Origin of the sequence: Williamsia muralis NBRC 105860, from assembly GCF_001598915.1 — a bacterium.
In the GTDB taxonomy this organism is placed as follows: Bacteria; Actinomycetota; Actinomycetes; order Mycobacteriales; family Mycobacteriaceae; genus Williamsia; species Williamsia muralis.
Genome location: NZ_BDAP01000004.1, coordinates 170,081 through 227,751 on the forward strand (window position 1 = coordinate 170,081; position 57,671 = coordinate 227,751).

Below are 57,671 nucleotides of genomic sequence, written 5' to 3' on the forward strand. Positions count from 1 at the left end.
AGCAGCTTGAGCGCTGCCACGGTTGCGTGCACGACGTTGATGGCGTTGTCGCTGCCCAGGCTCTTGCCGAGGATGTCGTGGACACCCGCGCACTCGAGCACGGCACGCACCGCGCCACCGGCGATCACACCGGTACCGGGGCTGGCCGGACGGAGCATCACGACTCCGGCCGCAGCCTCACCCTGAACCGGGTGGGTGATGGTCGCGCCGATCATCGGGACGCGGAAGAAGTTCTTACGAGCCTCTTCGACACCCTTCTGGATCGCCGCGGGAACTTCCTTGGCCTTGCCGTAACCGACACCGACCAGGCCGTTGCCGTCACCGACGACCACCAGAGCGGTGAAGGAGAACCGACGTCCACCCTTGACCACCTTGGAGACGCGGTTGATGGCTACGACGCGCTCGAGCTGGTTCTTGTCTTCCCGGCCGCCACCGCGCTGGTTGTCGCGACGGTCACGGTTGCCGCCGCCACCGCGGCGGTCGCCGCCCGCGTTGTTGGCGTTGGGGTCATTGCTGGTACTTCCGGCGGGTCCGCTTCCGGTACCGCCGTCACGACGCTGACGTCCCGGCATCAGATGGTCCTTCCGTTGCAAGTATTCGTATCAATCATCAGAACTCGAGCCCTCCCTCACGGGCGGCATCCGCCAGAGCAGCGATACGACCGTGGTAGCCGTGGCCACCGTGGTCGAACACCACGGCCTGCACACCGGCAGCCTTGGCGCGGGCGGCGATCAGTTCGCCGACCTTCTTGCTCTGCGCCGACTTGTCGCCACCGGCACTGCGGACGTCGGCCTCGATGGTCGAGGCTGCGGCCACGGTGTTGCCGGCGAGGTCGTCGACCAGCTGCACGTGGATGTGGCGCGAGGAGCGCTTCACCACGAGCCGCGGCCGTTCGGGAGTGCCGCTGATCTTCTTACGCAGCCGGAAGTGCCGGCGGGCGTTGGAGACACGACGACGGGTGGACACGTCCTTGCCCAGGGGCAGACGCTTGGTCTTCACAGTTTCACTCATGTCACTTACCCGTCTTTCCGACCTTGCGACGGATCTGCTCACCCTCGAAGCGAACGCCCTTGCCCTTGTAGGGGTCCGGACGGCGCAGGCGGCGGATGTTCGCCGAGATCTGTCCGACTTGTTGCTTGTCGATTCCCGAAACCGAGAACTTGGTGGGCGATTCCACCGCGAAGGTGATGCCCTCGGGCGCCTTGATGGGCACCGGGTGGCTGTAACCGAGCGCGAACTCGAGGTCGCTGCCCTTGAGCGCCACGCGGTAACCGACACCGAAGATTTCCATCTTTCGGGTGTAGCCCTCGGTGACACCGGTGACCAGGTTGGCCACCAGGCTGCGGCTCAGGCCGTGCAGTGCACGGTTACGTCGCTCGTCGTTGGGACGGGTCACCACAACGGTGCCATCTTCGACTGCGACACTGATCGGCTCCGAGATGTCAACTGACAGTTGCCCCTTGGGGCCCTTGACGTTGACGGTCTGGCCGTCGATCTTCACGTCTACTCCGGCCGGGATTGCGACCGGGTTCTTTCCAATACGCGACATTAGTTTTGCCCCTTACCAGACGTACGCGAGGACTTCGCCGCCCACGCCCTGGTTGGCGGCTTGGCGGTCGGTCAGCAGACCCGAGGAAGTGGAGATGATCGCCACGCCCAGGCCGCCGAGCACCTTTGGCAGATTGGTGGACTTCGCGTACACGCGCAGACCCGGCTTGGAGACGCGCCGGAGACCGGCGATGCTCCGCTCGCGGGTGGGGCCGTACTTCAGCGTGACGACGAGGTTCTTGCCGACCTCGGCATCTTCGCTGCGGTAGTCCGTGATGTAGCCCTCGCGCTTGAGGATCTCGGCGATGTTGGCCTTGATCTTCGAATGCGGCAGGCTCACCTCATCGTGAAACGCCGAGTTGGCGTTGCGCAGACGGGTCAAGAAGTCTGCGATCGGATCAGTCATGGTCATATCAGACCGTCAACCTTTCTCGCGGCGGTTCCCATGCAGCATGCGCATACCGGTTCCGTTGACCTCCAGGCGATCGCCTGGCCGTCGCGGGCCTTGCACGTCACATCGTGGGCCTACTACGAAGTGAGTTACGTGTCCCTGACCGACCGTTGCCGGTCAGGGCAGTTCAGTCCGACTGGCAAGCCAGTCGGGGGTAGTGCTCCCCCGAATGCACGGATGCACTCGGGAGTTTTCAAAGCCGGAAGCCAAGAAAAAGTGGTCACCTGGGTGTTTCTGACCGACCGAAGGCACGGGTCAGCCTAGGCAACCGTTCTAGTGTAGGGAACGGCGCTGCTCAGGCCAAATTGTCGACCTTCTCCTGCGCGGTCGGCACCCACACGATTCCAGTGTGAATCCGTCGGTCGCGGCTGCGCCGAGCATGTACCTGGAACAATGGCACACACCATGAGAGAACTCGCTCCAGGAGAGAACACCGCGATCCCGTCGCCGCAGATCAGCGTGTCGGTGACCTGCGCATCTCCGGTGAACACGTCGGCCGTCATGCTGGGCCGCGACGGCCGGGTGCGTTCGGACGACGATCTGATCTTCTACAACCAGGCGTCGGGGCCCGGTGTCAGCTACCGCGACGCCGGCGCGTCCGACGTCATCAGCATCGACACCGGCCGGGTGCCGGCCGACATCGAGACGATCGCCATCACCGCCAGTCTCGACGGCAACGGTCCGACCACCTTCGCCACCGCGGGAACGCTGCGTGCCGAACTGCGCGATGGCGCAGGTGTGCCGTCCGTGTCGTTCACCCCGGCACGTCTGACCACCGAGGCCGCGGTGGTGTGCATGGAGGTGTACCGGCGCGGCGACGCGTGGAAGGTCCGGGCCGTCGGACAGGGGTACGACGACGGACTCGCCGGACTCGCGAAAGCCTTCGGCATCCAGGTCGACGACGATCCGGTGACCACCCCCTCCGCGCCCGACCCCATGCCCTGGCCACCGGCCGGGCAGCCCTCCCCGCCCGCACAGCCCCCGGCTGCATCGTCTTACGCCCCGGCGCAGCCGGTGTCGCAGCCGACGAACTCGCCATCACCCCAGAACCAGGGAGTCCACGCCATGAACAGTGACCTTTTCGCGCCGGCACATGCCGAGGTGTCGGGCACCGGAATCCAGAAGCAGGGCAGCAAGATGTGCCGGGTCGGCATGAACGGCGAGGTGATGGCCCGATCCGGGTCGATGGTTGCCTACCAGGGCGACCTGAAGTTCGAGGCCCTCGGATCCGGGGGTATCGGCCGGGCCATCCGCAACACCCTCACCGGCGAGGGTGTCCCGCTGATGAAGGTCACCGGACGCGGCGATCTGTTCCTTGCCGATGCCGCGAGCGACGTCCATCTGATCGACCTCGACGGGACCGACGGCCTGACCATCAACGGCGCCAACGTCCTCGCCTTCGACTCCACGCTGAGCTATGACGTCAAACGGATGCAGGGTGCAGCCGCACAGAGCAACGCCGGTCTGTTCAACTGCGTCTTCACCGGCCGCGGACGGATCGCCATCACCACCGACGGCAACCCGGTGGTCCTGACCGTCGATCAGCAGACCTATGCCGACCCGAATGCCGCGGTCGCGTGGTCCTCGAGCTTGCAGACCAGCGTCAAGCGCAACGACTCGTTCAATCTCGGAACCCTGATGGGACGCAGCACCGGTGAACGATTCACGCTCGCGTTCAGCGGCCACGGCTTTGTGGTCGTGCAGCCGTCCGAGATGCCGCCGGGTGGACTCATCGGCGGAACCGGCGGTGGACAGCAATCGGGTGTGCAGGGTGGGCTCGGCGGACTACTCGGCCGCTGACCTCACCACCTTCCATCCCCCAACACGGTCACCGAGGGCAAATAGCCCTTCGTCGCCAGTGACGGGGACGTTCCTGGTGCGGATGTGCGGCGCCGTCCAATCCAAACCTTCGGCGGCTCGGCAACCGTCCCTGCCGGCGACGCCACCGAAATCATCCCGCAGCACGGTCACCGAGGGCAGATAACCCTTCGCCACCACTGACGGGGACGATCGTGGTGCGAATGCGATGGCGGTCGGTCCGGGTGATGGACCGGATGTCGGCGAGGACCTCCTCCCAGCCGTACAGGACGTCCTCATAGGTGATCCGCATGGTCAGCCACCTGTCCAGCAGAGCCTGTCGGTCGCGACGACGATCGTTGCGGTAGTTCTCCAGGCTGGTGTGGTGGCTCTGGCTGTCGCACTCGATGAGCAGCCGGCCCACCCGCATGTCGACTCGGCCGATCCCGAGGATCACCGGTTGCACGACCACGGTGAATCCCGCCGCACGAAGCCGTAGGCGCGTGATCGATTCGGTCCCCGACTGAGCTTCTGGTTCGCATTTGTCCATCAGGTCCGAAACTCGTTGTGTCACAGTGCCCATCGCCAATTTGAGCCCGGCGATCGTCAGGCCGCCCGAGTTCAGCGCCGAGTCGCAGACGACAATCCAGTCCTCGGCACTCATACACCGGGCGGCGCAGTCGAGCGCCACCGGAATCGAGTCGACCGCAGTGGTGACCGGCATCGGCCGCCCATGACCCTGACACGAACGTGTGCCGTGCGCTTTGTTGTGCTTACTGGCCCGCACGTGAACGCGGTCATAGCCCGGCGGCACCCACAGTCCGTGATGGCGCAGGGCCGACACACAGCTGAGCGCTCCGCCGCGGCGAACAGCCTCGACAACAACGGCATTGGCCGTCTCCGTTGCGTACCAGCCGGGGCGCAGCCTGATCAGCGAACCGTCGCGAACCTGTTTGCGCAGTTGCCACCCATCCAGCCCCCGCAGCTGCAGCTCCGGACGACTGTAGACACCGATCTCCATAGCGATCAGACGCACCAACAATGTGGACGGCCCCAGTCGCACCAGGATCATCCCCCTGACCTGCAGTGAAGAGCACATTTCCCTCGGCGGCCACGCAGCGGGCCGATCGTGGTGACTTGTCCGACCCCACTGCTCTAGTGGTCGCAACCGAACGAAGGAGCGAACATGTCCGACCACGCCGCAGCCATCCGAGGACTTCCACGCTGGCACCGCGATCCGCGAGTGAACGCCACCATTTCGAGGATCCGTGCCCACGGCTGGGCCGTCACAGCCGTGAGCGAAGAGTGCGAGTGCAACTCACCCGAGTGCGAGCCGCCCGACTGCTCGTTCGCCTATACAACCGGCCTCGGCCTGCATTCACTACCCGAACTCGTCGTGTACGGGCTCGACGCCAGGACAAGCGGTTCGGTTCTCAACGAGCTCGGCAACGTGCTCCACCGATACGAGTGGACCGACATCGTCGACCAGAGGGTCGACGTGCCACTGCAATCGATCGATGTCCCTGTCCGCCTCATCGAGCTGATCGACAAGGACGATCTGATCATCACAAACGAACTGTTCCCCGATTCGCCTGCGCTGCAAGTCGTTTGGCCGGACGAGTATGGGCAGCACCCGTGGGAGGAGGGTTACGCTCTGCGTCCCGAACATCAGCTGCTCAAGGGCGTTCTGCCGAGCGATGACAACCGACCAAGGGGCCCGCGAGTCATCACCCCACACACCGGACCGAACCGAGCCCAGCGACGTCACACACAGCGACACAAGAACAGACCTTGACCACGCGCTCCCCGCCGACGCGAAAGGCGCCCCACCCGAAGGTGGAGCGCCTTTCGTCAAAGCCTGACGGTGAGCCTGGTGGCTACCAGATCACCAGCTGCTCTTCTGCACGCCGGGCAGCTCGCCCGCGTGTGCCATCTCGCGCAAGCAGATTCGGCACAGGCCGAACTTGCGGAACACCGAGTGCGGGCGACCGCAACGGTTGCAGCGGGTGTAGCCACGCACGGCGAACTTGGGCTTCTTGTTGGCCTTGTTGACCAGAGCCTTCTTTGCCATGTCAGTTGTCCTTCACGTTGGGGTCTTTGAACGGGAAGCCGAGCTGACGCAGCAGTGCCCGACCTTCGTCATCGTTGGTCGCGGTGGTGACGACGGTGATGTCCATGCCACGCGGACGGTCGATGTTGTCGATGTTGATCTCGTGGAACATCGACTGCTCGTTGAGACCGAAGGTGTAGTTACCGTTGCCGTCGAACTGGCGATCGCTCAGGCCACGGAAGTCACGGATACGCGGAAGTGCGATCGACACGAGGCGGTCGAGGAACTCCCACATGCGGTCGCCACGCAGGGTGACGCGGGCGCCGATGGGCATGCCTTCACGCAGCTTGAACTGTGCGATCGACTTGCGAGCCCGACGAACTTCTGGCTTCTGACCGGTGATCAGTTCCAGGTCCTTGATGGCGCCGTTGATCAGCTTGGCGTCACGGGCGGCATCGCCGACACCCATGTTGACCACGACCTTGACGACGCCGGGGATCTGCATGACGTTGTCGTAGGCGAACTCTTTGTTCAGCGCGTCTTTGATCTCTTCGCGGTAGCGAAGCTTCAGTCGCGGCTGGATCTTCTCAGTTGTGCTCATGTCAGATGTCCTTCCCGTTCTTGCGGGAAATGCGCACGCGCTTGCCGTTGTCGTCGGTGCGGTAGCCGATGCGCGTCGGGGTGCCGTCGGAATCGACGACCATCACGTTCGAGACGTGGATGGGGGCTTCCTGGGTGACGATGCCGCCCGAGGATGCGCCGCGCTCGTTCTGCGAGGCCGAGGTGTGCTTCTTGATGCGGTTGACGCCTTCGACGAGGATGCGGCTGCGCTGCGGGTAGGACTCGATGACCTTGCCCTTGGCGCCCTTGTCCTTACCGGAGACGACGATCACGGTGTCGCCCTTGTGGATCTTCATGTCAGAGCACCTCCGGAGCCAGCGAGACGATCTTCATGAACTTCTTCTCACGCAGCTCACGGCCGACCGGGCCGAAGATGCGGGTTCCGCGAGGATCGCTTTCGTTCTTGATGATGACGGCGGCATTCTCGTCGAAACGGATGTACGAACCATCCGGACGGCGGCGCTCCTTGGTGGTGCGCACGATGACCGCTTTGACAACCTCTCCCCGCTTGACGTTTCCGCCGGGGATGGCGTCTTTGACAGTGGCGACGATGACGTCACCGATGCCGGCGTAGCGCCGTGACGAGCCTCCGAGCACGCGAATGCACAAGATTTCCTTGGCACCCGTGTTGTCGGCGACCCGCAGGCGTGACTCCTGCTGGATCACTTTGTAGTCTCCTTGACCTGGTTTACTTCTTGCACGCCGAATTTCCGACCCGACGCACGCGGTCTCGCCGCCAGGGCACAACTGTGCCCAGGTAACCGCTCAAGTGTAGAGAACCAGCAGGTGGAAACCAAATTGCTGCGAGATAGGCCCAGGACACAACACTGACGTCGGGTTTCACCAATCGTCGAGGCGCGTGTACCCGTCTTGGATGGCCCGCGCGAGCAGTTGCGCTTTTGTACGGGCCGGTCGGCCGACAAGATCGTACTTTCCCCGGATCCGGGTGATGTGGGTGCTGACGGTGGCCGGCGTGATGAACAGCGATGCTGCCGCCTCGACTTTGGAGTCGGCCGCAAACCAGGCCAGGAGCACCTCTACCTCCCGCGGCGACAGGGTGGGTACGGCCACCGAATCCGCCTGGCCCCCCGCGCCGGGAGTGCGCCCCGGATGCACATCTTCGACTGTCATGGACTTCGCTCCCCCTTTCGTGATGACCGTCGCAGCACACGCCGTGTCGACGACGACCCGCCGCGATGGTGTGCACTGCGCCGACCGCAACCCCCTCCTCGGATGGCGACCGGCACCGCAAATCTAGCGCTTGATGCCGTAAAAGGCTCAATCACAACGTCTTTCGCAAGGGTCACTAGTCGTCCGCACCTGTCAGACCGAACTTGCCGATGAAGCACCCGTACTGCCGATCGAGGCATCGAAATCCGCCGGACGGGCACTTGACCTCGTCGGACACGTCGCGCGCACCTAGGTTAGTGTTGGCTTACTTAATCGGTTCTAGGAGTGCATATGAACTTTCGCAAGAGTGTGGCCGGCATCGCCCTGGTCGGCCTGACCGTCTTCGGAGTCGCCGCGTGCAGCGACGACAGCGAGTCCGAATCCGCATCCTCGACCACGGCCTCGGCGACATCCCAGAGCTCTGCGGACACGTCCGGCACGGCCACCGAGTCGGGGTCGACCCTCGAGAGCTCCACGGCACAGGAGATCTTGCGCACGGTCCTCACGCCCGAGACCGCGCCTGCCGACTCGGCGAAGCTGGTCGACTCGACGGATCCGTCCATCGGCGCACAGCTGACCGGATTGTCGCGCGGCTTCACCACCGCCGGTTACACCCCGGACAAGTTCACTGTCACAACGGTGACGGTGAACGGAGAGAACAAGGCCACCGCGAACGTCGAGGTGGCGAGCCCGCACACCCCGCAGCCGGTGGCCATGCCCATCGACTACGTCTACGCCGACGGCACCTGGAAGCTTGCAGGATCGTCCGTCACCGACCTCGCCTCCATGGGGTCCACGCACGGCGGCTGACGCGACCGCAACCTGATCGGAACCGATGCGCGGTGCCAGGCCACTTCGGTGGCCGGGCACCGCGCTTCGTCGTCTCAGCGACCGCCGTGACCGCCGAACGCGCCACAGATCGCGCGGACTCCTCGTGCGCGGCGCATAAGCTGGCACGAGCAGGCGATGGACAGCCGAACGAGCGGAGCGCACCGATGACACAACGCCAGGATTCCGACCGTCAACGGCCTGATCTCACCAAGCCCACGCCCGCCGGTCGAACGCACAGCACGGAGCCCATCGCCACCGACTCATGGTCATCCGGCCACTGGCCGTCGTACGACCCCGAAGGATCGGGTGGATTCCGAGATCCCCTCGCGAGCCTCGACCCCGCATATCCCCCGTACCCCGGCGCCTATCCGCCGCTGACGTATCCAGGCGGTTCACCCGGCCTCTACGCGTACCCGGTCAACCCGTATGCGACCGCCCGCCCCCGAACGAACTCGATGGCCAACGCGGCCATGATCTGCGCCCTCATCTCCGTACCCGCCACGTTCATCTGCCTGGGAGCGCTGCTCGCCCCCGCGGCGGTGATCATGGGATTCGTCGGCTTGGGTCAGATGAAGAACACCGGGGAGACAGGCGAGGCCCAGGCATGGACAGGCATCGCCATCGGCGGCCTCATGACGTCATTTGTCCTCATGCTCTTCATGGCACTCGCGCTGGCGATCGGTTCCTGAGGTGAACGTTGCCGACGGGCCGATCTTTCAGGTCGCGTGGGTCGTGGCCGACATCGACGCCGCTGAAAAGGAGTTCACCGACCGCTACGGCGTCCGATCGTGGTTGCGCATCCCGGACGTGGCGTTCGGCCCAGGCGCGTGCTCCTACCGCGGCGCACCCGCCGACTACTCGATCCACGTATCCCTGGGATACGCCGGCGGTCAGCAGCTCGAATTGATCCAGCCCGTCTCAGGAGTCAATCTCTACACCGAATTTCTCGATGCGCACGGGCCGGGCCTTCACCACATCGCCTGGCTCCCAGACGATTTCGACGCGGCCATCGCCGACCTGAAGGCTGCGGGCACAGAGATCCTCCAGGACGGCGTGTTCGAGGGCGTCGGGATGGAGTTCGCCTACATCGGCGGCGGTCCGATCGGGTCCTACGTCGAACTGATGAAACTGTCCGACGACATGCGTGCGATGTTCGACGGGCTGATCCCCGACGGCTACACCAATCCATGGCGGCCGACCGACAACTGAGTCAGTCCGCCGACCGGCCGTTGTCGGCCGCGTAGACCGCACCGTGCACAGCCGCGGCGTCGTCGCTGGCGAGGAAGGCGATCAATTTCGCCACATCCGCGGTATCGGCGAATCCTCGCGGCGACGCCGCTCGCATCACCAGATCGAAGTCGGCGTTCGAGGGCGGCGCGAAGTTTGTCACCTGCGGGGTCAACATTCCTCCCGGGCACACCGCATTGACCCGCAGTCCCGTGTGGGCGTACTCCACGGCAAGCGCTCGGGTGAGGCCGACGAGACCGTGTTTGGCAGCGCAGTAGCCAGCTGAGTACGCCTGACCCTGGACCCCCGCCACCGACGAGACGTTGACGATGCTCCCCCGGTTCTCGATCAGCTGAGGCAATGCCGCCTGGATCAGATGAAAAGGACCACTCAGATTGACAGCGAGATCGCGCTGCCAATCGTCGTCGGTCACCTCCGTGGTGTGACGCATGGTGTGTGCGCCCGCGACGTTCACGAGTGCGTCGATCCTGCCGAACCGATCCACACAGGCCTCGATCGCACGCCGACACTGCTGCGCATCGACGAGGTCGCCGATCTGAAACCGGCCGCCCGGCACGCTGTCGAACACTGCCGCCAGGCGGTCGGCATCACGGGCGAAGCCGAACACCTCTGCGCCGCGCGCAGAAAACAGTTCGACCACAGCGGATCCCAGACCAGACGAGGCGCCAGTGACAAAGACCACTTTCTTGTGCAGCGGGTCGGTAATCATCGTTCAATATAAGCATGGCCGCTTAACGGTGATGTGGCTTACGAACTTCATTCGGGCCGACTCGGCGGAATGGGACGGGAGGGGCCACAGTGACGGACACCGGAACCGACCGCGGCAAGCGAGAATTGCTCGACGCCGCCGAGCGATTGATCGCCACCCGCGGCTACGAGGTCCCGCTCCGCGACATCGCGATCGAAGCCGGACATCGCAACAACTCAGCCGTGCAGTATCACTTCGGGAACCGCGAAGGATTGATCGCCGCGATCGTCGCCCGACGTCTCGGACCCATGGAACTCGTGCGGTCACAAATGTTGAAAGACCTTGCCGCACAGAACAAAGAGCCCAGCATCCGCGACCTGATCAGCGTCCTGGTCCTACCCATCCTGCAGATGAAGGGCACCCACTACGCACGCTTTCTCGAGGTCATCAGAACGGCCTGGCCGGACGAGACACTGCAGCGCCATGACACGGAATGGCCGAAAGTACTTGAACGACTGACCAAATCGATCGATGCCGATCGAGCAGCCCGCAACCGGCGGGTCGCAGCCGTCGCCACGGCGATGTTCGCGTTGATCGCCGACTACGAGCGGCGCACCGAAGCAGGCATGCAATCGGACTCCGAACCAGACGAAATCATAGAGATACTAACGGCAATCGTGACCGCGAAGATCATTCGATAACAGCTGTGTGCAAACACCGGGTGACCATCTGCTGAACGTTCCCCGTTTATTGTGTTGCGACCGTGGGTAACTAGCCCGCCGTGCGTGTAACCCCGCTTGTAACAAAGTATTTCCGAACAGCGATAGGGCTGTCACCAGGCCAGACTCCGTCGGGGCGATAAAAATAGTCAGTCTGACCAATCTATTGCAGCGTCAGTACCGAACAACTACGCAAGACACTGCACAACGAGCGACCAAGTTACGGGAGGGGCGTTGTGAAGCGAGCCTTTAGCGGTACAAGCATGCCTGAAACCATTGGCACCGACCAGGATCTGGTCGTCGCAGAGTTCACCTTGGGCAACGAGGACAGGCAGGCGGACGAGGCACCTACACAGCCGTCATTCCCGATGACCGCAGCTCAGCGTGGGATCTGGTACGCGCACCAGTTCGATTCCGAGGTTCCGCTGTCGGTATCGGCCTATGTCGAACTGCGCGGGCCCGTGGACCTCGACGTACTGGCCGACGCCGTACACAAGACCGCCCGAGACACCGAGTCGGCGCTGTTGCGCGTGATCGAGACCGACGACGAGCCGGTACTGACCGTCGATCGCGACCGGGAGGTCGAACTCGGCTACGTCGATCTTCGAGACGATGCCGATCCCCATGCGGCAGCTCTGAATTGGATGAAGACCCACCGGCTCAAACCTGTGGATCTGGTCACCGACCACCTGCTCGAGACCTACGTACTCCAACTCGCCGACGAGCATGTGATCTGGTACTGCTGGGGGCATCACCTGGCCTTCGACGGCTACGGGGCCATGTTCATGCTCACCGCCGTCGCCGCACATTACGGTGCGATCGTCGAAGGACGCGACTACACACCCCCGACCTCCGCCTCGATGCTGCACATCTCCGAGATGGACCGCGAGTACCGCGCATCAGAACGGTTCGAGACCGACCGCCAGTACTGGAAAGACCAGCTCGACAGCATCGACCCCGACGTCGCGGCGACCGCGCGGGCGTCACTCACCCGCAGCGAGGTGCTGCGGCGTGGCGCCGAGACCGATGACCTGACCGCCGCCCTCACCGCCATCATCGCCTCTTCTGAGCTCAGCGAGGAACTCGCCGCGGACCTGCGTGCCGCGGCCAAGGCCTGTGGCGTGCGGCCGGCCTCTGCGATCACTGCCATTGTCGCCCTGTACCTTTCCGGATTGACCGGCCGGAATGAGACCGTCATCAGTCTCCCCGTGGCCGCTCGCACCTCGGACATGCTGCGCGTGAGCGCCGGGATGACGTCCAACGTCCTGCCCATCGAGGTCCCCACCGAACCGTCCATGACGATCCGTGAACTGTTCGCCCAGGCGAATCTGCACATCAAACACGGCCTCAAGCACCAGCGCTTCCGCCACGAGGACATCAACCGGGAGCTGCTCGGCGACACCGGCACCGAGCGGGACTTCTACGGGCCGATGGTCAACGTGATGCTGTTCTTCAGCCACATCGACTTCGGATCGGTCAGCGGTGAGGTGCACCTGCTGTCCACCGGACCTGTCGAGGATCTGTCGTTCAACGTCTACGAGAACTTCGGCAATCAGCACATCATGCTCGACCTCGAAGCGAATCCCAATCGGTACTCGCCCGACGAGGTCCATGATCACCACCGGCGTATCGAGGCCCTGCTCACCGACATCGTCCGCGGCGACCTCGACCGCACCATTGCGCAGGTCAGCACCGTACCCGCCGACGAGCGCAGACAGCTTCTGCACGTCTGGAACGACACCTACCGGGAGTTGCCGGCGCAGACGCTGACGGAACTCTTGGATGCGGCAGCCGAACATCACGCCGACCGACCCGCCCTTCAGTCGGCCGGGAACGCCACGCACCCACTCACGTACGCAGACCTGGCGCGGCATACGAACCGCCTCGCACGACGTCTGATCGCGGAGGGTGCGGGGCCTGAGTCGGTGGTGGCGGTGACGTTGCCCCGCAGCGTCGAACAAGTGGTCGCCATCCATGCGGTCATCAAATCGGGCGCCGCGTATCTGCCGATCAATCCAGACGACCCAGCGGACCGCATCGAGCACATCCTGGGTACGGCCTCTCCGTCGATCGTGCTGGTCGCCACCGATCAGCAGGCTCCCGAGACCACCGCGACCGTTCTCGACGTCGGCCTCGACGACACCTCGGACGTCGACCACCGGGCGATCACCGACGCCGACCGCCGCGCACCCTTGCGTCCGGAGCACCCTGCGTACGTGATCTTCACCTCGGGCTCAACCGGTAAACCCAAGGGCGTCACGGTCAGTCATCGAGCGATCACAAACCGGCTGCAGTGGATGCAGCACGAATATCACATCGACCAGAACGACCGTGTCATCCAGAAAACCCCGGCCACCTTCGACGTATCGGTGTGGGAGTTCTTCTGGCCTCTGGCGGCAGGCGCGCATCTCATCGTGCCCACCCCTGACGGACACCGGGATCCGTGGTACTTGCGCGACGTCATGTCGGCGCATGCCGTGACGGTCGCTCACTTTGTCCCGTCGATGCTCGCGGCCTTCGTCTCCGCGTTCGAGTCCGATCCGCAGACCGCAGAAGGCCGCGATGGGCTCGACAACCTGCGACTGGTCTTCACCAGTGGCGAGGCCCTCGCCACGGCGACTGCTGTGCGGTTCCGCCGCGTCAGCAATGCCCCGGTCAACAATCTCTACGGTCCCACCGAAGCCGCCGTCGACGTCACTTTCGAGAACGACAGTGCCTCGAGCACCGGCGCCTCCGTGCCGATCGGACGCCCGGTGTGGAACACCGCGGTATATGTTCTCGACCAGCAGCTTCGCCCCCAGCCTGTCGGCGCGGTCGGCGAACTGTACTTGGCAGGAACACAATTGGCGCGTGGATACGTCGGGCGCCCGGACCTGACGGCCGATCGGTTCGTGGCCGATCCCCATCAGCCGGGTCGACGGATGTACCGCACCGGCGACCTCGTCCGGTGGCGTGCGGACGGCACTCTCGACTACATCGGGCGCAGCGACTTCCAGGTGAAGATCCGTGGCCAGCGCATCGAACTCGGCGAGGTCCAGGCAGCGCTGACCGGCGCCGGAGGCGTCGGCGAGGCCGTGGTGGTCGTCCGCGTGGATCCGGGCACAGGCGATCCCATGCTCGTCGGCTACATCACGCCGTCGGGCGGGGCATCCCCCGACCCGGTCGACATCCGCCGCGCACTCCGAAGGACATTGCCCGAGTTCATGATCCCGTCGGTGATCGTGGAACTCGACCAGATCCCCACCACGTCGAACGGCAAGCTCGACAGCCGGGCGTTGCCGGATCCCGTATTCGTCCCCACCCAGGACACAACGGTCGCCCCTCGCGACGACCTCGAACTCGCACTGTGCCAATTGTTCTCGGGCATACTCGGACGAGAGACCGTCAGCGCCGAGGCATCCTTCTTCGATCTCGGGGGCAATTCACTACTCGCCACCAAGATCGTCGCCCGGTTGACCGCGCTGGCCGGCCGGCGCATCGGCATCAAGACCCTGTTCGCGGCGCCCACACCTTCGGATCTGGCGGAGGCGTTGCGGGACATGGGCGTCGACGAGTCACTGATCCGACCCGATCGAGCCGTCACCACCATCAAGGCGGTCACCACCGATGACACCCGGATCCCGCTGTCGGCGGCGCAGCAGCGGGTGTGGTTCATCAACCGGTCAGACCCGGAATCCGGCGCCTACAACATCCCGTTCCGCCTGACGCTTCGTGGCACGCTCGACCACGACGCACTGGCTCAGGCACTGGTCGATGTCGCCGAACGTCAGCAGGTGTTGCGGACGGTGTTCCCACTCGACGACGACGGACCGTTCCAGCGCGTTCTGCCGGTGGACGAGGTGGACCTCGACCTCGCCGAGACCGAGGTCAGCCGACCGGATGTCGAACGCGTGAGCCGTGAGCTGGCCGGTGAGGGCTTCGACCTCGGTCAGCAGGTCCCGATCCGTGCGCGGCTGCTGCGCATGTCCGACACCGAACACGTGCTGGTCGTGGTCCTGCACCACATCGCGGCCGACGGACTCTCACTCGCCCCGCTCGCGGGCGACCTGTCGATCGCCTACACCGCCCGCTCAGCCGGTCACCGACCCGACTGGCAGCCGCTGCCCGTGCAGTACAGCGACTTCAGCATCTGGCAGGCCGAGCAACTGGCCGATGACAGCAGCCCCGATTCCATTGCGGCGCAACTTCGTTACTGGTCTCTCACACTCGCCGACATGCCGGCGCAGACCGATCTGCCGACGGACCGGCCGCGGCCGGCGAACCCAACCATGCGCGCCGGTGGCCACACCGTCGAACTCGATGCCGACGTGCATCGCGGACTACTCGCTGCCGCACAGGCGCCGGGTGAGCAGACGCTGTTCACCGTTGTCCACGCATTGGTCGCGACGTTGCTGCGTCGGATGGCCAACGACGACGACGTCGCGGTGGGCACACCGGTGGGTGGCCGCGGCGACGACGCCCTCGACCAACTGGTCGGCATGTTCGTCAACACCGTCGTACTGCGCGCATCGATCAGCAAGTCGGACAGCTTCGGCGATCTCGTATCCCGCCTGCAGGCCATCACGGTCGATGCACTGGCGCACGCCGACGCCCCGTTCGAACAAGTTGTGCAGGCCGTCAATCCCGACCGTTCGAATCCAGCACATCCGCTGTTCCAGGTGAGTATTGCTCTCAACGAGAACACCGACATCTCCCTCGAACTGCCGGGTCTCATCGTGTCGGCTGCACCGATCAGCGCCGGGGTCATCAAGTTCGACCTCCAGTTCACCGTCACCGAGCAGTACACGACGGACGGCGAGCCGGCGGGCCTCGATGTCGAGATCGATTACGCCGCAGAATTGTTCGACCACGCGACGATCCGCACACTGGGCAAACGACTGCAGCAGGTCGCCCGCGGCGTGCTCGCCGACCCCACCCGGCCGATCGGCGACATCAACATCCTCGGTCGCGCGGAGGAGATGGCGCTTGTACCGGCCACCGGTCCCACCCCACGCCGCGCGCGGGTGCTTCCGGACATCCTCGCCGAGGCGGTCTCGGTCAATCCCGACGCGGTCGCGGTCCGCGAAGCCGGCCGCGAACTCACCTACGTCGAACTCGACACCCGCTCGGACGCCCTCGCGCACCTCCTCATCGCGGAAGGCATCGGCCCGGAGGACTTCGTGGCCATCGCGGTCCCGCGTTCGCTCGAATGGATCATCGCGCTGTGGGCCACCGCCAAGACAGGCGCTGCCTGGGTGCCGGTGGATCCGCGGTATCCGGCCGAGCGCATCGACCACATCCTGGCTGATTCCGGGGCGAAACTGTGCCTCACCGTGCGGAACTCGCCGGTGGCGCCCCCTGGAACCCCTGCGATCGCAGTCGACCACCCCGAACTGCTCGAGCAACTGCGTGCAGCCCCGGACAACCCGGTCCGGTCACACCACCGGGTCGGCCCACTGACACTGGACAACCCCGCGTATCTCATCTACACCTCCGGGACCACCGGTGTGCCGAAGGGTGTGGTGGTCAGCCATCACGGCCTGGTCGACTTCACGTCCGAACAGGTGCAGCGGTTCGGTGTCGAGACCGACAGCGTCACACTGCATTTCGCATCGCCGAGCTTCGACGCCTCGGTCCTCGAGGTCCTCATGGCGGTCGGCGGAGCCGCGACCATGGTGATCGCTCCGCCACATGTTCTCGGCGGCAACGAACTCCAGGACGTACTCGCCGACCAGTCGGTCACGCACGCGTTCGTCACGCCGTCGGTGCTGGCAACCATGGAATCGGACGCCCTGCCTTCGCTGTCCACGGTGATCGTCGGTGGCGAGCACCCCAACCCCGAGGTCATTTCCCGATGGGCCCGTGGTCGTCGGTTGTTCAACGCGTACGGCCCCACCGAAGCCACCGTTGCTGCCACCATCACCGACCCGATCGCACCCGATGAGACCCTGAGCATCGGCGGACCGGTACGGGGCATGGATCTGCTGGTCCTGGACGAACGGCTTCAGCCGGTACCGACCGGCGCCGTTGGCGAGCTGTACCTCGCAGGCGGACACCTGGCGCGCGGATACCACCGACGGGTACGGCGCACGTCGGAATCGTTCCTGGCCAACCCATTCGGGCGCGACGGCGACCGCATGTACCGCACCGGCGACCTCGTGCGCTGGACATCGGCCGGTGAACTGGAGTTCCTCGGGCGTGCCGACAGCCAGGTCAAGGTGCGTGGCTTCCGGATCGAGCTCGGTGAGATCGATGCCGCCCTCATTCGTGACGACCTGGTGGCCGAGGCCGTCACGGTCGCCCGGCCGGGCCGCGACGGCACCACGGAATTGGTGTCGTACGTCAGCCCGGTGACCGCCCACACGTTGCAGGCCGATTCGCTGCGAGAACGGTTGTCAGCTCAACTCCCGGGTCATATGGTGCCGCGTTCCATCATGGTGATCGATCGCCTGCCGGTGACCCCCAGCGGGAAGATCGACTACCGGGCGCTTCCCGAACCGTCGCGTTCCGCGGACAGCCCGACAGACAACGGCGGCGGACCGCGCGGCCTCCGCGAGCAGCAGATCGCCGCCATGTTCGCGCAGGTGACCGGCCGCGATGTCGCCACCATCGGCCGCAGCGAAGACTTCTTCGAGATGGGCGGCAACTCGCTGATGGCCACTCAGGTGGTGGCGCGTCTCGAGGCCTTGCTGGGACGCCGCGTCCCGGTCCGCACCCTCTTCGACAACCCCACCACCGCGCGCCTCGCCCGGGCCTGTGCAGCAGAGCCCGGCGACGACGCGGCCGCACCTCTGCCCGAACTCGTGGCCCGTGAACGCCCGGCGTTCGGGCGTGACTCCGTTCCCGCGCTCGCCGCCTCACGACTCTGGTTCCTCAATCGGCTCGAACCCGAATCCGGCGCGTACAACATCGCGTTCGCCGTCACCTTGCGCGGCGCCCTGAATGTCGCGGCGCTCGAACTCGCACTCTCCGACGTGGTCGCCCGCCATGAACCGCTGCGCACCATCTATCCCGAGGACGACGGCAGGCCACAGGTCGAGGTGCTCGAAGCACCGCGGTTCGAGTTGCCGGTCGCCGAATCGGCAGGCGATCAGTTGGCCGAGCGGCAAACAGCATTGGGCGTCGAAGGATTCGATCTGCGCACCTCGCCGCCGATCAGGGCCGAACTCGTCCGCACGGATGTCGACACCCACGTGCTGACGATGGTGATCCATCACATCGCCGCCGATGGCTGGTCGTTGCGTCCACTGGCAACCGATCTCGCCGTCGCATACGAAGCGCGGTGCGCGGGACGAACACCCGACCTGGCCCCGCTGCCCGTTCGTTTCCGTGATTTCGCCGAGTGGCAGCGGGCTGCACTCGGGGACGACCAGGATCCGAGCAGCCGGATCAGCGGTTTGCTGACCTGGTGGCGCGACACCCTGTCAGGGGTGAGCCGGGAGTCGATTCTCGCTCACACCGACACCGGCGAACACGGCAGTGGAACGGTCGACTTCCAGATCGCCCCTGAGGTCCTGGACGGACTGTCCAGCGTCGCCCGCTCGCGCGACGCAAGCCTGTTCATGGTGATGCACAGCGCGTTTGCCGCGCTACTCCACCGCCTGAGCACCCACTCCGACGTCCATCTCGAGGGCGCCGATTCCGATGTGGTGATCGGTAGCCCGGTCGCCGGACGCGACCACCCCGATCTCGCCGACCTGGTCGGAATGTTCGTGAACACCGTTGTGCTGCGCACGCCGGTGAAATCCGGTGCGCAGTTCACCGAGCTCATCGACCGCGTTCGCGACACCGACATCGACGCGTTCTCGCACGCCGACGTTCCCTATGACCAACTGGCCACCGCGGTCGCGGACGACCGCCGCCAGCAGGATCCCCTCGTCCGGGTCGCCCTGGCGTTCGCCGACGAATCCGGCCCTGCCCTCCAGCTCGGGGAGCTGATCGCCGACGTCACAGAGATCGACACCGCGGGAACGCGTTTCGATCTGGAGCTCCGGGTGACCGGGCACATGATGCGGCTGACCTACGCGCGGGACAAATATCCCGCAGCCGTCATCGAAGCCATGGCGCAGCGCTTCGTCCGCGTTCTCGAGAGCGTCGTCGCAGACCCCGAGATCACCATCGGCGACCTCGATGTGCTGACCGAGAACGAGTGGCCCGAGGGTGTCGCCGCGGGAACCGACGAGGCGGGCAATGCCTGGTCGGACCAGCAGACCCTGTTGCCCGACCTGCTCGCCGATGCCGTGAGCCGCGACCCGGACGCGCCGGCGCTCGTCTTCGACGCGGGCCAGTGGCCGGCCTCGGAAGCCGGTCCGGGCACGCTGACCGACGACGGTCGCCAGGTGCTCACCTACCGGGAACTCGACGAGTGGTCGAACCGTTGGGCCCGTTACCTTCTCAGCCTGGAGATCGGACCCGAGGACATCGTTCCCATCGCCCTGCAGCGCGGTGCCACCTCCGTGGCCGCGATGTGGGCGATCACCAAGACCGGCGCAGCTTTCTTGCCGGTGGACCCGGGCTATCCGGCTGAGCGCATCGAACACATGGTGACCGACAGCAAAGCCGTCGTGGGCCTGACCGATCAGGCGACCGCGCATGATCTTCCCGTCGGTGTCCGGTGGATCAGCCTGGACGGCCAGCTCGGTGCAGCCGTGAACACCATGAGTGGTCGTCGACTCACCCGTCACAGGTGGGCCCAGCCGGACAACATCGCGTACGTGATCTACACTTCGGGCTCCACGGGGGTGCCCAAGGGCGTGGCGGTCACCCACCGTGGTCTGGCACCGCTGGCGGCCGAACAACGTGAGCGGTACGGGGTCGACAGCGATTCGCGCACCCTGCATTTCGCGTCACCGAGCTTTGATGCATCGATGCTCGAACTGCTGCTGGCCGTCTCGGCCGGTGCCACCATGGTCATCGCCCCACGAATCTATGGCGGGTCCGAACTCGAGCAGTTCCTGCGGTCGCAGCGCATCACCCACGCGTTCATCACACCCGCGGCGCTCGCCACCGTTCCGAGCGCAGATCTGCCTGATCTCCGCACGCTGGCTGTGGGTGGCGAGGCATGCGGTCCCGACCTCGTCCGTACCTGGGCCCCCGGACGCACGTTCCTCAATGCCTACGGCCCCACCGAGACCACTGTCGTGTCCGTGATGGCCACGATCAACGGCGACGACAGCCGGCCTCTGCCGAGCGGACCCATTCCGATCGGCATGCCCGTACGTGGTGAGGGAGCAGTGGTTCTCGATGCCGCCCTGCGGCCGGTGCCGGCAGGTGTACCCGGCGAGCTGTATCTCAGCGGGGCGGGTCTCGCACGTGGATACGTCCGGCGTGCGGGTCTGACGGCCACGCGGTTCGTCGCGAACCCCTACGGTGAACCGGGCGGATTGCTCTACCGCACAGGCGATGTGGTGACGGTGAACCCGGACGGCGTGATCACCTACCTCTCACGCAGTGACAACCAGGTCAAGCTCCGCGGGTTCCGGATCGAGCTCGGTGAGGTCAACACCGCACTCACCGCACGACCCGACATCCGCTTCGCGGTGACGGTGGTGCGCGGTCGCGGGGAGGGTGCCACGCTGGCGAGTTATGTCGTCCCCGTCGACGGCGAGGTGGATCTCGACGACGTGAGGCGCCACCTGCAGGCCCGACTGCCGCGCCATCAGGTGCCTGCTTCGATCACACCGATCGACTCGATCCCGTTGACCGCCAACGGAAAACTGAACAGCGCTGCCCTCCCCGAACCCGTGGTCGGCGGAACCGACACCGAGCGCCGCCCCGTGGCGGGCGATGCCCAGGAGGCCCTCGCCACGTTGTTCGCCGAGGTGCTCGGCGTACCGGCCGACCAGATCGGGGCAGACGACGACTTCTTCGAACTCGGCGGTACCTCGCTGACCGCCACTCAGTTGATCAGCCGGATCAACCGGGCATTGGGTACCGAACTGCCGGTGAGGGTGGTCTTCGACCATCCGACGGTCTCCGACCTCGCCGGGTTCGCCGCGGCAGGCGACGTGGTTTCGGACCGAGGTGAGCGAGCGCCACTGAGCCATCGCGACCACGCCACGTCCGCACCGCTGTCGCTGGCCCAGCGGCGCCTGTGGTTCCTGTCCCGCACCGATCCGGAGTCGGCGGCGTACAACGTGCCCTTCGCGGTGGAGTTCCACGGCGAATTGTCCGTCGAAGCACTGCATTCGGCGCTGATCGACCTGGTCGAGAGGCATGAGAGTCTGCGGACGCTGTTCCCCGAGGTCGACGGGGAGGCCACCCAGGTGCCCGAGCCCGACGCAGCGAAGGTGATCGGTCACCGGTTGCTGGTGGAGAACCACGACACCGCAGACCTGGAAAGCCTGGTCTTGACTACCGCCGCACAGGGTTTCGACCTGTCGAACCAGCCGCCCATCCGCGTCCGGTTGCTGCGTACCGGACCGTTGAGCCACACGCTGGTGGTGGTGCTGCACCACATCGCCGCGGACGGATGGTCGTTGCCGACGCTGCTCGGTGATCTGATGCTCGCCTACCGCGCGCGCAGTGCCGGCGAGGCGCCGCAGTTCGACCCGTTGCCGGTCAGCTACATCGACCACACCCTGTGGCAACACACCACTGTGGGTTCACCCGACGATCCCGGCAGCGCCGCGGCCCGGCAGATCGATTACTGGCGGGGTGTACTCGCAGATGCCCCCGTCGATTCCACGATCCCGTCGCAGGAAGAGACAACCAAGGCCCAAGACGGCGCCGCCGCACACAGTGGCGGACACACGGTGCTGACCATCGACGACGATCTGCGCGGCGCCATCGCGGAACTCGCACGCCGAGAAGGTGTCAGCCCGTTCATGCTGATGCACGCCGCGCTCGCGGTTCTGATGTACCGCATGGGTTCGGGGTCCGATGTGCTGATCGGCACCCCGGTGGCCGGCCGATTCGAGCCCGAATTGCAAAGGGTCGTGGGCATGTTCGTCAACACCCTCGCACTGCGCAGCACACTCGATCCCGCGGCATCGTTCACCGAGCTGTTGTCGTCGATCCGCGAGAGCGATCTCGAAGCACTCGCGCACGTCGACGTACCGTTCGACGATGTCGTCAGCGCCGTCAACCCTCAGCGGGTGCCCGGACGTCATCCCCTCTTCCAGGTCGCTCTGTCGGTTCACGACTGGTCCGAGACCAGCCTCGGCGGAAACCTCGATGCCGGCGCCGGACTTCTGGCCCAGGTCACCGAGGTAGACACGGAGTCGGTGAAGTTCGACCTGCAGTTCACCGTCACCGGTATCAACCCCGGCGCCGAAGGTCAGGCGCGGATCAAGATGACCTACGCACGGTCGCGCTACGACCAGCGGACCGCCGAGGCCATCTCGGCCCGACTGATCCGTGTTCTCCGGGCGGTCACCGACTCACCGACGATGCCCGTCGGCGACACGCCGGTCACCGATTTCGTCGAGGAGGCCACCCTGGCCCCGGTGCGCGGTCTGCCCGCCCCGAAGCCGAGATCACTGGTGGAGCTGTTCACCGCGGCGGTCAACGACAATCCCGACGGCACCGCATTGATCGACGCTCACACGAGTGTGAGCTACCGGCAGGTCGACACCCGATCGAACAAACTGGCCAGGCTGTTGCTGCGACGCGGGCTCGGCCCGGATTCGTTGGTGGCCATGGCGATTCCGCGGTCGGTGGACGCGATCATCGCGACCATTGCCATCAGCAAGACCGGCGCGGCTTTCCTGCCGGTTGATCCCACGTACCCGGCAGGCCGCATCGAGCACATGCTCGCCGACAGCCGGGTGCGCGTGGGTATCACCATCGAGCAGTACGCACAGTCGATGCCACCTGCGGTGGACTGGTTCGTTCTCGACGACTCCGCGGTGCAGGGGGCGACCGTCTCCATGTCGGCACTGCCCCTCACCCCGGCCGAGGTCGGGCACGGTACGCGGCACGATCAGCTGGCGTACATCATCTACACCTCCGGTTCCACCGGCAGGCCCAAGGGTGTGATGGTTCCCCATCGAGGTCTGGCGGCCGTGCACGACGAGCTGAAGGCGAAGATGTCGCCCGAATCGGCCTCGCGGGTACTGCATTTCGCGTCGCCGAGTTTCGACGCGTCGATCCTGGAGATGTTGCTGGCCATCTCGGGGCGCTCCGCGCTGGTGGTCAGCCCGACCGATGTCTTCGGTGGCGATCAGCTCGCCGACTTCCTCGAGCTCGGCGCGGTCACCCACGCCTTCATCACGCCCGCGGCACTGGCCAGTCTGGATCACCGGCGGGTCCGTGGACTGCGCACCATCGCGGTGGGTGGCGAGGCCTTCGGCAGCGATCTGGTCCGCCGGTGGTCCGCTGACCGGTTGATGCTGAATGTGTACGGCCCCACCGAGACCACCATCATCACCACCAGCAGTGAACCGATGGCGCCTGACACCCCGATCACGATCGGGGCGCCCAACCGCGGCGTCCGTGCGCTTGTGCTCGACTCCCGCCTGCACCCCACCCCTGTAGGGGTGGCCGGCGAGCTCTACCTCATCGGGGACCAGGTGACCCGTGGCTACTTCGGGCGTCCCGACCTCACATCGGCCCGCTTCGTTGCCAATCCGACCGGCGTCGGTGGCGAGCGGATGTACCGCACCGGTGACGTGGTGCGCTGGACGGCAACCCGCACACTGCAGTACGTCGGCCGCAGTGACGATCAGGTTCAGGTGCGCGGGTTCCGCATCGAGCTCGGCGAGATCGACGCCGTCTTGTCCGGCCTCGAGCAGGTACAGCATTCGGTGACCATCGTGGACAACGGTGAGGAGGCGGGCCATTCCGCCCGGCTGCTCAGTTATGTGGTGGCCCATGACGGTGCGGACATCGACACCGCGGCTCTCCGCGACAAGCTGGCCCACAAGTTGCCTCGTCACATGGTGCCGTCGGCGATCACGGTCATCGACGCGATGCCCCTGACACCGGTGGGCAAGCTCGACAAGAAGGCGCTTCCCAAGCCGGAGTTCTCCTCCGAGCCCGGACGCGAACCGTCGCCGGGAACGGAAACCATTGTGGCGCAGGCCTTCGCCAAGGCCCTCGACATCGAATCGGTCAGCGCCGTCGACGGGTTCTTCGATCTCGGCGGCAACTCGCTCCTGGCCACCAAGGTGATCGCGACGCTCCGCGACGAGGCCGGTATCGCGGTTCCGGTCGGCTGGATGTTCAGCGACTCGTCCCCGGAGGAGCTCGCGGCACGGATCGACGAGCAGGCCGCCGACAGCGATCCCGCTGACACCGGGGCCGCGGCGGGTATCGACCCGGCGCTGGCTCCGCTGATCGGCCTGCGGGCGCAGGGAACCCGGGCTCCGCTCTTCGCGGTGCATCCGGCGCTCGGTGTCGCGTGGAGCTACACCGCTCTGCTGCCGCATCTCGATTCCGACCGGCCCTTGTACGGACTGCAGAACCCGGCGCTGTCGGGCGGTCCCCGACTTCGGTCGGTGCCCGACCTCGCCGCGTACTACCTGCAGCAGGTCCGGGCCGTGCAGCCCGAGGGTCCGTATCACCTGATCGGCTGGTCGCTGGGCGGTTCCATCGCGCATGAGATGGCGGTGCAACTACACGAGCAAGGCCACCAGGTCGAGACGCTGATGCTGCTCGATTCGTATGTGATCCCCGGCCGTCCCGAGCTCGATGTGACTCCGTCGGTCGGAGAGTTGCTGACGGAGTTCGGCTTCGGTGACGGTGAGCTGACCGGTGATGTGGGCGGCGACATCGGCATCGACGAGGCGACCGAGATCATCCGCGCTTCCGAAGGCCCGTTGGCGCATCTGTCGGTCACGGATCTCGAGTCGTTGTACGACGCCTACGTCGCTGCCACTGCGGTGGCCCGCGAGTGGACACCGCGGGTGTACGACGGCGCAGCCATGTTCGTCACCGCGTCCGAAGACCCACCGCCCGGACGGCCCGCTGTCGATGACTGGCGTCACCACGTCACCGGGGACATCGGGCACACCGTCGCCTACTGCCGGCACAGCCAGCTACTCGACGGTGATCACGTCCATCCGGTCGCCGGGGCACTCGGCGATCACCTTGCAACACTTGATGAAAGGACCAATGATGATCAATCCATTCGATGACGAGCGGGGTACCTTCCGCGTCCTGGTCAATCACGAGGGTCAGCATTCGCTGTGGCCCGATTTCGCTCCCGTCCCGGGCGGGTGGACCTCGCAGCACGGGCCGTCCGGACGCGAGGACTGCCTGCAGTTCGTCGAGCAGAACTGGCGCGACATCGCGCCGGCGAGCTTGAAGCGATCCATGCCTGAACGCAAGGCCGTCGCCGCTTCGGCTCGCGACGGCGAGTGGTGGATCAATGGATGAGGAGACGCAGACGCATCTCGACCACCCGGTGAACGAGGGACCCGACGGTGAGGCGCCCGACAACACGGTGGGTGACGGGTCCGAGTTCGCCATCGAGGTGTCGGGCCTGTTCAAGACATTCGGGAGCCGCTTCGGCCGCGGCGCATCCCATCAGGCACTCGGCGGTGTGGATCTGAAGGTGCGTCGTGGAACCGTGCACGCGCTGCTCGGTCCCAACGGCGCGGGCAAGACCACCACCGTGCGCATCATCTCCACCCTGCTCAAGCCGGACGCGGGCTCGGCGCACGTACTCGGCATCGACGCGCTCGCGCATCCGGCGCAGGTGCGCCGCAGCATCGGCGTATCCGGTCAGTACGCGGCCGTCGACGGCAACCTCACCGGCTGGGAGAACCTCCGGATGGTCGCGCGTCTCTACGGGATGACCAAACGTGCAGCCGGCACCCGTGCCGACGAACTGATCAACGACTTCCGCCTCGAGTCGGCGCGCGACCGCCCGGCGCGCACCTACTCCGGCGGCATGCGTCGCCGTCTCGACCTGGCCGGCGCCCTGATCGCGCAGCCCGGTGTGGTGATCCTGGACGAGCCGACCACCGGACTCGACCCGCGCGGACGCCGCGAGATGTGGGCTCTGATCAATCAGCTCGTGCGCGGCGGCACCACGGTGCTCCTGACGACCCAGTATCTGGAAGAAGCCGACGCACTGGCCGACACCATCACCGTCATCGATCACGGCGAAGTGGTTGCGATGGGCTCGGCCGCCGAGCTGAAGGCGGCGAGCCAGTCGACGTTGCTGACCGTGGAGGTCGGGCTCGACATCGACCGGGATCTGGTGCACCGCGTCTTGTCCCAGCACGGGTCCTCAGAACCGCACGGAACCGCACACTCCACCGAGTGGCAGGTTGCCGTGAGCGACGGAACTGCCAGCGCCGCAACGATTATCCAGGCCCTGTCCGAGGCCGGTGTCGCGGTGCACGACTTCTCCGTGGAAGCACCGACGCTCGACGACGTGTTCCTTTCCCTCACGTCCAATCCCACGCCCGATCCCGAGGAGAACGCCGCATGACCGCGACCACCGAGGCCCGATCCGCCAGGACCGGCGCACCGCGTGCCGCCTCCTCGAAATCCACACCGACGATGTCCGGTGGCGGACTCTTCTCCGACAGCTCGGTGATGGCCGGACGCAACCTGCTCACCATCCGCCGCGTTCCGACCCTGCTGGTCTCCGCGACCGTTCAGCCGTTCATGTTCGTGTTCCTCTTCGCGTACGTCTTCGGGGCAACGCTGGGCGGGGCGTCCTATCGTGAGTTCCTGATGGCCGGCATCTTCACGCAGACAGTCGTTTTCAACTCGGCCTTCACCACCGTCGGACTGGCAGGCGATCTGCAGTCGGGCTTGGTCGATCGGCTACGGACCCTGCCCATGTGGTCGCTGGCGGTGGTCCTCGGCCGAACCCTCTCCGATCTGGTGGTCAGCATCGTCAGTGTTGCCGTGATGGCTATCACCGGACTGGTCATCGGTTGGCGTATCCGCGGCAGCTTCGCCGATGCCCTGCTCGCGCTCGGTCTGATCCTTCTGCTCGCCTTCGCCATGTCGTGGGTGGGCGCCTTCACCGGATTGATGGCCCGCAACGTCGAGGTGGCGCAGAGCGTCGGCTTCGTGTGGATGTTCCCGGCGACGTTCTTGTCGAGTGCGTTCATCTCGGCTCAGAGCCTGCCCGGACCACTCAAGGCGATCGCCGAATGGAACCCGATCACCGCGGTGGCCACGGCAGCTCGTGATCTGCTGGGCAACTCCGCGCCCCCGGACTTCCCGCAGGCCACCGGCTGGGTGGCCGACCATGCCGTCGGATACTCACTGATCACCTCGCTGGCAATCCTGCTGGTGTTCGTCCCGCTGTCGCTGTGGCGCTACCGGACCGTCGCCAGCCGCTGACCGGTGAACGACTGTCAGTAGTCGGCCTCCGCGGCCAGGATCTCCGCCAGGAACGCGTCCGGCCCTGGCACACCGAGCCGTCGGCGCGCGAATGCTCGCACCCGGTCCCTGGTTTCACGTGTCTCCTCGACAGGGACCCCGACCGTGACCGACGTGGACGACCAGTCGTGGGACCACGCCCGGTCATCGTTCATCGGCTCGCCGTCGGTGTCCACCAGCGGGACATGTGCCCGGCCGTCTGATCCCAGGACCGCCGAGCCCCTGACACCGGCGGCGCGCACCGACACATCGATGCCCGCCGGGTCGGCGCCCGGTACCATCGCCGCCGCGACGATCACGGTGGCTGCCGGGTCGGCTCGCACGTACCAGTCGACGGTGTCTTCGGCAGCATCGAAGATTCCCGCAGGCACACCACCCCAGCGAATCGTGTCGGTGCCGGCGGCGATCGCGTCGGTTCGAGGCCCCGAACCACTTCCCGCTGCCAGGGCGTAATCATCCTGACGTCCTCGTGGGGGCGTATCGAGTGCGTCCATGTGCGCAGTGAGTGCCGAGAGCTCAGCCCACTCGGACCGGTGGACCGGATCGCCGATCCCCACCTCCTCCACCAGGTCCACGCATCCACGCACCATCTCGACCACACGTGGATCGCCCGAACGCACATGTTCGGTGAGCGCTGCGGCGTGTGGCGAGAGCAGTTCGGCCACACCAGAATCGATGGTGTCGTCGGTGAAGAAGATCTCCGCGGCGGAGGTGAGAATCGCGATCTCCGCGTCGAGCAGAGGCAGGTCGAGAGCCGGGATGCCATCGCCCACACCGGCGGGCCACCATCGGCGCAGCCAATGTCCCAAGGCGAGTCGTCGGGGGATCTCGACGGCCTCTGTGTCCACGTCGATGCCGTCGAGCTCGATCGCCACCGCGGAATCGGTCGGGCCGTCGGTGACCGCCGCGACCGCGACATGGCCGCGTTCACCGACCACTCGCCACAGCCAGTCGGCACGCGATGCATCGGTGAACTCGATCTGTGGCGTGCTCTGCTCGTCGAGCGTCCAGGACATCACCGCGCCGCTCACCTCGAGCACCGTCACCAGCGGTAGTGCACGCTCTACATTGCCGGTGGTCCACAACCCCGACTCGACTCCGATTCTCATGGCACGACCCTCACCCGGCCACCTCGATCTCGGACCCGCTCACGTTCGCGAGCATGGCCTTGATCCGCTGCCGCTGGTCCAGACTCGCCGACCGGGCGACCCCATCGAGCAGTGATCGGATGTCCTCGACATCGTCGCAGGACTCCTGCCACACATCACGACCGTGCAGCCGGGCCCACAGCCGGCCGAGATACGGGCGGCGAAACGCGCGTAGGTCGTCGACGACCCGCTGCTGACGAGGATGAACGGGGGCGCCCGCGGCAAGGCACCGGCGGGCGTGCAACACGTAGGCCTCCTTGCGCAGCCGGGCCTGGATCAGCGCCGCCAATCCGTATCGGGCGCTGTGTCTTTCGTCCAGCGGCATCAATTCCACAGCCACCTCGATGCCGGCGACAAGAGTTGCCTGGATGTCCTCTGCCAGCAGACCCCAGGGGGAACACGCCCGGTCCACCTCCTCGGCACACAACAGCGGGATGTCGGGGAGTTCCTCGCGGTCGAGCGCTCGACGCAGTGTGGCGCGGACACGGTCCACCACGGCCCGGTCGAGCGGCCGCTCCCCGGAGGACCTCTCCGTCAGATGCGGACGTCGTTGCGGCTCAGTAGAGGTCAGACCGAGGTCCACCAGCCGCCAGGGCAACGCGGCAGGATCGACCCGTGCACCCGCCCCCAGATTGAACGGCGTGTCGTCGGCGACCAGGGCCGTCCACACCCGTTGCCGTGCCGCCCGCGCCCGATGGTCGCCCGTCTCCGCCAGTACGGTGCTCAATCCCGACAGGAACGGCCCGGTGATCGCCCCACCGGGACGCACGTCGCGCCAGCTCCTCTCGAGTTGTCGAGTGAGGGTCGAGATGGTCTGGGACGCAGCCAGATGCTTGTCCAGAGCTGCGGTCGCGGTACGGTCCCGATCCGAGTGGACGTCACGGAGAACGGCATCGGCGACAGCCTCCACGTCCCCCGTCGGCGCACCGCGGGTGACGGCCAGCTCGTACGAGACCGGGAAATAGAGTTCCTGCGCGTTACCGGTGGTGATGCGCAGCCGCCTGCGACTCTTCTTGAGCACCTCGAACCACTGTGCGGTGCAGAGCAATTGATCGCCGTGAGCGATGATCACGTCATGTAGGTCGCGCGCCACGCGGGGGGCGAGGATCGCCGCCGAGAACTGAGGATTCGCACGAAGCCGCAGCACCAGCGGATCGAGAATACGTTTCACGGTCCGGCGCAGCGGGCCACCGTCGCTGCCGCTGAGCACCTCCACACCGGGACCGAGCCGGCGCCAGGCCTCGTCGATGACCGCCCGACGTGGGCGGGCGAGGGCGACCTCCGTCGCCACGTCGTACCCGGTAGTCACCAGGTGATGCTAGACGAGGCACTGTGCGCTCGACCAGAGCCGCGTGGCTCGAGAAGTTGGGTTCGGTAGCCGACACCTGCGGTGACCCTTGATCCATGAAACAAGCACCCCGCCCCGTAATTGGTCCGATCTCGACTCCCGCACTGGCGACCTTGGCGTCGTGCGCGACGGTCGCGCTGATCGCGACCGTTGCATTCCTCCTGCCGAGCGCCGCAGTGTTCTCGGTCGGGGCCGTTGCCCTCGCCGGCGCGGCTCTGGTGTCGGTCGGCGAGATGCGTCCGTCGTCCCGCATGAGCCGTTGCTCCCACCACGAGCCGAAGTCCGTGCCTCTGGACGAACCGGGCATCGGCATCGCAACAGTCCATGCCGTCGAGGAAGCGCCGCCGGTCGGTGACAGGGCTCGGGTTGGCGACAGGGCCTGGGTTGACCACGGGGAAGCGGCACCCACGATCATCGTCGACGTCGAAACGGTGTCCGGACAGCACTTTCGGGGACATCTGAATCATCACGGATTCGATGCGGAGGGCTCACGAGCCACCCTGTGGCCGGGTGTGGTGCTCGCCGTCCGATTCGACCCGCAGCGACCGTCCGAAGTCATCCTGGCCGACGACATGACCGCAGCGCGAGCGGCTTTCGACACCACGCTGATCCGGAAGGGATTGACCACGGCGGACAAACTCGACCTCATCCGGCGGGGCGTCAAGTCACATGCGGTGGTGACAGCCATGAAGCCGACCGGCCGGGTGTGCGAGGACTACCGTCAGGTCGAGCTCGACGTGATCGTCAACCGTCCCGAAGGTGGCCAGTTCCCCGCACACGAGGTGACGTTCATCCCGGCCACTTCCGTGGCGAAGGTCGAGCCCGGCAGCATCATCGACACCTACTACCGCTCCACTGATTCCTCCCATGTCGCGGTCTGTGTCCCCCGCAGTTGAGCCGGTGCAGCGCCGACCTCACGCTCCGCGATCGGGCACTGCGAAGGTGACCACGGATGCCCAGAACACCGGGTGCGCAGTGACATCCCCCGATCGCCAGCGTCTCATCTGCGCACGCTGCCACCGACCGAGTACCACCACCGGGTCATCGCTCTCGTGGGCGCTGTCCACAGCTGCGATCAACTCCCCCATGGGATCGACGTCGGTATCGCCGTCGGCGAGGCTTCGATATCCGGCCGTTGTCGGCAACGACCACAGCGTCGCCGTCACCAGCTCCGATCCGGCCAGGATCATGGCCGCGACCAAGCCGTTCGGCTCGTCGAAACGGTGATCGGTGCCGGATGCGCACGCCACCAGGGCCACTCGCGGAGGCATCGGCCAGCGCCCGGTATCGGCGAGGAGGTCGGCAGCCGTCCACGGTCGATGGCTGCCCACCGGATCCGCCAGTCCGGGGTGCAGAGCGCTGCACGACAGGTGCAACGCCGACCGCTCGGCGTAGCCCACCTCGCTCGAGGCCGCACTGGCATGACCGACGAACAGCATCCTGCTCGGCTTGTCCTGCAACACAACCGACAACCAGTTCCGGTCCGTGTCGCGGCGCCGGAACAACTCCACCGTGTCCGATACCGGCGGATACACGGTATGGCGCGCCAGTGCGCCGGCGAAGTGTTCTGACACCAGGCTGTCCGGCGACGGTCTGCCCAACACCGAACCCAGAGGCGAGGAAGGTGTCTGCCCGGGCACGCGGGGATCGAGGATGAGAACCGGGGGTGAGGTGCGGCGCTCCTCCCAGCTCGCCGGGCGTCTCGGGGCGTTGACGATGTTCGCCGGGGGCGACATCACGAGATCCACCAGTTCCATCAACCGATAACCCTCGGTGTACGCGGTGAGATCGTCTGCCTTCCAGGGCAGTCGCGCAAGCACCTCCCCGGTGGCCAACACAGCCCCGGCCTTGGCACGCACCAACTGGTCGGCGGTGGGATATACCGATGGCAACGCGAGCAGGGCGAACGGGATCTGTGCCAGCCGAGCCGTGGGAGTGAGATGCAGAACCGGGCGAACGGCCGCCACACATTCGAGCAAGAGAGACCATGCCTGTTGTGAGAGCAACAGCAGCCCGAGATGGTACGACGCACGCAACTCGGTCGACGGATCGGAAAATGGGCCCGACAGGAGTGACCGCCGAAGGGCATCCACCATCGTCTCGCCGTCGCGCGGCGAGGGCAGTGCATCGGCCACCTGCTCGATCGCGGCCACCACAAACGGCTCCTCCACCACCCAGGTGACGGTGCGTGCGGGCTCGCCCACCACCCGCAGGCTGGCGTATGTCGCAACTCCCACGTCGGCAAACCGCAGGACCAATCTTGTTGGTGGCGCGCTGGTCATCTCCACGTGGGCCACATCGGCTCGTCACTCGTGACCGTGCGTCCGTAGCGTTCGGCGGCCAGCCGTCGATACTCCGCCAGGATCGCGCCGGCACCGCGGTCCATCTGCAGCGGGGGCAACGGACCCAGCCGGGTCAAACCGCCGGTGACCGCAGTGGTCGTGGCCCCGGCAGCCACCGCACGGTTCTCGTCGATGCCGGCATCGGAATCAGCGACGGAGTGCAACGGTGTGGCCCCCGTCGCGGTCAGTGCCCAATCACCGCCGACAGCATCGGACACTCTCGGGTCGAGGCCGAATGTTCCCCGGGCACTGACGTATTCGATCATCTCGGCGACCAATGAGGTGTTGTCCCATTCCCACGCGACAGCGAAGGCGCCGGCCATCACCGGGGCCGAGACCGACTGGGCCCAGCGCGAACGGGCCTCGGCGTCGGGCATCGAATGCCGCACACTGTCGACCGCAAGCGCCGCGGGTATCTTCAGCGCGGCGGCTTGTTCGAATTTGGGCTGGGCCGAGAGATGGCCGGCCGACCCGTCGGCCGCCGTGGTGATGCCCTCCGACATCGCAACCCGCGTCTCCACCGAATTCCAGTCGGCGAGCGGATCACCGATGCCGTCGAAACCCATGTCGGCGAGAGCCTCTGCTCGCCATATCGATCCCATGAGGTCATCGAGGCGGGCGTGGTGCAGCCAGGTCGCATGAGTGGTCGCGTCCAGGAGCATCCGGGCCTGCCCGACCATCTCCCGGGCGCGGTCGAATTGTCCACGGAACACCGGTATCCAACTGCGCTGCATCAAAATCCGGTGACGATGCAGGGGTATACCCAATTCGTCACAGTGCCGCTGCGCCTGTTCCCAGCAGTGGTCGGCTGCCTGCAGTTCGCCCGCGGCCATCCGGGTGAGCCCCAGGTACAACCAGCATCTGGAGACGTCATGGGCGACCGCATACGTGGCCAACACCGGGTACGCCGCCTGGGCCAGGCGTTCGGTGTCCGCATGGTCGGACCGAGCCCAGGCGAGAGCCGCACGTTCGAGTTCGCTGCGCGCCGATGCCAGAGGCCAGCCGCGTTGCGACGCAAGCGCACCCGCACGACGAAGATGCGAGCCGGCCTCCTCGAGCCGTCCGGTCTGCACACAGAATCTGCCGTAGCCGATCCCAGCGTCCACCGCAAGCCGGTCGGCACCTACCGAGCCCGGCCGGCTCCAGGCATCGGACGGCGGGGGCGGGCCGGGTTCCGACGCGGTTCGTCGCACGATGACCAACTCTTCGAGACCGAGTTCCCACAGGGGCGCGGCAGCCACGTGCTCGTCCACATCACCGAGCGCGATCGCGCACAGGATGCGTGCGTGTGCCACATGGAACCCGTGGTCGGGGTCCGAATCGGGCTCGCCCACGGCGTTGCCGGTGAGATGCGCAAGCCGCCGCGCCGCTTCGTCGTGGTCACCGCGAGCTAATGCCAGGCCGATGTCGAGGACATCGGCACGCCCGGTGTAACGGCCGACCATCCGGGCGATGTCGTCGAGTGACATCGTCACCTGCGCCGCGGCTTCGGGCATCTTCCCGGCGAGGATCTCCGAATAGATACCGACGCAATCGCGAATCCTGCGGACACATTCCACGACCCCGTCGTGAGCGCCGCGGGTCAGGTAAATCGTTCCGAGCTGGGCGAACACCTCGAGCATCAAATCGTCTCGGTCGAGCTGTTCGATCTTCGGCATCAGCGACAGCAACAGATCGCGGGCGGCAGCGTGGTCGTCGGCACAGGCGAGGTTGCGCGCACGCTCGAGATCACCGGCCACCGACATGGCTGCATCATATTGATCGCGGACCAGCGGGCAACCGCATACACGGGTAGCACACACGAAAGCGGCGGACGTGCGATGCACGTCCGCCGCTTCTCACCGGTTCAGATCAGTTGCAGCTCACCTTGATGCTGAACTCCTTCTTGATCATTCCGGCCGTCGGGTTCTTCATGTCAGCGCCTTCGGCCTCACCGGTGATGGTGTAGGTGTCACCGTCTACCGAGACCTTCGCCGAACCGACCGACATCCCCATCCCGTTGGTCACGGCCAGTGCGTTGCCGTCGACCACCAGTCCCAGCGACTCGACCTTCGGGGTGGCCTCATCCGTCATCACGATGCCGAGGCCCTGCTGGCCACCGGTGGAGCCGCTGCCGACGTTGATCTTGCCGCCCTGCTTCACGCAGCTCACAGAGTTGAGGTCCACGCCGGCGAGATCCTTGCCCTCCACCTTGACCTCGGTGTCGCCGCCGGTGGAAACCTCTGTTCCGTTCGACTGGCTGGTTGCGACCGGGTTGGCCGCGGGGCTGCTGTCTGCGTTGCTGCTGCTGTCATCCGAGCAGGCCATCAGCAGGGTTGCGCTGGCGATCAGTCCGAGGGTGGCTGTGAGGACTCGTTTCATTGGTCTTCCCTTTCGTTGCGCGGCGCCTTCGGTGTGGCTCCGGCATGGGATAACTAAAGCCCGGCCGAGCGGCTACCGATCCCAATTTCCGGCACTTGTCCACCATTCGCCGACGCGATCGAATCGCCCGTGTCGATCAAAAGGCCACCGCTGACCTCGCACATCCGGTGTCCAGCACGCTGACGCAAAGGCGCCCCCGGCAGTGGTGCCGGGGGCGCTGATGCCAGGGAAATGTGTCCGTGGGCCGATCGCGCGATCAGTTGGGTTGGTGGAAGGACTCCCCCAGCAGCCGAGCGAAGTTGGCGATGCCGGCTTCGTCATCGTCAACAGGCGATGGCGTCGTACGGGTGCCGCCGAGCAGCGCCACCAATTCTCCGGCGGCACGATCCACCCGGTCGGCAAGCGTGGCGGTGTCCCCGGAGGTACCCGCCCAATCCTCGGACGCGGCATATACACCGGTCGGGACCACCACAGCGCGCAGATACGAGAACATCGGCCGCACAGCGTGATCGAGCACCATCGAGTGTCGCGGACTACCACCAGTGGCAGCGATCAGCACCGGCTTACCGGCAAAGCTGTTCTTGTCGATGATGTCGAAGAACGACTTGAACAATCCGCTGTAGGACGCGTTGAACACCGGCGTCGCTGCGATGACGGCATCGGATTCGACAACAGCCTTCACCGCGGGATCCGCAGCACCCACCGGGAATCCGGCGATCATGCTCCGGGCGATGTCCACCGCGATCTCCCGCAGATCGACGGTCTCGACCACAACCGAATCACGTTGCGCCTGAACTGAAGCGGCGAGCCTGTCGGCGAGTAGCCGAGTCGACGACGGTTCGCCGGCCCCAGCACTCACGACCACCACACGAGTCGGATTCATCGGCTGATCGCCTCCGCCTCGGCGGTATCCACCTCGGTGACCGCAGCGCTTCGTGCAGCCACCAGCGATGCATGGGTGGGCGCGTCCGGAACATCCGAGGGGCGCCCCTCGGCGAATCCCGCCCGCAGTTGCGGCAGTACCTCCCCGAGTTGGTCGAGTTGTTCCAGAACGGTTTTCAGTGGCAGTCCGGCATGGTCGACCAGGAACAGCTGGCGTTGGTAGTCGCCGAAGTGCTCGCGGAAGCCCAGCGTCTTGTCCACGAACTGCTGTGGGCTGCCGACGGTGAGTGGTGTGTCCTCAGTGAACTCCTCGAGCGAGGGGCCGTGGCCGTAGACCGGCGCGTTGTCGAAGTACGGCCGGAACTCGTTGACCGCATCCTGCGACTTGGGGCGGATGAAGAACTGCCCGCCCAGTCCCACGACGGCCTGAGACGCGGTGCCGTGGCCGTAGTGCTCGTAACGCTCGCGGTAAAAACCGATCAGCTGCTGGAAGTGCTCCTTGGGCCAGAAGATGTGGTTGGCGAAGAAGCCGTCCCCGTAATAGGCGGCCTGCTCGGCGATCTCCGGGCTACGGATCGACCCGTGCCAGACGAATGGCGCGACGCCGTCGAGCGGTCGCGGCGTGGAGGTGAACGAGGTGAGCGGCGTACGGAACTTGCCCTGCCAGTCCACCACCTCTTCGCTCCAGAGTCGGTGCAGCAGATGGTAGTTGTCGATGGCGAGCGGGATGCCCTGACGGATGTCCTTGCCGAACCACGGATAGACCGGGCCCGTGTTGCCGCGGCCCAGCATCAGATCGACACGACCGTCGGCCAGGTGCTGCAACATCGCGAAGTCCTCGGCGATCTTCACCGGGTCGTTGGTGGTGATCAGTGTGGTCGACGTCGACAGCTGCAGAGTCTTGGTCTGAGCTGCGATGTAACCGAGCATCGTTGTGGGAGACGAGGGCACGAACGGCTTGTTGTGGTGCTCGCCGGTGGCGAAAACGTCGAGCCCGACGTCTTCCGCCTTTTTGGCGATCGCGACCATGGCCTTGATCCGGTCGTTCTCGGTGGGTTCGACACCGGTGGTGGGGTCGACGGTGACATCGCCGACGGTGAAGATTCCGAACTGCATGGCTACCTCCTCGGTAGAAGCTACGATCATCATAACCGGACCGTGGTCCGAATTATTTCGTCGCTCCGGCCGAGGCTGCCGAGCGGTTGTCACAGAACAACCGGGACCCAGAAGCCGAAGAACCAGAAGCCCCAACCACGCTTGTATCGGTCGTAGGCGGGGGTGACCTCCTGCCCGCGGAAGGTGAATGCCGCAAGATCCGGGCGTTTGACCGCGCCCGGGGACGATGAGGTCGTCCGGTTGGGGCCGTCCTGCGTCGTTGTTGATGATGTCGCCGCCGGCGCTGCTGTCGCCTCGGCCACTGCCCCACCGACTCCCAGCGAAGCCAGGCCGATTGCCCCCGTGGCGACCGTCCGCGTGAACGCCTTCTTGACCTGCATGTTGTCCTCCCTTTCTGAAGCCCGACCTGTTCTGCCCGGGCCGACTCCTCACAAGGTAGAAACGCGAACTCGTAGAACTCTGGCACCTGGCTGTGAGCTTCCTGGACGCTCGAGAAATCCGGGTTCGCTCATCACGGGAACATTCGGGCCCTGACGCCGATCCAATCGACATCGGATCTGATCGAAGGGAACGGCCATGGGTGAAGGCGATGCCGAATACAGCGCGCAGGACAGCTCGACAGCGTCGGCGGCCGACGACTCCGGCGCACTGGACGAACTCGAGTCGGTGCTGAGCGAACTGTGGCCCGATCAGGATGCGGCTCCGCCGGACGAGCCCGCGGAACCGTCTGACGGGGTCGGCGGCGGCGACGCCGACGAATACTCCGAACACTGGTTCCAGCAAGCCGTGAACGGCACTTGCGTGCCGGCGAGTGTCGCCCAGATCGTTGCGGAGTACACCGGCGAGGACATCCAGAGCGAAGACGCCTTTGTCGAGATGGCCCAGGACAACGGCTACTTCCTCGACGGCGAGATCGAGAACGGCATGCCCATCTACGCCGCGGCGGACCTGCTCGAACAGAACGGCATCCCGGCCACCGTCGAGACGGGCACGATGGACGACCTCGCGACAGCTCTGGACGAGGGCCGCGGCGTCATGCTGTACGTCGACTCCGGCGAGTACTGGGATCCGGAGCAGGAGGAGCGCGACGAAGCCACGGGTCGCGACCAGGGAGGCGATCACTGTGTGGTGATCAGCGAGATCGACACCGACAAAGGTGTGGTCTACCTCAGCGACCCAGGACATCCCGACGGCGACCGCATGGAAGTCCCACTCGACGAATTCGAGGAGGCATGGGGCGAAGCCGACAACACGATGATCGTGTGCGACGAACCCTCGCCCAATGCCGGTGTGTCCGTGGACGACCCCACACGGGATCCGCTTCTCGACGACCTCGATGCCGACGAGACACCTGGGCTCTCCAATGTCATCGACTGGCTCACCGATCGCCCGTGGAACCTGCTGCCGGTGGTGATCGGCGGCAAGTAGCTCGCGCCCGGCCTCAAACGTCGCGCCCATGTCCAAACATGGGCGTGAGGCACAAACGTGGGCGCCAGGGCGCTTTTTCGAGCTACTGCAGATACGTTTTGACGCATGGACTGGTCCGCTGTTGCGTCGTCGGGGATCGCACGCCTGGTCAATGTCGAGCCGCCATCGTTGGCCACTGCGCTCGATGACCTGCCCGACGACGGTCCGGCGGTTTTGATACTCCGCCTGTCAACCGCTGGTGGAGCTTCCGCGATTGTCGATGAGGTGCTATCCGATCTCGAATCGACCGCACACACCCTCTACCCAGCGTGGCTGCCAAGCGCCGAGGCGTGGCCCGGAGGTGGCACCCTCGATCGCGTTGCCGCGCAAGCCCTGGCGGTCGAGCTCTCTCAAGCGAGCCAGCACTACCGGCCGTACCTCGTAGATCTGACGACAAACGCCGTTGCCCACCACGTCGGCGAGGGCCTCCTGGACTTCGCTCGACGGTATTCGCCGGCCGTTCGAATGGCCGGCGTCGTGAGCGTGCTAGCTGACAGCTTTGCACGCGACCGCCTGGTCCTTGCGTTGTACGCAGAGGAGGAATTGTCCTACACGCAACAACAAAATCTGGCGACCGCGAGTGACTGGATGAGCAGCTACGTCGGCATATGGCTACTTGGTCGGACAATGTCGGAAGTCGACCGGTACCCAGCAATCGCGGTAAAACCGGCTCTGCTGGCCATCGAAACCGGCGAGGAGTTTCCGTGGGCGCTCCCGACCGTCACATATCCCGCCGTGTCCGGTCGCCCCCATCCCGGCAGTCAAGCCGAATTGCGACTGGAAGTGTATCTGGCCCAACAACAATGGGCCCACGCCCGCCGATGGAATCAACCTGTCGACACCGGCACACTGAAGCCATATGTCCGTGCTGACCTCGTGTGGCATGAAGCTTCGCTAATAGTCGAGATCGACGGCGCCGACCATCGAACCAAGACGAAATACGCCGACGACCGGCGCCGCGACATCACTCTTCAGCTCGCCGGGTACATGGTGCTCCGCTTTACCAACGATCAGGTGCTGAGCGACACCGCCTGGGTTGCCGCCATAATCGAGAAGCTGCACAACCGCCGCCTCGCTGCAAAGGAGCTTCCGTGACCACTTCGGACCTCACTGGTACGGAGATGATTGTCCTATTTGTTCTGATGGCCGAGGCCGACGCCCTCACCAATAAAGAGATCAAAGAACGGGGACCAGAACTCCGCGCCGACTCCCGCCGTAAGCTCAACAGCCTGGGTTTGATCGACAGCGACACTTCCAAGGTGCCCCACCGGCATTCCCTGTCGGACCGGGGATGGGCCCAGGCCAACGATTTACTCGGGGCACAGCCGCCGGCGGGTACAACTCCCCAAGGCAAAGCGCTCTTCACCGTGCTGGCCGGTCTGGGTCGCCACTTTGCTCGAGAGGACCTCCGGCTGGCGGATGTCTTTGTGCCGGCAGCTGAAGCCGTCGAGGCGGTCGGAAACACTGTTCAGACGACACCGATTCCATCGAAGTCGGACGGTGTGGAGAACGATGTCGAGGCACGGGTCATCGAGGCGTATCGATCTCTGGCAGTGAAGCCAGGTGCATGGGTGTCTCTCCGCCGACTACGTCCGGCACTGAGCGAGGTCGATCGGCCCGACCTCGACGCGGCCCTGATATCGCTCTACACCCGACCGGGAATCACGCTGATCCCTGAAGAGAACCAGAAATCGCTCACTCCGGACGATCGCGCCGCCGCGGTGTCGATCGGCGGTCAGAACAAACACCTCATCTACGTGGAGCCCGTGTGACAACATCCCCGCTCGAAGCCCTTGCAACCGCTCGGAGCGGTTTCTCGAACTCCGCCTACACCCGAGACGACGTGTGGATCTCTCACAATGACATCCACGTTGACGGCCTCCACGCCAACGCATGGAGAGTTATCGAACGCGCCATCGCCGACGCGAGGGACAGTCGCGGCCCGAGCCCACTCGGAGTGGTGCTGCAGGGTCCGGCGGGGACGGGCAAAACACACCTCCTGGGCGAGCTTCGCGAATACGTGCAGAAGCAGCAGGGATACTTCGTCATGCTCGATTTGCTTGACCCGAGCGACTTTTGGCGAACTCTGCTCAGCTCCGTGCTTGATTCGCTGAATCGGCAGATCAACCCGCCGGTGGACAAGACTCAGCTCCACGAGGTGATGCGGCGTCTCGCCGACCTGGCTGCCACCACACGCGCTGGACGTCGTGCAATCTCCGGCGAGACCACTGTCACCCCCGAGGTGCTCGATGAGTTCGTCAACGGTCTACGTAAGCCTCTCCCTGCCCTGATCCGCGGCCATCACGCGATCCTGCGAGCGCTGGTGCTGACCGCAGCACCGGATTCACGCCTAAACGACCTGGGTATCGCGTACCTCGAGAACAACATCCAAGAGATCGACCCAGCTGAACGTGCCGCGTGGCACTTGCCGCCGCGGGCGTTACCGCATGATCAAACCGTTCGCGCCATCTCGGAGTTCATGTCAGCAACCGGGCCGACGGTTCTCGCCATTGACCAGATCGACACCCTGATCGCTCAGGCTCAATCCGGCACCGACATCGAAGGTGGTTCCGACTCCTACGCCAATACCGTGGTCGACCTACTGGCCCACGGCCTGATGTCTGTCCGTGAAGTGCTTCTCCGCACGGTGTGTGTAGTTTCCTGCCTACCGTCCGTTTGGACGGTCATAGAGACACGTGCAACTGCGTCAGTGCCCGACCGATTCCGGGCCAACTTCAGGCTCGAAGGCCTTCCGAGCGGCACCCTTGCTCGTACGCTTGTCGAACGGCGATTGACAAAAGCCTTTGCGACTTCAGGTTTCACGCCGCCCTACCCGACCTGGCCTGTCAGGGATGAGGCGTTTGCCGCAGCGTCGCAACTCAATGCCCGACTGCTGATCAAGCGAGTAGACCGACACATCAATGACTGCCTCGACGCCGACGAAGCAACGGAACTCGAGTCGCTGGTCGACCAGCCGGCAAGCGTCACCAATGCTCCGTCCACGCCGAAAACCATCGACGCGGACAAGGGACCTGCCGCCAATCTCGATGAGACCTATCAGCGCCACATTAGCAACGCACTCACCGCACCCGCACTGGACCCGAAGAAGGAAGATGATGTAGTTCCGGTCTTGCTGAACGCTGGTTTGCGAGCGTGGATCGTCGAATCCGATTCTGACGCTTTGACACTCGACAACATCGGCGGAGGGTTCAGACTCCATGCCCGACTTCGCCAGACCCTGGATTCCGACACCGACGACGAACAGCACTGGGCATTCCGTGCGATCGCAGCGACCAACGCTCGTTCGGTGCAGTCGCGTCTGCGCCATGCCGCGATCCACGCGGGTCTGTCCGCGTCCGTTCCGCGCCGGCAGTTGTTCATACTGCGCAACAACGATTGGCCGAGCGGGCAACTGACCGCAGACATGGTCAACGAGTTCACCGCCAACGGCGGCGAGGTGCTCGCGTTGTCGTCAGATGACATCGCGAAACTCAGCGCTCTCAACGAGATGACAAAGAAATCGCCGGTCGGCTTCGACACCTGGCTGCGCGACCGCCGCCCTGCCCACGACATCGAAATTCTAAGTACCGCCCTCGGTGACGCGGGGAGCGAACCCGAAGTGGTCGTGGCAACAACACTGCCCGCCCCCGCCGGCGCTTTCCCGGAACGGCATGTTTCGGGAAACCTCGCAGCCGAATCACCTTCACACGATCAGCAGACGCACCCCGCTCCGCCGACTCCTCAGGCGTCTGCTGCAACGACCACAGAGATCCCTGTCGTTCGCGATCAACCGGCCGACGACAAACCTGCGGCCAAATCTCCTGTGGCGCCGGCTTCCACAAGCATTCGGCTTGGCGTCGCGCGGTCAGGTCGAGAAGCGACAGTCGACCTCGAAGCACTCCGCAAGCACACAGCCATCTTTGCCGGATCCGGGTCAGGCAAGACAGTGATGATCAGGCGACTCATCGAAGAGTGCGCACTGCAGGGCGTTTCGGCGATCGTATTGGATCCGAACAACGACCTGGCCAGACTCGGTACCGCGTGGCCCGACCCGCCCGCCGGTTGGACCGGCGACGACGCGGCCAAGGCAGCTGAGTACGTCGCGAGCGTCGAAACTGTCATTTGGACGCCGCGACGAACATCCGGGCGGCCATTGAGTTTTCAACCCCTTCCCGACTTCGCCGCCGTACGTGACAACCACGACGAGTTCGAACTCGCAGTGGAAGCCGCCGTGTCGGCGCTGAAGACGCACGCAGGTGTTGGCGGCACCCGGGCCAAACTCCAGGAGGCAGTCCTCCGCGAATCCATGGCGCAATACGGGCGGCAATCGAGTGGCTCGCTGTCGACCTATGTCGAGTTCCTGGCAGACTTCACCGACGACATGAGCATCCTTACCGGTGCCGCCAGACTGGCTCAGCCGATGGCAGAGCACTTGCGGGCGGCGATGATCAACAATCCAATGCTGGGCGGCGAGGGCACAGCAATCGACCCTGCGGTATTGCTGACACCGGCGTCAGGAAAACGCGCGCGCATCTCCGTCGTCAGCCTCATCGGCATTCCCGACGAATCACAACGACAAAGTTTTGTTAATCAGCTCGAGTTGGCACTCTTCGCTTGGATCAAGAAGAACCCGGCGGGCGATCGGCCACTGGGCGGATTATTCGTTATGGACGAGGCACAGACTCTTGTCCCGGCAGGCAGGGTAACCGCGTGCACACAGAGCACGATCGCTCTGGCATCACAGGCCCGAAAATACGGCTTAGGCCTGGTATTCGCGACCCAGTCCCCCAAAGGTGTCGAGAACAAAATCGTCGGCAATGCGTCCACGCAGTTCTTCGGCAGACTGAGCAGTCCAGCACAGATCGCGGCAGCCGCTGACATGGCTGGTGCCAAGGGAACCCGGATCACCGACATCGGACGACTCGGTACCGGAGAGTTCTACGTCGCACCAGACGGGGGCACTTTCCAGAAGGTGAACACACCCCTTTGTCTGAGCTACCACCCGTCGTCGCCGCTGTCAGATGAAGAAGTGCTCGCGCTCAGCAGGCAGTAACGGGGTCGCGCCCGCTTCTGAGCGTCGCGCCCCTGTTCGAACACGGGCGTGGGGCACAAACGTGGGCGTCAGTTTGATACTCGGCATCCGCGGAAACTCACCAACAACGTCCCCGTCGACACGCACGGAGGGCACTATGCCCCCGGCACACAGTCACGGGGACGTTGTCGGTGAACAACCAACCAAAAGCGGCCCGCCCCAACAAAGGGACGGGCCGCTTTCGTGAAACTGCTTGGCTTACTTGGCCTTCTCAAGGACCTCGACCAGACGCCAGCGCTTGGTGGCACTGGTCGGGCGGGTCTCCATCAGGCGAACGCGGTCGCCGATGCCGGCGGTCTCGTTCTCGTCGTGAGCCTTGACCTTGCTGGTGGTGCGGATGATCTTGCCGTAAAGCGGGTGCTTCACACGATCTTCCAGCTCGACCACGATGGTCTTCTGCATCTTGTCCGAGACGACGTACCCGATCCGCTCTTTGCGGCGTGCACGCTCCTCGGTGGTGGACGTTTCAGTCACTTTTTGGTCCTCGCTCATGCGTCGTCACCGCTCTCGGCTTCGGGTCCTGAGGCCAGGCCGAGCTCGCGCTCCCGCATGACGGTGTACACGCGCGCGATCTCGCGACGCACGGTACGCAGCCGGCGGTTGTTGTCGAGCTGGCCGGTGGCCATCTGGAACCGAAGGTTGAACAGCTCTTCCTTCGACTCACGCAAACGTTCGACCAGTTCTTCGTCACTGAGCTCGCGGAGCTCGGCGGCGGCGATTCCGACAGACATCAGAACTGCTCCTCCCTGGTCACGATGCGGGTCTTGATCGGGAGCTTGTGCTGCGCGCGACGCAGGGCCTCGCGAGCGGTCTCCTCATTGGGGTAGCTCATCTCGAACAGCACGCGACCCGGCTTGACCGGCGCGACCCACCACTCGGGCGAACCCTTACCGGAACCCATGCGGGTCTCGGCGGGCTTCTTCGTCAACGGGCGGTCGGGGAAGATGTTGATCCACACCTTGCCGCCACGCTTGATGTGCCGGTTGATCGCGATACGAGCTGACTCGATCTGACGGTTGGTGATGTACGCGCTCTCCAGTGCCTGGATGCCGTAGTCACCGAACGTCACCTTGGTGCCGCCCTTGGCCTGACCTTTCAGGCTGGGGTGGTGCTGCTTGCGGTGTTTGACCCGACGAGGGATCAACATGCCTCAGCCCTCCTGGTTCTCGGCCTGCGCGGGGGCAGGCGTTGTCGCTGGAGCGTCGACAGCCGCAGGCGCATCTGCGGTCGCGGTGGCCGCACGTCCAGCTTCGGTGCTGGTCGCTGTGGTACCCGACGAACCGCTCCGCTTCGGGCGGGCCGGACGACGCGGACGACGATCTTCAGCCGGAGCAGCCGACGAGGAGAGTGCCTCGCGCTTGCCACCGACGATGTCGCCCTTGTAGATCCACACCTTCACGCCGATACGGCCGAAGGTTGTCTTGGCCTCGTAGAGGCCGTAGTCGATGTCTGCGCGCAGCGTGTGCAGCGGCACCCGACCTTCGCGGTAGAACTCGCTGCGGCTCATCTCCGCACCGCCGAGGCGACCCGAGCACTGGACCCGGATTCCCTTGACGTTGGGCTGACGCATGGCCGACTGGATGGCCTTACGCATCGCCCGGCGGAAAGCCACGCGGTTGCTGAGCTGCTCGGCGACACCCTGTGCCACCAGCTGAGCTTCCGACTCGGCGTTCTTGACCTCGAGGATGTTCAGCTGGACCTGCTTGCCGGTCAGCTTCTCCAGGTCGCCACGGATCCGGTCGGCCTCGGCGCCGCGGCGACCGATGACGATGCCCGGACGGGCGGTGTGGATGTCGACGCGAACCCGGTCACGGGTGCGCTCGATCTCCACCTTGGCGATGCCGGCGCGCTCGAGGCCGGTGGCCAGGAGCTTGCGGATGGCGACATCCTCTTTGACGTATTCCGCATACTGCTTGTCTGCGTACCACCGGGACTTCCAGTCCGTGGTGATACCGAGACGGAAGCCATGCGGGTTGATCTTCTGGCCCACTACTGAGCTCCCTTCCGGCGATTGCGGCCGGCGGCCGCGTCGCTCCTGGCGATGCTTTCCACCACGACGGTGATGTGGCTGGTCCGCTTACGGATCCGGAAGGCACGCCCCTGGGCGCGCGGACGGAACCGCTTCATGGTCGGACCCTCGTCGGCGAACGCCTGCGACACCACGAGGGTGCGACGGTCGAGGTCGAGGTTGTTCTCCGCGTTGGCCACGGCGCTGGCGAGCACCTTGGCAACCGGCTCGCTCGCAGCATGGGGCGCGAACTGCAGGATGTCGAGGGCCTCGTCCACGTTCTTGCCGCGGACCAGGTCGATGACACGACGCGCCTTCATCGGCGTGACACGCACGAACTTCGCGGTCGCCTTGGCGGTCGGATTGGTTGTTTCAGTACTCATCTACCGACGCTTCGCTTTCCGGTCGTCTTTGATGTGTCCCTTGAAGGTGCGCGTCGGCGCGAACTCGCCGAGCTTGTGACCGACCATGGACTCCGAGACGAACACCGGCACATGCTTGCGGCCGTCGTGGACGGCGAAGGTGTGACCGATGAAGTCCGGAATGATGGTGGACCGACGGGACCAGGTCTTGATGACCTGCTTGGTGCCCTTTTCGTTCTGAACGTCGACCTTGCTCAACAGGTGGTCGTCGACGAAGGGGCCCTTCTTGAGGCTGCGTGGCATTCTCTAACTCCCTCCTGTTATCGCTTGTTCTTGCCGGTGCGCCGGCGACGGACGATCAGCTTGTCGCTGGCCTTGTTCTTGCGGGTACGGCCCTCGGGCTTACCCCACGGGCTGACCGGGTGGCGACCACCGGAGGTCTTGCCCTCGCCGCCACCGTGCGGGTGGTCGACCGGGTTCATCACGACACCACGGACGGTCGGGCGCTTGCCCTTCCAACGCATACGGCCGGCCTTGCCCCAGTTGATGTTGCTCTGCTCGGCGTTGCCGACCTCGCCGACGGTGGCGCGGCAGCGCACGTCGACACGACGGATTTCACCGGAAGGCATACGCAGCGTGGCGTAGGGGCCTTCCTTACCGAGCAACTGGATCGAGGCACCGGCGCTACGAGCCATCTTGGCGCCGCCACCGGGACGCAGCTCCACAGCGTGGATCTGGGTACCGGTCGGGATGTTGCGCATCGGGAGGTTGTTGCCCGGCTTGATGTCGGCGGTCGGACCGCTTTCCACCACGTCGTGCTGCTTGAGTCCCTTGGGCGCGATGATGTACCGCTTCTCACCGTCGACGTAGTGCAGCAACGCGATCCGCGCAGTGCGGTTCGGGTCGTACTCGATGTGAGCGACCTTGGCGTTGATGCCGTCCTTGTCGTGGCGACGGAAGTCGATCAGACGGTAGGCACGCTTGTGGCCACCACCCTTGTGACGGGTTGTGATGCGGCCGTGGGCATTTCGTCCACCGCGACCATGCAGCGGACGAACCAGCGACTTCTCCGGGGTGTCACGAGTGACTTCGGAGAAGTCCGCGCCGGAAGCGCCACGACGACCGGGGGTCGTCGGCTTGTACTTACGAATAGCCATGAGTCTTCTTGTCCTCTACTTCTTCGGTGGAGTCCGAGCGGCGTCAGCCGACCGGGCCTCCGAAGATCTCGATGGGCTTGCTGTCTGCGGTCAGTGTCACGATCGCGCGCTTGGTGTCCTTGCGCTTGCCGTAGCCGAAGCGGGTGCGCTTGCGCTTGCCCTGACGGTTGGCGGTGTTCACGCTCGAGACCTGCACGCCGAAGATCTCTTCGATGGCGATCTTGATCTGGGTCTTGTTCGACTCCGGATGCACGAAGAACGTGTACACGTTGTCCTCGATCAGTCCGTAGGACTTCTCGGAGATGACCGGCGCCAGGATGATGTCGCGGGGGTTTGCCTGAACTGTCATGTTTCTCAGGCCTCCTTCTCATCTTTTTTGGCGCCGTCGATGAAGACGCCGAGTGCCTCACGGCTGAACACGACCTCGTCGGCATCGAGCACGTCGTAGGTGTTCAGCTGGTCGGGTGCGATGGGCAGAACATGCTGCAGGTTCTGCACGCTCTTCCATGCGGCGACGTCTTCACGTCCGACGACCAACAGGAACTTGCGGCGATCCGACAGTTCCGCGAGGAACTGACGAGCCGTCTTGGTCGACGGATCCTGTCCGGCGACCAATTCGGTGATCACGTGGATGCGCTCGTTGCGGGCCCGGTCCGAGAGGGCTCCGCGCAGGGCGGCGGCCTTCATCTTCTTGGGGGTGCGCTGGCTGTAGTCACGCGGCTGTGGTCCGTGAACGGTTCCACCACCGACGAACTGCGGCGCCCGGGTCGAACCCTGACGAGCCCGGCCGGTTCCCTTCTGGCGGTACGGCTTTGCGCCACCACCGCGAACCTCGGCACGAGTCTTGGTGGAGTGCGTGCCCTGACGGGCGGCACCCTGCTGCGCGACGACGACCTGGTGCATCAGCGAGATGTTCGCCGGAGCATCGAAGATTTCGGCCGGCAACTCGACGGTGCCGTCGGTCTTGCCACCGAAGGCCTTCACGTCGACCGTGCGGGTCTGCTGCTTTTCAGTGTTGACACTCATCGGCTACGCACCGCCCTTCATTGCGTCACGAACGATGACAACAGCGCCCTTGCGACCGGGGATTGCTCCCTTGATCAGCAGCAGGCCTGATTCGGCATCCACCTTGTGAACCTTGAGGTTCTGAGTGGTGACCTTGTCGTTGCCCATCCGGCCGGCCATCCGCATGCCCTTGAACACGCGACCGGGAGTGGCGCAACCGCCGATGGATCCCGGCGAGCGGTGCACGCGGTGCACGCCGTGGCTGGCGCCCAGGCCCTTGAAGCCGTGGCGCTTCATTACACCGGCGAAGCCCTTGCCCTTGGAGGTCCCGGTCACGTCGACCAGTGCTCCGTCGGCGAAGATCTCGGCGGTCAGTTCCTGTCCGACGGTGTAGTCGGACACGTCGTGGACGCGGATCTCGGTCAGGTGCCTGCGCGGGGTGACCCCGGCCTTGGCGAACTGACCGGCGACAGGCTTGGTGACCTTGCGCGGGTCGATGGCACCGTAGGCGAGCTGCACGGCGGTGTAACCGTCGGTCTCTTCGGTGCGGATCTGGGTGACCACGTTGGGTCCGGCCTTGACGACGGTCACCGGGATCACCCGGTTGTCTTCGTCGAAGACCTGGGTCATCCCGAGCTTCGTGCCCAGGATTCCCTTCACATTTCTTTGAGTCATCTGATGATTCCCGCCACTCACTGGATGTTGACGTCGACGCTCGCCGGCAGATCGATGCGCATCAAGGCGTCAACGGTCTTCGGCGTCGGGTCGAGGATGTCGATCAGTCGCTTGTGTGTACGCATCTCGAAATGCTCGCGCGAGTCCTTGTACTTGTGCGGCGAGCGGATGACGCAATACACGTTCTTTTCGGTGGGCAACGGCACAGGGCCGACCACACGTGCACCCGTACGGGTCACGGTCTCCACGATCTTGCGCGCCGACGCGTCGATCGCCTCATGGTCGTAGGCCTTGAGCCGGATGCGGATCTTTTGTCCCGCCACGCTGTGTCCTCTTCCGTCAATTTCGGCTGCACAGATGAACACCTCGAACGACGCAACTGTGTAGTCGCATCCCCGTGACCAGAACCTTGCGGTGGTGATCGACGCTGTTCATCTGTCGTTGTTCAGTGCCTGCTTCCGCAGGCCCGTCCGGTCCACGCAGTCGGGCGTGTCGCAATCGCTACACATACCTCTGCGCATGCGCAGAACCCGTGGTGCCGGTGTGCGTCCAGGTGGACGCGGGTCGTACTTGCTTGTTGTGCACCACAACGGAAGCTCGAACCAGTTCGTGACCGCTTAGTTCGTCCGGTGATGCTCTCTGATCGACGGGGGCCTGTTACCTGGTCTGAACGTTCGCACGCTCAGACGACAGACATACAGGGCCGCGCTGCCGATCAAGGCAACCCGACAAGTATGCAATAGATCCGGCCCAGGTCCAAATTGCCCCGGCCCAGGTCACGACCCTGCCGTCACGACCGCGCATTCTCCGCACAAAACCTTCGCAGACTCTTCACAACATCTGCGCAGGGTGCGGACATCGGAGCACTACCGTCGCAGTCATGACCCCACACCCGCGGACGCCATCGGTGCTGGTCGTCGACGACGAGCCACTGATCCGTCAGTCGATCGCGGACCGCCTTGGCGCGGAGGGCTTCGCGGTGACCACGGCCGACACGGGGCCTGCTGCCATCGACGCCCATCGCAGCACCAATCCGGACGCGGTGATCCTCGATCTGATGCTTCCTGGGATGGACGGCCTCGAGGTCTGCCGGCGCATCCAGTCACATTCGGCGACCCCGGTACTGATGCTCACCGCCCGCTCCGGCGAGACCGACCTCGTCATCGGACTGGGAGTGGGCGCCGACGACTACCTGGCCAAGCCGTTCTCGATGCGTGAGCTCGTGGCGCGCACCCGCGCCCTGCTCCGACGTGCCGAACGCTACGGCCCGTTCACCGACTCTGCGGCCGAGCCCGCGGCGGCGGATCCGGCCGACGAGGCGAGGGACGGTCTGCGCATCGACGAGGCCGCCCGGCAGGTGACGGTCGAAGGGCAAGAGGTGCATCTCACCCGCACCGAGTTCGACCTCCTGGCGTTCCTGCTCCGCCACCCCGGCGCCGTGCTCAGTCGTGAACAGTTGCTCGACGCGGTCTGGCACTGGCCCGCCGCCGGAGAGACCCGCACGGTCGACAGCCACATCCGTTCCCTCCGCAAGAAGGTGGGGTCGTCTCGGATCCGGACCGTGCACGGCATCGGCTACGCGCTCGAGGTCCGCGCGGTGTCGGGAACCGAGGGACCTCCGTGATGCTGCCCCGGCCGCTGGACCCGCTGCACTCGTTCAAGTTCAAGACCGCGGTTGTGGTCGGTTGCGCACTGTTCACCTCCAGCGTGTCGTTCTGGATCACCGCGCAGTGGCAGTTCCGCTACGCCTTGCTGATGGCACTGCTCGTCGCGATAGTCGTCACGTTTGTGCTCGCCCACGGGATGACGTCTCCGCTGCGCGAGATGACGGGGGCGGTGCGCCGGATGTCCCGCGGCGACTACACCGCCCGCGTGCGAGCGACGTCCCGCGACGAGATCGGCACGCTGGCAACGGCTTTCAATCAGATGGCCGATGACCTCGCCGGCGAGGACCGCTATCGCCGCGAGGTCATCGGAAATGTCGCCCACGAGTTGCGGACACCGGTCGCCGCACTGCACGCAGTGCTGGAGAACATGGTCGACGGCGTGCGGACGCCGGACCAGGAGACCCTCGAACTGGCGCTCTCGCAGACGGACCGGCTGGGACGGCTGATCACCGAGTTGCTGGACCTGTCCCGGATCGAAGGCGGGGTCGCCCAGCTCGACCACCAGCGCATCGATCTCGCATGCTTCGCCGAGACAGCCGTCGCCGAATGCCGGCTCCGCTCACCGGGCGACATCTCGTTTGCGATCGACGTCGCGGCGGCGCTCCACGTCCACGCCGACGAGGGCCGTCTGCACCAGGTGCTCGCCAATCTCCTCGACAACGCGGCCCGCCACTCCCCGCCCGGCGGCGTCGTGGAGGTCAGTGCCTGGCCGGAGAGCGAGGTGGTTGTCATCGACGTGGCCGACCAGGGCCCGGGTATCGCGCCCGCCGAGCGACTGCGCATCTTCGAGCGGTTCAGTCGAGGCGGATCACGCGACGGCGGAACAGGTCTGGGTCTGGCCATCGCCCAGTGGGTGATCACACTGCACGCCGGCGACATCGGTGTGGTCGACGACCCCGAGGGATGCCGGATCCGGATCCGTCTACCGCTCGTGCCCGCCGACTGACGACTGCTCGAACGCGCACACCATCGCCGCAGATCGCGGCACCATTTTGATCCATCGTCTCCGAGAGGTGCTACACCCATGCCCAAAACCGACAGTTCGGATGCTCCGCAGGCTTACCAATCGGTGGTGCTGACCAAGGAACCGGCCAAGGTCCGCCGGGTCACCCTCTCCACGTCGTTGCCTGGGGCAGCGCCTGCGAAAGTCGTTGCGGCAGTTGCTGTCGTCACGGTACTGGCGATGACGTTGGTGCCGACCGACGCGATCGGGATCGGCATCGCACTGACCGGGCTCGCGGTGCTGGCAGCCGTCTTCGCCGCGTCGCCCGAGCGGCCCACCGTGCCCGAGCTGATCACCGCCGCCGGCATCGTTGCACTACTACTCGTCTCGGGATGGCGCAGCGCCGGATGGCTGGCCGCAGTCTGCACGGCCATCGCGATCCTGGCCACGGGGACGCTGGTTGTCGGCGCCCGGACCATTCGCGAGATGGCCGCCGCCGTCGTCGCGCCGATCGTCGCCCTCGTCCCGACCGCCGCGTGGTTGGGGCGCGGGATCGCCGACGGCGCACGGGACCGTCCGGTGAAGAACCTGGGAGCCATCCTCCAGGTGGCAGTGGTGACAGTGGTGCTCCTGGTGGTGTTCGGCGCCCTGTTCGCCGGCGCCGACGCGACGTTCGAGTCGTTGCTGAACACTGTGTTGCCGGACGTCGGCGACACCGAGGTGGGCCCCAGTGTTGTCCTCGGTCTTGTCATCGGAGGAGCCACAGCGATCGGGATCTACCTGCGCTACGCCCGACCACGTCTGGCGGACCGGTCGCCGCGCACGTCGGCCGAACCGTGGATGTGGGCAGTTCCCACCGGCACCGTGCTGGTCTTGTACATCGCCTTCCTGATCACCCAGGCACGGGCGATGTTCGGCGGTGACGACTACGTGCAGGAGACGGCGGGACTGACCTACGCGGACTACGCGCGCACCGGATTCTGGCAACTCTTCGCCGTCACGGCCTTGACCATCCTGGTGGTCTCGATCGCCTGGCAACGCGCGGACCGCAGCACGTCCACCGGGCGGGTACTGACGCGGACGATCCTCGGCGGACTCTGCATCGCGGCGCTTGCCGTCGTGGCTTCGGCGTTGCACCGGATGGACCTCTATATGGACACCTTTGGCGCCACCCGGCTGCGCGTCGGTGTGATGGCGACAGAGCTGTGGCTCGGCGCCGTCCTCGTCGCCCTGATCATTGCCGGCGCCGGCCTCGGCACCCGCCAATTGCCAAGAGCCTTAGGGTTTCTCACCATGGTCGCCGCATTGTCGTTCGCGGTCTACAATCCGGACGAACGAATTGCCCAGGCCAACGTCGACCGCTTCGAGCGAACCGGCAAGGTCGATCTGATCTATCTGGCGAACCTGTCCTCCGATGCCACCGAAGCACTGCTGGGGCTGCCCGTCGACCTTCAGGAGTGCGTCCTGCGTGGCATCGGGCGCGACCTTGCGGACGAACACGGACCCACGGCATTCAATGTGGGACGACACGAGGCGCGCGAAGCACTCGACGGCCGCGAGCCAGGTTCTGCCGCTGCCCCGGTCAGCTGCGCGCCGCGCTAACTTACTCGCCGGTAAGATGCCGTCATGACATCTTCCGTCCAGCCCCCTCGAAGCAGCCCCACCCACCGCTTCCGTCAGAAGCTCCCCGCAGGCCGGCTGGGCTCGGTGCTGTTCTCGATCGGGATGTGTGTGCGGGTCCCCTACTTCGCGACCATCCTCCCGTTCGTGAAAACGATGGAACCCGGCAGATGCGAGGTCGTCGCGCCGAAGTGGTTCGGCGTCCACAACCACCTCGGCACGTTCCACGCCATCGCGGCGTGCAATCTCGCCGAGGTCGCGATGGGAATGCTGATGGAGGCCACCGTGCCCAGCACGCACCGCTGGATCCCGAAGGGGATGGAGAGTCGCTACCTCGCCAAGGCCACCACCGGTCTACATGCGGTCGCGACGCTGTCCGAACCGGTCGACTTCGCGGCATTGACCGGGGGATGCGAGGTGCCGGTGGACATCACGATCACCGACCGCGACGGCGTCGAAGTGGTCCACTGCACCATCACCACCTGGGTGACGCCGTCATGAACCTCGGGTGACCACTTCTGGCGTTCCGTCGCCGTGCCGACTGCCGAATTTGGTCTTAGGCTTCTCAAATGAACGGTCAGCCGAGAAATATCGGGGTGGAAGAGGAGTTCCACCTCGTTGATCTCCGCACCCGTCGGTTGACTCCACGGGCGCCTGAACTGCTCGAGGCCCTGCCGCATACGGGCGGCTACGTGGAGGAATTGCAACGCTGTGTCATCGAGGTGAACAGTGCTGTGTTCAGCAGGCTCTCGTCGTTGCGTGATGATCTGCGTGAGCATCGTGCGGTCTTGGCGGACACGGCCCGCGAACTCGGGATCGGGGTGGTTGCCGCGGGCGCCATGCCTCTGGCGGTCCCCACCGAACTACAGGTCACCGAGACCCCGCGCTACCGTCAGATGCTGGCCGACTACCAACTCCTGGCCCGGGAACAGCTCATCTGCGGAACCCAGGTCCACGTCGATGTCGCCGATCGCGACCAGGCGGTCCAGGTTGCGTGGCGACTGTCGCCACACGTGCCGACCTTGCTGGCGCTGTCCGCGAGTTCACCGTTCTGGGCCGACGGCACCGACACCGGCTATGCCAGCTCACGCACACTCGTCTGGCAACGGTGGCCCACCACCGGCCCATTTCTCCGTCTCGATTCCGCCGCTCACTACGACGCAGAGATCCAACGCCTGATCGACACCGGGGTCATCACCGACCCGGGAATGGTCTATTACGACGTGCGGCCCTCGGCGAGGCAGCCGACACTGGAACTCCGGGTCTGCGACAGCTGTCCCTCCGTCGACACCGTCGCGCTCGTCGCCGGCCTGTTCCGGGCATTGGTGCAGCACGAGATCACGGCCATGGCCCACGGCGAACCCGGCGTCGAGGTGTCGCCCACGATCTATCGGGCGGCGTTGTGGCAGGCTGCGCGGTCGGGCCTGGAGGCAGACCTCGTCGACATGGTCGCCGCCAAACCGCGTCCGGCCGAGGACATGGTGCGCGAACTGGCGTCGATGCTGCGGCCGGAACTGGAGTCCTGCGGCGACTGGGAGACCGTCACCGAGCTCATCGACCAGGCGATCGGTGTCGGCAGTTCGTCGGCCAGGCAACGACGTGCGCTGCGGCGGCGTGGACATCTGTCGGACGTGGTGGACAGTCTGCTCACCGAGACCGCCGGCGCTGCCCCACCCCCGCCGACCGTCGCCGACCCCGCCGACCCGATGCTCCACAGCTACAACACCCGCCACGACAATCCACAACCCGACCTCTACGACGAGGTGTTCGACGCCGACGGCCGGGTACGGGGCGCCTACCGCGGGGTCATCGACACGCTGACAACCCTGGGCCCGGTCACCCTGCGCAATCGGCAACATCACATGGAGAGCGAGCAGAGCGCGGGTGGGATGACCTTCCGTGTTAGCGGCCAAAACCGGGCACAGATCTTCTCACTCGACGCGGTGCCCCGGATCATCGAGGCCGACACCTGGGAGCGGGTGTCGAAGGGTCTGCGCCAGCGCGCCCTCGCCCTCAACGCGTTCCTCCTGGACGTCTACGGCGACCAGGAGATCATCTCCGAGGGCGTCATCCCGCCTGAGATCCTGGACCGGGCGCCCGGGTATCGAAGCGCAGGCAATGCCCCACGGTGGCAACGGGTTCGGACCCACATCTGCGGGACTGATCTGGTGTCGACCGGGCCGGGCGAGTTCTGTGTCCTGGAGGACAACCTGCGGGTGCCCTCGGGCGTCGCCTACGCGATCTCCAACCGCGCATTGATGACGCGGTTCCTCGGCGAGATCAGGTGTCCCGACGAGATCCTGCCGGTCGACACCATGCCGCAGATGATCGCCGAGACGCTGGGCGCCGCGCGTCCACCACGCGGCGATCCCAACGGCGCGATCGTGGTCCTGAGCGCCGGGTGGGAGGACTCGGCGTGGTTCGAGCACACGATGATCGCCGAACGCGCCGGGCTGGCCGTGGTGGACACCGGCGACCTTCGTGGCGACGGTAACCGGATCGTGGCGCGGATCCACGGCAAGGACGTACCCCTCAGCGTCATCTACGCCCGCATGGACGAGGACATGCTGCTCTCGTCGACAGGATCCGATGGTGCACCCCTGCGGCACCCGTTCCTCCGGGCACTCGGAGCCGGAACGCTCGCGATCGCCAACGCGCTCGGCAACGGGATCGCCGACGACAAGGCCGTGTACGCATTCGTCCCGGCGATGATCCGGTACTACCTGGGTGAGGAGCCGGCCATCGACCAGATCCCCACCTGGCTGTGCGCCGAGCGCGATCAGCGCGACCACGTGCTCTCCCGCCTGGACGAGATGGTCGTGAAACCGATCGACGGCCTCGGCGGCTCAGGGGTGATGATCGGACCCGAGGCCACCGAACAGGAGCTGGCCGAGCGGCGCAAAGACCTGATCGGTCACCCGGAAAGGTTTGTCGCACAAGACGTTGTCCGGTTGTCCACCCACCCGGCATTCGACGGTCAGGGGCTCTACCCGCACCACGTGGACCTACGCGCGTTCGTTCATCTACGGGCCGACGGGGACGGCAACGTCTCGGCCCACATGGCGCCGGCGGCCCTCACCAGGGTCGCCCCCTCGGGCAGCATGATCGTCAACTCTTCCCGTGGCGGAGGCGGCAAGGACACGTGGATTCTCAGCGGATCGTCGCGAGACCATGCCTGCCCGCAGACCCCAACCGAAAGGCGGTAGCGAATGTGCGGCATCAGCGGGGAGATCACCTGGGGCGGCGAACGGCCCGATCTCGCGGCCGTCGCAGCCATGACCGAGACGATGACCGCCCGCGGACCCGACGGCGAGGGCGCCTACCTCCACCGCAACGTGGCCCTCGGACACCGGCGACTGGAGATCATCGACCTGTCCGGCCGAGGTGCACAACCCATGGTCGACACCTCTCTGGGTTTGTCGCTGGTGTTCAACGGCTGCATCTACAACTATCGCGAGCTGCGCGATGAACTCGCGGGCCACGGCTATTCCTTTTTCTCGACCGCCGACAGTGAGGTGATCCTGAAGGCGTTCCACCGCTGGGGCGCCGACTGCGTGCAGCATTTCAAGGGCATGTTCGCGTTCGCGATCGTCAACACCGACACCGGTGAGCTGACGCTGGCCCGCGACCGCCTCGGCATCAAACCCCTGTACATCAGCGAGACGGCGTCTCGGCTGCGCTTCGCATCGTCCATCCCGGCACTGCTGCGCGCCGGTGGCGTCGACACCTCGATCGACCGCGTCGCGTTGCACCACTACTTCACGTTCCATTCGGTGGTGCCCGCGCCGTACACCATGTATGCCGGTGTCCGCAAGTTGCCGCCCGCCACGGTCCGCACCATCAGGGCCGACGGCACGTCCACCGAGAAGCGTTACTGGGAGCCGGTTTTCGAGCCTCATCCCGATCGCCTGAATTGGGATGAGGAGCAATGGGGCGAAGCCCTGATCGACTCCCTGCGGGTCGCGGTACGCCGACGGATGGTCGCCGACGTCCCGGTCGGCGTGCTGCTCTCGGGCGGTATCGACTCGTCCCTGGTCGTCGCGCTGCTCGCCGAGCAGGGTCAGCGCGACCTCGCGACGTTCAGCATCGGATTCGACTCGGCCGGTGGAGAATCCGGCGACGAATACGAGTACTCCGACCTCATCGCGAGCACGTTCAAAACCGACCATCACAAGATCCACATCGGCACCGACCGTCTGCTCCCCGCCATTCCGGGCACCGTCGCGGCGATGAGCGAGCCGATGGTCAGCCACGACTGTGTGGCGTTCTACCTGTTGTCCCAGGAGGTCAGCAAGTCGATCAAGGTGGTGCAGTCGGGACAGGGCGCCGACGAGATCCTCGGCGGCTACGACTGGTATCCGCCCCTGGAGAACACTCCGCGCGAAGATGTCACGAAGGCATACGCCTCGGTGTTCTTCGACCGTTCGCACCACGAGCTGAACATGTTGTTGCGCAGCGACTATCGCCTGGACCACGACCCCAGTTGGCAGTTCGCCGCCGAGCACCAGAACGCGCCTGGTGCCGCCACCGCCGTCGACGCTGCCCTACGACTCGACACCACCGTGATGCTGGTGGACGACCCCGTCAAACGCGTCGACTCGATGACCATGGCGTGGGGCCTGGAAGGTCGCGTCCCCTTCCTCGATCACGAGTTCGTCGAGCTCGCGGCCACGTGCCCGCCGGGGCTCAAACTGGCGCACGGCGGCAAAGGGGTACTCAAGGAGGCCAGCCGCGCCCTGTTGCCTGCTGAGGTCATCGACCGCACGAAGGGTTATTTCCCCGTCCCCGGCATCCGCCACCTGGACGGCGGAGTCCTCGACCTGGTCAACGCCACCTTGCGCGCCGAGTCGGCGCGGCGCCGCGCGTTGTACGAAGACGATGCCATCGCCGCACTGCTGGCCGCCCCGAATCGGACTCGCACCACCCTGGGCTCGAACGCGCTGTGGCAGGTCGCCATGCTGGAGATGTGGCTACAAAGCATGGAGTCGATGACAGGCGCGCCGGGGTCGAGGTGACGCCGGCGGTCACAGGCAGCTCTGCGCAGCGCACGTCGGCCGCGACGACCTCGGACAACACCCGTCAGCGC

Annotated in this window: 51 protein-coding genes (1 of these 51 cut by a window edge); 21 read left to right on the forward strand and 30 right to left on the reverse strand. The window is 65.5% G+C overall.

Features of this window, described 5'->3' with window-relative positions:
* The 4 genes in view from rpsE to rpsH are tightly spaced (at most 37 nt apart) and all read right to left on the reverse strand, a layout consistent with a single transcriptional unit that may run on beyond the window.
* Window positions 1–572: the 5' portion of a 30S ribosomal protein S5 gene (rpsE, locus tag WIMU1_RS16460; RefSeq protein WP_023955953.1), read on the reverse strand. The gene continues 97 nt to the left of window position 1, outside the view; the window shows 572 of its 669 coding nt (coding positions 1–572); its start codon is at window positions 570–572; its stop codon lies off the left edge, out of view.
* 37 nt (window positions 573–609) lie between these two features.
* Complete coding sequence (gene rplR, locus WIMU1_RS16465) at window positions 610–1,011, reverse strand: 50S ribosomal protein L18 (protein WP_030164684.1); 402 nt, start codon at window positions 1,009–1,011, stop codon at window positions 610–612.
* 1 nt (window position 1,012) lies between these two features.
* The gene (gene rplF / locus WIMU1_RS16470; RefSeq protein WP_023955957.1) at window positions 1,013–1,549 is read right to left on the reverse strand and encodes a 50S ribosomal protein L6; all 537 of its coding nucleotides are present in this window, start codon (window positions 1,547–1,549) and stop codon (window positions 1,013–1,015) included.
* A 12-nt stretch (window positions 1,550–1,561) separates the two neighbouring features.
* Complete coding sequence (rpsH, locus tag WIMU1_RS16475) at window positions 1,562–1,960, reverse strand: 30S ribosomal protein S8 (protein ID WP_023955959.1); 399 nt, start codon at window positions 1,958–1,960, stop codon at window positions 1,562–1,564.
* A gap of 444 nt (window positions 1,961–2,404) precedes the next feature.
* Between rpsH and WIMU1_RS16480 the strand changes: the two genes are divergently transcribed.
* Entirely contained in the window at window positions 2,405–3,799 is a 1,395-nt protein-coding gene (locus WIMU1_RS16480; RefSeq protein WP_062799206.1) for an AIM24 family protein, read from the forward strand.
* A 151-nt stretch (window positions 3,800–3,950) separates the two neighbouring features.
* Here the strand turns inward: WIMU1_RS16480 and WIMU1_RS16490 are convergent, their stop codons facing one another.
* Entirely contained in the window at window positions 3,951–4,868 is a 918-nt protein-coding gene (locus tag WIMU1_RS16490) for a hypothetical protein (RefSeq protein WP_245968950.1), read from the reverse strand.
* 114 nt (window positions 4,869–4,982) lie between these two features.
* On the opposite strand from WIMU1_RS16490, the gene WIMU1_RS16495 reads away from it, so the two are divergent.
* Window positions 4,983–5,591, forward strand: a complete 609-nt coding sequence (locus WIMU1_RS16495; protein ID WP_030164691.1) for a DUF4262 domain-containing protein — start codon at window positions 4,983–4,985, stop codon at window positions 5,589–5,591.
* Window positions 5,592–5,681: 90 nt separating this feature from the next.
* Here the strand turns inward: WIMU1_RS16495 and WIMU1_RS16500 are convergent, their stop codons facing one another.
* The 5 genes from WIMU1_RS16500 to WIMU1_RS16520 all read right to left on the reverse strand — a co-directional run bounded on the left by WIMU1_RS16500 (window position 5,682) and on the right by WIMU1_RS16520 (window position 7,598).
* The gene (locus WIMU1_RS16500) at window positions 5,682–5,867 is read right to left on the reverse strand and encodes a type Z 30S ribosomal protein S14 (protein ID WP_023955966.1); all 186 of its coding nucleotides are present in this window, start codon (window positions 5,865–5,867) and stop codon (window positions 5,682–5,684) included.
* 1 nt (window position 5,868) lies between these two features.
* On the reverse strand, window positions 5,869–6,447 hold the full coding sequence (rplE, locus tag WIMU1_RS16505) for a 50S ribosomal protein L5 (protein ID WP_023955968.1): 579 nt from the start codon (window positions 6,445–6,447) through the stop codon (window positions 5,869–5,871).
* 1 nt (window position 6,448) lies between these two features.
* Window positions 6,449–6,763, reverse strand: coding sequence for a 50S ribosomal protein L24 (gene rplX, locus WIMU1_RS16510; RefSeq protein ID WP_023955970.1), 315 nt, complete (start codon window positions 6,761–6,763; stop codon window positions 6,449–6,451).
* A 1-nt stretch (window position 6,764) separates the two neighbouring features.
* Window positions 6,765–7,133, reverse strand: coding sequence for a 50S ribosomal protein L14 (rplN, locus tag WIMU1_RS16515; protein WP_023955972.1), 369 nt, complete (start codon window positions 7,131–7,133; stop codon window positions 6,765–6,767).
* A 174-nt stretch (window positions 7,134–7,307) separates the two neighbouring features.
* A complete protein-coding gene (locus WIMU1_RS16520; RefSeq protein WP_084248325.1) occupies window positions 7,308–7,598 on the reverse strand; it encodes a response regulator transcription factor in 291 nt (96 codons plus the stop codon).
* Window positions 7,599–7,928: 330 nt separating this feature from the next.
* Here WIMU1_RS16520 and WIMU1_RS26410 point away from each other — a divergent pair, with 330 nt between their 5' ends.
* The 3 genes from WIMU1_RS26410 to WIMU1_RS16535 all read left to right on the forward strand — a co-directional run bounded on the left by WIMU1_RS26410 (window position 7,929) and on the right by WIMU1_RS16535 (window position 9,677).
* Entirely contained in the window at window positions 7,929–8,447 is a 519-nt protein-coding gene (locus WIMU1_RS26410; RefSeq protein ID WP_030164700.1) for an MTB12 C-terminal domain-containing protein, read from the forward strand.
* Between the two features lie 185 nt (window positions 8,448–8,632).
* Window positions 8,633–9,157: a DUF4190 domain-containing protein gene (locus WIMU1_RS26415; protein WP_158599256.1), complete on the forward strand. Its 525-nt coding sequence runs from the start codon at window positions 8,633–8,635 to the stop codon at window positions 9,155–9,157.
* A gap of 1 nt (window position 9,158) precedes the next feature.
* On the forward strand, window positions 9,159–9,677 hold the full coding sequence (locus WIMU1_RS16535) for a VOC family protein (protein ID WP_062798855.1): 519 nt from the start codon (window positions 9,159–9,161) through the stop codon (window positions 9,675–9,677).
* Between the two features lies 1 nt (window position 9,678).
* Here the strand turns inward: WIMU1_RS16535 and WIMU1_RS16540 are convergent, their stop codons facing one another.
* Entirely contained in the window at window positions 9,679–10,425 is a 747-nt protein-coding gene (locus WIMU1_RS16540; protein ID WP_062798857.1) for an SDR family NAD(P)-dependent oxidoreductase, read from the reverse strand.
* 89 nt (window positions 10,426–10,514) lie between these two features.
* On the opposite strand from WIMU1_RS16540, the gene WIMU1_RS16545 reads away from it, so the two are divergent.
* The 5 genes from WIMU1_RS16545 (at window position 10,515) to WIMU1_RS16565 (ending at window position 27,353) form a co-directional block, all read left to right on the forward strand.
* Window positions 10,515–11,105 (forward strand): TetR/AcrR family transcriptional regulator, encoded by a 591-nt coding sequence (locus WIMU1_RS16545; RefSeq protein WP_062798859.1) that lies wholly within the window; start codon window positions 10,515–10,517, stop codon window positions 11,103–11,105.
* Between the two features lie 281 nt (window positions 11,106–11,386).
* Complete coding sequence (locus tag WIMU1_RS16550) at window positions 11,387–25,180, forward strand: non-ribosomal peptide synthetase (protein ID WP_062798862.1); 13,794 nt, start codon at window positions 11,387–11,389, stop codon at window positions 25,178–25,180.
* Window positions 25,161–25,421: an MbtH family protein gene (locus tag WIMU1_RS16555; protein WP_030164721.1), complete on the forward strand. Its 261-nt coding sequence runs from the start codon at window positions 25,161–25,163 to the stop codon at window positions 25,419–25,421. The genes WIMU1_RS16550 and WIMU1_RS16555 overlap by 20 nt, the downstream gene beginning before the upstream one ends.
* Complete coding sequence (locus tag WIMU1_RS16560; protein WP_062798863.1) at window positions 25,414–26,484, forward strand: ATP-binding cassette domain-containing protein; 1,071 nt, start codon at window positions 25,414–25,416, stop codon at window positions 26,482–26,484. Before WIMU1_RS16555 ends, WIMU1_RS16560 begins: the two co-directional genes overlap by 8 nt.
* Before the next feature lie 71 nt (window positions 26,485–26,555).
* Window positions 26,556–27,353, forward strand: a complete 798-nt coding sequence (locus tag WIMU1_RS16565; protein ID WP_030164726.1) for an ABC transporter permease — start codon at window positions 26,556–26,558, stop codon at window positions 27,351–27,353.
* Between the two features lie 14 nt (window positions 27,354–27,367).
* On the opposite strand, the gene WIMU1_RS16570 is transcribed toward WIMU1_RS16565, so the two are convergent.
* Window positions 27,368–28,501 (reverse strand): hypothetical protein, encoded by a 1,134-nt coding sequence (locus tag WIMU1_RS16570; RefSeq protein WP_062798865.1) that lies wholly within the window; start codon window positions 28,499–28,501, stop codon window positions 27,368–27,370.
* A 10-nt stretch (window positions 28,502–28,511) separates the two neighbouring features.
* Window positions 28,512–29,849 (reverse strand): hypothetical protein, encoded by a 1,338-nt coding sequence (locus WIMU1_RS16575; RefSeq protein WP_062798867.1) that lies wholly within the window; start codon window positions 29,847–29,849, stop codon window positions 28,512–28,514.
* Window positions 29,850–29,944: 95 nt separating this feature from the next.
* Here WIMU1_RS16575 and WIMU1_RS16580 point away from each other — a divergent pair, with 95 nt between their 5' ends.
* Window positions 29,945–30,784 carry a hypothetical protein gene (locus tag WIMU1_RS16580; protein WP_062798868.1) on the forward strand — a complete coding sequence of 280 codons (840 nt, stop codon included), beginning with the start codon at window positions 29,945–29,947 and terminating at the stop codon, window positions 30,782–30,784.
* A gap of 18 nt (window positions 30,785–30,802) precedes the next feature.
* Here the strand turns inward: WIMU1_RS16580 and WIMU1_RS16585 are convergent, their stop codons facing one another.
* The 6 genes from WIMU1_RS16585 to WIMU1_RS16610 all read right to left on the reverse strand — a co-directional run bounded on the left by WIMU1_RS16585 (window position 30,803) and on the right by WIMU1_RS16610 (window position 36,969).
* Window positions 30,803–32,170: a CHAT domain-containing protein gene (locus WIMU1_RS16585; RefSeq protein ID WP_062799210.1), complete on the reverse strand. Its 1,368-nt coding sequence runs from the start codon at window positions 32,168–32,170 to the stop codon at window positions 30,803–30,805.
* A complete protein-coding gene (locus tag WIMU1_RS16590; protein WP_062798870.1) occupies window positions 32,167–33,975 on the reverse strand; it encodes a hypothetical protein in 1,809 nt (602 codons plus the stop codon). The genes WIMU1_RS16585 and WIMU1_RS16590 overlap by 4 nt, the downstream gene beginning before the upstream one ends.
* A 106-nt stretch (window positions 33,976–34,081) precedes the next feature.
* Window positions 34,082–34,591, reverse strand: coding sequence for a lipoprotein LpqH (locus WIMU1_RS16595; RefSeq protein WP_023956006.1), 510 nt, complete (start codon window positions 34,589–34,591; stop codon window positions 34,082–34,084).
* Between the two features lie 256 nt (window positions 34,592–34,847).
* Window positions 34,848–35,474, reverse strand: a complete 627-nt coding sequence (locus tag WIMU1_RS16600) for an FMN reductase (RefSeq protein ID WP_062798872.1) — start codon at window positions 35,472–35,474, stop codon at window positions 34,848–34,850.
* Entirely contained in the window at window positions 35,471–36,589 is a 1,119-nt protein-coding gene (locus WIMU1_RS16605; protein ID WP_062798873.1) for an LLM class flavin-dependent oxidoreductase, read from the reverse strand. Before WIMU1_RS16605 ends, WIMU1_RS16600 begins: the two co-directional genes overlap by 4 nt.
* Window positions 36,590–36,678: 89 nt before the next feature.
* Entirely contained in the window at window positions 36,679–36,969 is a 291-nt protein-coding gene (locus WIMU1_RS16610; RefSeq protein ID WP_062798875.1) for a hypothetical protein, read from the reverse strand.
* Between the two features lie 196 nt (window positions 36,970–37,165).
* Here WIMU1_RS16610 and WIMU1_RS16615 point away from each other — a divergent pair, with 196 nt between their 5' ends.
* The 4 genes from WIMU1_RS16615 to WIMU1_RS16630 all read left to right on the forward strand — a co-directional run bounded on the left by WIMU1_RS16615 (window position 37,166) and on the right by WIMU1_RS16630 (window position 43,109).
* Window positions 37,166–38,017 carry a C39 family peptidase gene (locus tag WIMU1_RS16615; RefSeq protein WP_062798877.1) on the forward strand — a complete coding sequence of 284 codons (852 nt, stop codon included), beginning with the start codon at window positions 37,166–37,168 and terminating at the stop codon, window positions 38,015–38,017.
* A 105-nt stretch (window positions 38,018–38,122) separates the two neighbouring features.
* Window positions 38,123–39,151, forward strand: coding sequence for an endonuclease domain-containing protein (locus WIMU1_RS16620; RefSeq protein ID WP_062798878.1), 1,029 nt, complete (start codon window positions 38,123–38,125; stop codon window positions 39,149–39,151).
* Complete coding sequence (locus WIMU1_RS16625) at window positions 39,148–39,828, forward strand: hypothetical protein (RefSeq protein WP_245968948.1); 681 nt, start codon at window positions 39,148–39,150, stop codon at window positions 39,826–39,828. Before WIMU1_RS16620 ends, WIMU1_RS16625 begins: the two co-directional genes overlap by 4 nt.
* Complete coding sequence (locus WIMU1_RS16630) at window positions 39,825–43,109, forward strand: helicase HerA domain-containing protein (protein ID WP_062798882.1); 3,285 nt, start codon at window positions 39,825–39,827, stop codon at window positions 43,107–43,109. Before WIMU1_RS16625 ends, WIMU1_RS16630 begins: the two co-directional genes overlap by 4 nt.
* A 237-nt stretch (window positions 43,110–43,346) precedes the next feature.
* Here the strand turns inward: WIMU1_RS16630 and rpsQ are convergent, their stop codons facing one another.
* Genes rpsQ through rpsJ form a run of 11 tightly spaced genes read right to left on the reverse strand, consistent with a single transcriptional unit; the run spans window position 43,347 to window position 48,678 of the window.
* Window positions 43,347–43,640, reverse strand: coding sequence for a 30S ribosomal protein S17 (gene rpsQ / locus WIMU1_RS16635; protein ID WP_023956016.1), 294 nt, complete (start codon window positions 43,638–43,640; stop codon window positions 43,347–43,349).
* On the reverse strand, window positions 43,637–43,879 hold the full coding sequence (gene rpmC, locus WIMU1_RS16640; protein WP_023956018.1) for a 50S ribosomal protein L29: 243 nt from the start codon (window positions 43,877–43,879) through the stop codon (window positions 43,637–43,639). The genes rpsQ and rpmC overlap by 4 nt, the downstream gene beginning before the upstream one ends.
* Window positions 43,879–44,295, reverse strand: coding sequence for a 50S ribosomal protein L16 (gene rplP, locus WIMU1_RS16645; RefSeq protein ID WP_023956020.1), 417 nt, complete (start codon window positions 44,293–44,295; stop codon window positions 43,879–43,881). The genes rpmC and rplP overlap by 1 nt, the downstream gene beginning before the upstream one ends.
* Before the next feature lie 3 nt (window positions 44,296–44,298).
* Window positions 44,299–45,138: a 30S ribosomal protein S3 gene (rpsC, locus tag WIMU1_RS16650; RefSeq protein WP_023956022.1), complete on the reverse strand. Its 840-nt coding sequence runs from the start codon at window positions 45,136–45,138 to the stop codon at window positions 44,299–44,301.
* Window positions 45,138–45,539, reverse strand: coding sequence for a 50S ribosomal protein L22 (gene rplV / locus WIMU1_RS16655; protein ID WP_062798884.1), 402 nt, complete (start codon window positions 45,537–45,539; stop codon window positions 45,138–45,140). Before rplV ends, rpsC begins: the two co-directional genes overlap by 1 nt.
* Window positions 45,540–45,821: a 30S ribosomal protein S19 gene (gene rpsS / locus WIMU1_RS16660; RefSeq protein ID WP_030164768.1), complete on the reverse strand. Its 282-nt coding sequence runs from the start codon at window positions 45,819–45,821 to the stop codon at window positions 45,540–45,542.
* 17 nt (window positions 45,822–45,838) lie between these two features.
* Window positions 45,839–46,675, reverse strand: a complete 837-nt coding sequence (gene rplB, locus WIMU1_RS16665) for a 50S ribosomal protein L2 (protein ID WP_023956030.1) — start codon at window positions 46,673–46,675, stop codon at window positions 45,839–45,841.
* A gap of 43 nt (window positions 46,676–46,718) precedes the next feature.
* A complete protein-coding gene (gene rplW / locus WIMU1_RS16670) occupies window positions 46,719–47,024 on the reverse strand; it encodes a 50S ribosomal protein L23 (protein ID WP_023956032.1) in 306 nt (101 codons plus the stop codon).
* A 5-nt stretch (window positions 47,025–47,029) separates the two neighbouring features.
* Window positions 47,030–47,701, reverse strand: coding sequence for a 50S ribosomal protein L4 (gene rplD / locus WIMU1_RS16675; protein ID WP_030164772.1), 672 nt, complete (start codon window positions 47,699–47,701; stop codon window positions 47,030–47,032).
* 3 nt (window positions 47,702–47,704) lie between these two features.
* On the reverse strand, window positions 47,705–48,355 hold the full coding sequence (rplC, locus tag WIMU1_RS16680) for a 50S ribosomal protein L3 (protein ID WP_031331700.1): 651 nt from the start codon (window positions 48,353–48,355) through the stop codon (window positions 47,705–47,707).
* Between the two features lie 17 nt (window positions 48,356–48,372).
* Window positions 48,373–48,678 carry a 30S ribosomal protein S10 gene (rpsJ, locus tag WIMU1_RS16685; RefSeq protein WP_003938093.1) on the reverse strand — a complete coding sequence of 102 codons (306 nt, stop codon included), beginning with the start codon at window positions 48,676–48,678 and terminating at the stop codon, window positions 48,373–48,375.
* 557 nt (window positions 48,679–49,235) lie between these two features.
* Between rpsJ and WIMU1_RS16695 the strand changes: the two genes are divergently transcribed.
* The 6 genes from WIMU1_RS16695 (at window position 49,236) to WIMU1_RS16720 (ending at window position 57,600) form a co-directional block, all read left to right on the forward strand.
* On the forward strand, window positions 49,236–49,979 hold the full coding sequence (locus WIMU1_RS16695) for a response regulator transcription factor (RefSeq protein WP_062798886.1): 744 nt from the start codon (window positions 49,236–49,238) through the stop codon (window positions 49,977–49,979).
* Window positions 49,979–50,968, forward strand: a complete 990-nt coding sequence (locus WIMU1_RS16700) for a HAMP domain-containing sensor histidine kinase (protein WP_062798888.1) — start codon at window positions 49,979–49,981, stop codon at window positions 50,966–50,968. Before WIMU1_RS16695 ends, WIMU1_RS16700 begins: the two co-directional genes overlap by 1 nt.
* A 78-nt stretch (window positions 50,969–51,046) precedes the next feature.
* Window positions 51,047–52,567, forward strand: coding sequence for a DUF4153 domain-containing protein (locus tag WIMU1_RS16705; RefSeq protein WP_062798889.1), 1,521 nt, complete (start codon window positions 51,047–51,049; stop codon window positions 52,565–52,567).
* Between the two features lie 24 nt (window positions 52,568–52,591).
* Window positions 52,592–53,086, forward strand: a complete 495-nt coding sequence (locus WIMU1_RS16710; RefSeq protein WP_062798891.1) for a hotdog fold domain-containing protein — start codon at window positions 52,592–52,594, stop codon at window positions 53,084–53,086.
* A gap of 68 nt (window positions 53,087–53,154) precedes the next feature.
* Window positions 53,155–55,791 (forward strand): carboxylate--amine ligase/circularly permuted type 2 ATP-grasp protein, encoded by a 2,637-nt coding sequence (locus WIMU1_RS16715; protein ID WP_084248327.1) that lies wholly within the window; start codon window positions 53,155–53,157, stop codon window positions 55,789–55,791.
* 3 nt (window positions 55,792–55,794) lie between these two features.
* Window positions 55,795–57,600, forward strand: coding sequence for an N-acetylglutaminylglutamine amidotransferase (locus tag WIMU1_RS16720; RefSeq protein ID WP_062798893.1), 1,806 nt, complete (start codon window positions 55,795–55,797; stop codon window positions 57,598–57,600).
* Window positions 57,601–57,671: the final 71 nt, after the last annotated feature.

Excerpts from the sequence above, each read along its gene's own strand:
- rplV (WP_062798884.1), bottom strand. The coding sequence starts at position 45,539 with ATGAGTACTGAAACAACCAATCCGACCGCCAAGGCGACCGCGAAGTTC.
- WIMU1_RS16600 (WP_062798872.1), bottom strand. The coding sequence starts at position 35,474 with ATGAATCCGACTCGTGTGGTGGTCGTGAGTGCTGGGGCCGGCGAACCG.
- WIMU1_RS26410 (WP_030164700.1), top strand. The coding sequence starts at position 7,929 with ATGAACTTTCGCAAGAGTGTGGCCGGCATCGCCCTGGTCGGCCTGACC.
- WIMU1_RS16700 (WP_062798888.1), top strand. The coding sequence starts at position 49,979 with ATGCTGCCCCGGCCGCTGGACCCGCTGCACTCGTTCAAGTTCAAGACC.
- rplD (WP_030164772.1), bottom strand. The coding sequence starts at position 47,701 with ATGAGTGTCAACACTGAAAAGCAGCAGACCCGCACGGTCGACGTGAAG.
- WIMU1_RS16490 (WP_245968950.1), bottom strand. The coding sequence starts at position 4,868 with ATGATCCTGGTGCGACTGGGGCCGTCCACATTGTTGGTGCGTCTGATC.
- rplB (WP_023956030.1), bottom strand. The coding sequence starts at position 46,675 with ATGGCTATTCGTAAGTACAAGCCGACGACCCCCGGTCGTCGTGGCGCT.
- WIMU1_RS26415 (WP_158599256.1), top strand. The coding sequence starts at position 8,633 with ATGACACAACGCCAGGATTCCGACCGTCAACGGCCTGATCTCACCAAG.
- WIMU1_RS16550 (WP_062798862.1), top strand. The coding sequence starts at position 11,387 with ATGCCTGAAACCATTGGCACCGACCAGGATCTGGTCGTCGCAGAGTTC.
- WIMU1_RS16615 (WP_062798877.1), top strand. The coding sequence starts at position 37,166 with ATGGGTGAAGGCGATGCCGAATACAGCGCGCAGGACAGCTCGACAGCG.
- WIMU1_RS16480 (WP_062799206.1), top strand. The coding sequence starts at position 2,405 with ATGAGAGAACTCGCTCCAGGAGAGAACACCGCGATCCCGTCGCCGCAG.
- WIMU1_RS16705 (WP_062798889.1), top strand. The coding sequence starts at position 51,047 with ATGCCCAAAACCGACAGTTCGGATGCTCCGCAGGCTTACCAATCGGTG.
- rplX (WP_023955970.1), bottom strand. The coding sequence starts at position 6,763 with ATGAAGATCCACAAGGGCGACACCGTGATCGTCGTCTCCGGTAAGGAC.
- WIMU1_RS16720 (WP_062798893.1), top strand. The coding sequence starts at position 55,795 with ATGTGCGGCATCAGCGGGGAGATCACCTGGGGCGGCGAACGGCCCGAT.
- rplW (WP_023956032.1), bottom strand. The coding sequence starts at position 47,024 with ATGACAGTTCAGGCAAACCCCCGCGACATCATCCTGGCGCCGGTCATC.
- WIMU1_RS16540 (WP_062798857.1), bottom strand. The coding sequence starts at position 10,425 with ATGATTACCGACCCGCTGCACAAGAAAGTGGTCTTTGTCACTGGCGCC.
- rpsH (WP_023955959.1), bottom strand. The coding sequence starts at position 1,960 with ATGACCATGACTGATCCGATCGCAGACTTCTTGACCCGTCTGCGCAAC.
- rplE (WP_023955968.1), bottom strand. The coding sequence starts at position 6,447 with ATGAGCACAACTGAGAAGATCCAGCCGCGACTGAAGCTTCGCTACCGC.
- rplC (WP_031331700.1), bottom strand. The coding sequence starts at position 48,355 with ATGACTCAAAGAAATGTGAAGGGAATCCTGGGCACGAAGCTCGGGATG.
- rplR (WP_030164684.1), bottom strand. The coding sequence starts at position 1,011 with ATGAGTGAAACTGTGAAGACCAAGCGTCTGCCCCTGGGCAAGGACGTG.
- WIMU1_RS16590 (WP_062798870.1), bottom strand. The coding sequence starts at position 33,975 with ATGTCGGTGGCCGGTGATCTCGAGCGTGCGCGCAACCTCGCCTGTGCC.
- WIMU1_RS16580 (WP_062798868.1), top strand. The coding sequence starts at position 29,945 with ATGAAACAAGCACCCCGCCCCGTAATTGGTCCGATCTCGACTCCCGCA.
- WIMU1_RS16520 (WP_084248325.1), bottom strand. The coding sequence starts at position 7,598 with ATGACAGTCGAAGATGTGCATCCGGGGCGCACTCCCGGCGCGGGGGGC.
- WIMU1_RS16620 (WP_062798878.1), top strand. The coding sequence starts at position 38,123 with ATGGACTGGTCCGCTGTTGCGTCGTCGGGGATCGCACGCCTGGTCAAT.
- rplF (WP_023955957.1), bottom strand. The coding sequence starts at position 1,549 with ATGTCGCGTATTGGAAAGAACCCGGTCGCAATCCCGGCCGGAGTAGAC.
- WIMU1_RS16710 (WP_062798891.1), top strand. The coding sequence starts at position 52,592 with ATGACATCTTCCGTCCAGCCCCCTCGAAGCAGCCCCACCCACCGCTTC.
- rplP (WP_023956020.1), bottom strand. The coding sequence starts at position 44,295 with ATGTTGATCCCTCGTCGGGTCAAACACCGCAAGCAGCACCACCCCAGC.
- rpmC (WP_023956018.1), bottom strand. The coding sequence starts at position 43,879 with ATGTCTGTCGGAATCGCCGCCGCCGAGCTCCGCGAGCTCAGTGACGAA.
- WIMU1_RS16610 (WP_062798875.1), bottom strand. The coding sequence starts at position 36,969 with ATGCAGGTCAAGAAGGCGTTCACGCGGACGGTCGCCACGGGGGCAATC.
- WIMU1_RS16605 (WP_062798873.1), bottom strand. The coding sequence starts at position 36,589 with ATGCAGTTCGGAATCTTCACCGTCGGCGATGTCACCGTCGACCCCACC.
- rpsQ (WP_023956016.1), bottom strand. The coding sequence starts at position 43,640 with ATGAGCGAGGACCAAAAAGTGACTGAAACGTCCACCACCGAGGAGCGT.
- WIMU1_RS16560 (WP_062798863.1), top strand. The coding sequence starts at position 25,414 with ATGGATGAGGAGACGCAGACGCATCTCGACCACCCGGTGAACGAGGGA.
- WIMU1_RS16495 (WP_030164691.1), top strand. The coding sequence starts at position 4,983 with ATGTCCGACCACGCCGCAGCCATCCGAGGACTTCCACGCTGGCACCGC.
- rpsS (WP_030164768.1), bottom strand. The coding sequence starts at position 45,821 with ATGCCACGCAGCCTCAAGAAGGGCCCCTTCGTCGACGACCACCTGTTG.
- WIMU1_RS16695 (WP_062798886.1), top strand. The coding sequence starts at position 49,236 with ATGACCCCACACCCGCGGACGCCATCGGTGCTGGTCGTCGACGACGAG.
- WIMU1_RS16715 (WP_084248327.1), top strand. The coding sequence starts at position 53,155 with ATGAACGGTCAGCCGAGAAATATCGGGGTGGAAGAGGAGTTCCACCTC.
- WIMU1_RS16595 (WP_023956006.1), bottom strand. The coding sequence starts at position 34,591 with ATGAAACGAGTCCTCACAGCCACCCTCGGACTGATCGCCAGCGCAACC.
- WIMU1_RS16555 (WP_030164721.1), top strand. The coding sequence starts at position 25,161 with ATGATCAATCCATTCGATGACGAGCGGGGTACCTTCCGCGTCCTGGTC.
- WIMU1_RS16585 (WP_062799210.1), bottom strand. The coding sequence starts at position 32,170 with ATGACCAGCGCGCCACCAACAAGATTGGTCCTGCGGTTTGCCGACGTG.
- WIMU1_RS16565 (WP_030164726.1), top strand. The coding sequence starts at position 26,556 with ATGTCCGGTGGCGGACTCTTCTCCGACAGCTCGGTGATGGCCGGACGC.
- WIMU1_RS16500 (WP_023955966.1), bottom strand. The coding sequence starts at position 5,867 with ATGGCAAAGAAGGCTCTGGTCAACAAGGCCAACAAGAAGCCCAAGTTC.
- WIMU1_RS16570 (WP_062798865.1), bottom strand. The coding sequence starts at position 28,501 with ATGAGAATCGGAGTCGAGTCGGGGTTGTGGACCACCGGCAATGTAGAG.